The following is a 56500-nucleotide window of genomic DNA, read 5'->3' as shown; positions in this document are numbered from 1 at the left end:
CGAAGGGCGTCCGGATCGTACCGGCGTTGTGCCCAGCCGACCAAGTCAGTCACCTTCAAGTCAGAGGCTTCTGCTGATCCGGCCAGAAACAGGCTCCGGAGCCACGCAGCCGTGTTCAGGCCATCGCTCGACAATACGAGGTAACCGCGGGTCGCCTCGACGATGGAAGCGATAGCTGCCCGGGGGCAGAGACCCTTACCCGTCTTGGCGCCGTCGCAGCACAAGGGAGCAGCAGACAGGTGCTGTTCCACCTGCCAAATGCAGCGACATCCACTCTCTGCCCACGAGCTTTCGTTGGCAATCAGCCAAGCCAGCGGGGCGCCGCCATCCGGGTACGTAATCGCGACCTCATGGGGATGATGCGTATTCCAGTACCGCTGGCCTCCTGCCCGGAGACCGTCGAGTTCAAGGATTGCGATGGGGCGCCGCGACGACCAATCCAGGTTCCGTGGTGCGGGCTGCTTGCTCACAGGAGCGGCCTCCCGCCCACCCAAGTCGGAACTAATGCTGGGAGGTTGATTGCGAGAACGACAAGGTCCCACGGATCCCTGCTAGCCCCTGCTGGCTTGTAACTCTCGGACATGCGGGCCCTCGATTGTTGTCGAACCGGTGGTCATACGACCGACCGCGAATCGGACTTGGAGCGCAGAGTTGCCACACCTGCATTCTACCTTCAACAAGGAAAAGCGCTTTAAAAGCTCTCTTAGGCGTTTTCAAAGAGTTATCAGAAGGATTTTCTGGACAGCTTGGTAATTACGGGGTGTCACAGGTCCTTCGATTAGATCAGTCACCGGACGAGACGCGAGCATGCTGCCGTCGCCGCGGCTTCTTGCTGCCGCACGAATCCTAGCCAACGTGACGCAAACAGAGCTGGCTCTTCGGGCTGGCGTCAGCGTTAGCGCTCTGCGGCGGCTCGAGGTTGGAGATACGGACGCCCGCCTAAATACGGTTCTGGCGCTTACAGAAGCGCTGAGGGCATGCGGGATTGAGTTTCTGCTCGAACCATCCGCAAAGACTGAGGGCATTCGGCACACGAAGCCGCCCAGGACTACAGACAGTCCAGTCGAACCTGAGGATAGCCGAGTTCAAAGGAAGCGAGTGGGCGCGGCGCGCTCTCGGCGAAACACCACGCCCCCGTAATCGGCTAACCAAAGTTTGCTCCTGCTATCCAACTTCCATCAGCCAATTGAGATGAGCGGTAAGCGCTGTCAGGAAGCCCTACGCAACGGCGTTTGACGGCCGTTCGCCCGCTTCAGCCCAGCACCATGGCATGATTTCGTCGCAACGGCTGTCCGGTCAGCCGTTTACGGGTCGGGTCAGCAGGTCAGTTAAATGTCACTGCGGACTGACGCCGTTCAGCTTGCGGGTCTCCAGCAGCGAGGCGATGGCGGCCAAGCGGGCGCCACCATCGCCACCAGTGGCAAACAATGCGTCCTTGCGGCTGTGGCAGGAAGGGGGCGGGTCGCCAGCCGTCGGTAGCAGGCTAGCAACTATAGGCACCAGGGTAGTCAAGGATTTGATACCCCAAACCGGTTCGACCGGGCGCACTCCGGGCTGATGTATTAAGACGCTCAATCAGGACTAAATGAGCCCTCAGCCGCAAATATCGTAGCGGATCGCTTCGACGCCTTCCCCATCGACAGCCCGACGACGGGGGCCATCCATGCTTTCCATAGGAGGTGCTGGGTATCCACAGGATCGGGGGGCGCGAGCATTCCTATCCAAAAAGCGCAGCGACCCCCGATCCTGTGGATACGCGGAGGTCCCTGTGGAAAGCGTGGGTGGCGGGCGCCCGGGTTTTAAGCCTGCCTGATGGTCGGTAGCCATTGGCCCACCGAACTAAGATACCCAGATGTGCAGGTTGACGACGAGAACTTTTATAGCGCTGGAAGGCTGAAATGGTTGACTAATTTACAGAAAACAATATCGTAGCAGGCCTAGAGCAGTTCAGATAAGGGTTCGAATCCCACCCCATCCGCCACTCCGGGTTCATCGGCTGATCACAGGTGGCAGGGTATCGCGGAGCCATGCCAGCCCCACCCGGTTGGCCTGTGGCCCTGGCAGGACCCCCGGCCCGCAGAGGGAGGGCAGTTCCGGCCCCAGAATGCGGCACACTCCGGCGGCCCGCAGGCCGGCTTGCGGGTCGAAGCGCTCCTTGGTCGCGCCCCAGGCCCAGGACAGCATCAGCGCCACAACCAGCGGCTCGAAGGCCGAGCCGGTGCGGCAGAGCGGCAGGGACCATGTCCCTTTCAAGGGCCAAGCAAGCCGCAGCCCGCCGGGGGTCAGCAGATCCGCGACCAGATGCGAGAGGTAGCCGACAACCAGGGGCGCCGTGATCGGCAATGGCATCCGCCCGTCCAGCAGCAGGGCCGCACAGCCCGCCACGGCGATGAGCGAATGAGTCATGCCGCGATGGCCGAAGAGCTTGGCGCAGACCAGGGACAAGGGCCAGACCCGCTTGCCGACCCAGGACTTGGGATGGTCGATATCCGGCAGCAGAGAGCCCAGCACCGCGAGGCCGAGAGACAGGGGGTCCAACGCCGGCATGCCCAACCGCGGTGCGGCGGCGAACCATGCCGCCGCCCCTAGCGCGATATGCGAGCCCGCCATCATGACGCGTTGACAATACCCTGGTGCAGATCGCTCAAACTAGGAGTCAGGATTCATCCCTACAAGACTGATTCTTAACATTTCGCCTCGGCGACGACGCTTTCTGGCAAGAAGACCTGCAACAAGGCCCGGCTGGCGGTATGATGGCGGGCGTGAACCTGCTCTCTCCCCCCGCCGGGCAGCTTGAGATCGAGGTCGTCTTCGACCTCGTCTGCCCCTGGTGCTTCCTCGGCATCCGCCGCCTGCGCCGCGCCCTGCGCCGCCGGCCCGACATCCATGCCGAGCTGCGCTGGCGCCCCTTTCTGCTGAACCCCGATGCCGGGCCGGCCGGCATGCAGCGGCAGGACTATATGCTGCGGAAATTCGGGGGCGAGGAACGGGCCCGCCGCCTGCACAACACCATGACAGAACTGGGCAAGGCCGAAGGCATCGTCTTCCGCTTCGACCTGATGCGCCGGGTGCCGCCTTCCGTGGATGCGCACCGGCTTGTCCGCTACGCCGCCCAGCATGGCGCAGCCGATACGGTGGTGGACCTGCTGTTCGAGGCGCATTTCACCCAGGGGCACGATATCGGCGACCCCTCGGTCCTGGTTCGGCTGGCGGTGCTGGCGGGCCTGGAACGCGAGCCCGCTTGGCGCTTCCTGACCAGCGGCCTGGAAGCGGATGCGGTGCATGCGGAGAACCTGCGGGCGCACCGCCTGGGCATCAATGGCGTGCCCTGCTTCGTCATGTCCGGCCGCCATGGTGACAGCGGCGGCCACGCCATCGCCGGCGCCCAGGAGCCCGAGGTGCTGGAACGGCTGATGGATGTGGCCCTGGCCGAAGCGGCGGAGTTCTGAAGGCGGCTCAGGCCGCCTTCTTCACTTGCAGCGCCACCTTGGCCAGCGAGGCCAGCATGTCCTTCGCCGCCCGCACCCGCGTCGGCAGGTCCATTTCCCGCACCATGGCCAGCTTGTGGTCCGGCCGCAGCTTCACCAGCCCCTTCTGCGCCGTCACCCAGTTCACCAGCCCGGCGGGGTTGGAGAAATTGTTGCGGCGGAAGGTGACCACGATGCCCTTGGGCCCGGCATCCAGCTTCTCCACCCCGGCCTGGCGGCAATGGTGCTTGATCAGCACCACCTGCAGCAGGTTCTCGACCTCCGGCGGCAAGGGGCCGAAGCGGTCGGTCAGTTCGGCCGCCATGGCTTCCACCTCCGCCTCACCCGCCAGGGCGCCGATGCGGCGGTACAGGCCGAGCCGCACCGGCAGGTCGGCCACGTAGCTTTCGGGGATCAGCACCGGCAGGCCGAGATTGATCTGCGGCGTCCAGTCACGATCCTCGGCCTCGCCACGCCGGCCCTGCCCGGCCTTCAGGTTGGCGACGGCGTCCTCCAGCATCTGCTGGTACAGCTCGATGCCCACCTCGCGCACATGGCCGGACTGCTCGTCGCCCAGCAGGTTGCCGGCACCGCGGATGTCCAGGTCATGGCTGGCCAGGGTGAAGCCGGCGCCCAGGTTGTCTAGCGTCTGCATCACCGCCAGCCGCTTCTCGGCCGCGATGGACAGGCGCTGGGTGGCTGGCCAGGTGAGATAGGCATAGCCACGCTGCTTGCCGCGCCCGACGCGCCCGCGAAGCTGGTAGAGCTGCGCGAGGCCAAACATATCGGCGCGATAGATGATCAGCGTATTCACCGCCGGCATGTCCAGCCCGCTCTCGACGATATTGGTCGCCAGCAGGATGTCGTATTTGCCGTCGCCGAACTCGGTCATCACCCGCTCCAGCTCGGTGGGTGAGAGGCGGCCATGGGCCTGCACCGTCCGCGCCTCCGGCACGATCTCGGCCAGGCGGGAGGCCATCTTCGGCAGGTCCTCCAGCCGCGGCACCACGCAGAAGATCTGGCCGCCACGGAAGCGCTCGCGCTGGATCGCCTCGCGCGCCACCACGGCATCGAAGGGCATGATGAAGGTGCGCACCGCCAGCCGGTCCACCGGCGGGGTGGCGATCACGCTCATCTCGCGCACGCCGGTCAGGGCCAGTTGCAGGGTGCGCGGAATGGGGGTCGCCGTCAGCGTCAGCACATGGACATCGGCCTTCAGCGACTTCAGGCGCTCCTTGTGGGAGACGCCGAAATGCTGCTCCTCGTCCACGATCACCATGCCGAGGTCGGCGAATTCGATGCCCTTGGCCAGCAGCGCATGGGTGCCGACAACGATGTTGATGGAGCCATCCGCCAGCCCCGCCTTCACCTGCTGCGCTTCCTTGGCCGTCACCATGCGCGAAAGCTGCGCCACCTTGATCGGCAGCCCCGCGAAGCGGGCGGAGAAGGTGCGGAAGTGCTGGCGGGACAGCAGCGTGGTCGGCACCACCACCGCCACCTGCGCGCCCGTCATGGCGACCACGAAGGCGGCGCGCAGCGCCACCTCGGTCTTGCCGAAGCCGACATCGCCGCAGATCAAGCGGTCCATCGGACGGCCGGAGGCGAGGTCTTCCAGCACGTCGCCGATGGCGCGCAACTGGTCGTCCGTCTCGGCGAAGGGGAAGCGGGCGCAGAATTCGTCCCAGGCACCTTCCGGCGGCGTGGCCAGCGGCGCTTCCTTCATCTGCCGCTCGGCCGCCACGCGGATCAACTGGCCGGCCATGTCGGCGATACGCTGCTTGGCCTTGGCCTTGCGGTTCTGCCAGGAGGCCCCGCCCAGCTTGTCCAGTGCCACGCCGGCACTGTCGCTGCCGAAGCGGGAGAGCAGCTCGATATTCTCGACCGGCAGGAACAGCTTGTCCCCGCCATCGTAGATCAGCCGCAGGCAGTCATGTGGCGCGCCGGAAACCTCGATGGCGGAAAGCCCGTCGTAGCGCCCGATGCCATGGTCCTGGTGCACCACCAGATCGCCTTCCGCGATCTCGGTGGCATCGGCGATGAACTGGTCAGCGCGCTTGCGGCGGCGCGGCGGGCGGGCGATGCGCTCGCCCAGCAGATCCTGCTCGCCGGTCAGGGCAATCGCCAGCGCGGGTTCGCCCGCCGGGCCGATGAAGCCGCGCTCCACGCCATAGACCGCCAGCGCCACCACGCCGGCCGGCAGCTTGCGGGCGGCGGCCCAGTCGTCCACCGCCTGGGCGGGTACCTTGTTCTCGCGCAGCAGATTGGCCAGCCGCTCCCGCGAGCCTTTGGTCCAGGCCGCCAGCACCGGGCGCAGGCCCGACTTGGTCTGGGATTCCGCTTGTTCCCGATAAGCCGCGAAGACATTCTCGCCGGAGGTGCGGATCTCGGCATAAAGCCGTCCGGGGTGGCCGCCCGCCTCGACACCCTCGGCACCATCCGCCTTGGGGAAAGGGTCGAAGCGCAGCAGCGGCCCGCCGGAGAGCATGGCATCCCAGCCACGCCGGTCGAGGTAGAGCCGGCCCGGCGGCACCGGGCGGTAAGGCACCTCTCCGTCCCGCCCGGGGCCTTTGCGGGCCTGGTAGTGGTCCTCGATCATCTCCAGCCGGGCTTCCAGCGCATCCTCGGCCTGATGGTCGAGGCTGACGGAAGCGCCGGGGATGTAGTCGAGCAGCGTCGCCATCTGCTCGTGGAATAGCCCGGCCCAATTCTCCATGCCCGGGTGGCGCCGGCCGGCGGAGATGGAAACGTAGAGCGGGTCATCCCCCGCCGCCGGGCCGAAGAGGTCGCGATAGCCGCTGCGGAAGCGCGCGATGGAGGCGTCGTCGAGGACGACCTCGCCCACCGGGCGCAGCCAGAGTTCCTTGATCTCCTGCCCGCTGCGCTGGGTTTCGGGCGAGAAGCGGCGCAGGCTCTCGATCTCGTCGCCGAAGAGATCGAGCCGCACCGGCTCCGGCTCCCCGGCCGGGTAGAGGTCCACGATGCCGCCGCGCACGGAATACTCGCCCGGCTCCATCACCGTGGCGGCGCGACCATAGCCATTGGCTTCCAGGAAGCCTGCCAGCTTCTCGGGCCCGATCCGCCCGCCCTTCTTCAGGTGCAGCGTGGCGTTTTCGAAGGTCTCGGCCGGCGGCACCCGCTGCACCAGGGCATTCACCGTGGTCAGCACGATGCGCGGGCGGCTGCCCGGTTCCAGCAGGCGCGTCAGGGTGGCGACACGCTCGGCCACCAGCTCGCCGTTCGGGGAAACGCGGTCGTAAGGCAGGCTGTCCCAGGCGGGGAAGCGCAGCACCTCGACGCCGGGGGCGAAGAATTCCAGCCCCTCCTGCATCCGGGCCATGCGGGCATCGTCGCGGCAGACGTGCAGCACATGGCCCTTCACCTCCGCCCGGCGGCGGGCCAGCAACAGGGCGTCGAAGCCTTCCGGCGCGCCGTGGACGATCAGCGCCGTCATGCGCGGCGCGCGGCCTCAGGCACGCCAGCCCCGGGGCGGGAGCATTCTTCCTTCATTCGCGCCAGCATAGGCGTCATGACCTCCGCAGGAATGGGGCTGCGGCCGGTGAGCCATTCGGTCAGGTCCACATCCAACAGGTCCAGAACGCCTTCCAGTTCATCCAGTTCCGCCTCGGTGAAGGCGGCGATGTTGTTGGCCACGAAGGTGCCGATCATCAGGTCGGCCTCCTTGGTGCCGCGGTGATGCGCGCGGAAGAACAGCCGCCTGCGGCGTGGGGAAAGTTCGGTGGAGGAATTATCTGGTTCGGACATGTCGGCGCCTCTTGAGGCTGGCATATAGAGGGCGATGGGAATCGTGTCAGCCCAAGCGGCGGAACAAGATCAGAACATGGCGCTTTTCGCGCCGCTGTCCAGCCTGCCGCTGCCCGAGGAAAAGGTGAAGCGCCTCGCCCAGGCGGTGGAAGGCGGGCGCGTGATCGACCTGCTGTTCCATTTACCGGAACGCTATCAGGACAGGCGCAATTCTAACCCGCGCGAGGGCGAGGTCGCCACCCTCCCCGTGCGCGCGCATCGCGTCTGCCCCCCGCGTGGGCCGTCCCAGCCCTGGGTGGTGCAATGCGAATCCCCTGCGGGCGCGCTGGACCTGATCTATTTCGGCCGGCAGCGCTGGCTGGGTGCCTGGCTGGAGCGGCACTTCCCGGAGGGCGCCGAGCGGCGCGTCTCGGGCAAGATGAAGCTGTTCCGGGACCGCTGGCAGATGGACGCGCCGGACTACATCAGCCCGCCCGATGTCATCCCCGGGGTGCAGCCGGTCTGGCCGCTGGTGAAAGGGCTGGGCCAGAAGGATGTCGCCAAGGGCATGACGGCGGCACTGGGCAGCCTGCCCGTGCTGCCGGAATGGCATGGCGGCGCCTTGATGGACCGCCGCCGCTGGCCCAGCTTCGACGAGGCCCTGTGCCTGCTCCAGGCCCCCAGCGAACCTCCCGAGGACACCCCGCGCGACCGCCTGGCCTATGACGAACTGCTGGCGGGGCAGATCGCCATCGGCTTGGTGCGGCGGACAGTGATGCGCCGCCCGGGCCGCCGCCTGGTGGGGGATGGCCATCTGCGGCAGGCAGCCCTGGCCGCCTTCGGCTTCCCGCCCACCCCGGCGCAGGTCAGCGCCCTGGCGGAGATCGACGCGGACCTCGCCGCTCCCACCCGCATGCTGCGGTTGCTGCAGGGCGATGTCGGCGCCGGCAAGACCCTGGTGGCGTTGCTGGCCATGCTGCGTGCCGTGGAGGCCGGCACCCAGGCGGCCCTGATGGCGCCCACCGAGTTGCTGGCCCGCCAGCACCTGCGCACCTTCCAGAAGCTGGCGGGCGCGGCGGGCGTGGAATGCGTGCTGCTGGCGGGATCGGTGAAGGGCAAGGAGCGCAAGCGGGTGCTGGCCGGGCTGGCGGATGGCTCGATCCCGCTTGTGGTCGGCACCCATGCGCTGATCGAGGAAGGCGTGGTCTTCCAGGACCTCGGCCTCGTGGTGGTGGACGAGCAGCACCGCTTCGGCGTCTCCCAGCGGCTGGCGCTGACGGAGAAAGGCACCACCGACGTGCTGGTGATGACGGCCACGCCCATCCCGCGCACCCTGCTGCTGACCCAGTGGGGCGAGATGGCCACCAGCCGCCTCGCCAGCCGCCCGGCCGGGCGGCAGCCCATCGTTACCCGCATCATCAGCCGCGACCGGCGGGAAGAACTCACGGCCCGGCTGCGCGCCGCCTTCGCCCAGGGCCACCGGGCCTACTGGGTCGTGCGTGCCGTGGAGGAAGGCGAGCGCCACGACAATGTCGCGGCCGAGACCACCTTCACCGAACTCGCCGCCATCTTCGGCGACAAGGTGCGGCTGGCCCATGGCGCCCAGAAGCTCGATGTGCGGGAAGCCGCGTTGCAGGACTTCGCCGCCGGCCGCGCCCAGCTTCTGGTGGCCACCACGGTGGTGGAGGTCGGCGTCGATGTGCCCGAGGCCACCATCATGATCATCGAGCAGGCCGAGCGCTTCGGCCTGGCCGCCCTGCACCAGTTGCGCGGGCGCGTCGGGCGCGGCTCGGCACAATCCTTCTGCCTGCTGCTGCCTTCCGCCGAACTCAACGAATCCGAGCAGCGCCGCCTGGCGGTGTTGCGGGACACCGAGGACGGCTTCGTCATCGCCGATGCGGACCTGGAATATCGCGGCGGCGGCGATGCGCTGGGGGTGCGGCAGGCCGGGCATATCGGCCGGCGGCTGGTGGACCCGCAGCGCCATGGCGGGCTGATCAAGATGGCGCACAAGGATGCCGAGCTGCTGCTGCAGAAGGACCCGGGCCTGTCCTCGCCGCGCGGGCAGGCGGCGAGATTGCTGCTGCAGATCTTCGGCCATGACCTGACCCTGGCGCCGCTCGCCGCCGGCTGAGACGCTTCGATACCAGCCTGGGGGTTGCAAAGGCCCTGCCCCGGTATAAACCCGCCGGGCGCCTTTTTTCTGTGCAGGGGTTTCGCGGCTTGCCTGACTTGATCGAGATCGACCGCCTCAGCAAACGCTTCGGCGCCTTCACGGCCGTGGACGACGTATCCTTCCGGGTCGCCAAGGGCGAGGTATTGGGCTTCCTCGGCCCCAATGGCGCCGGCAAATCCACCACGATGAAGATGCTGGCCGGCTTCGTGACCCCCAGCAGCGGCACCGCCCGCATCTGCGGCGAGGATGTGGTGGACAACCCGGTCGCCGCCAAGCGCCACCTGGGATACCTGCCGGAAGGCGCGCCCACCTATCCCGAGATGACGGTGGAAGCTTTCCTGGCCTTCACCGCGCGCCTGCGCGGCTATCGCGGCAGCGAGATGCGCGACCGCGTGGCCCATGCCATGGGGCTGACGACGCTGGAAGGTGTCCGCCTCCAGCCCATCGAGACACTGTCCAAGGGCTTCAAACGCCGCGTCGGCCTGGCGCAGTCGCTGCTGCACGATCCGCCAGTGCTGGTGCTGGATGAACCCACGGATGGCCTCGACCCCAACCAGAAGCACGAGGTCCGCAGGCTGATCAAGCAGATGGCGCCGGAGAAGGCCATCATCATCTCGACGCATCTGCTGGAGGAAGTCTCAGCCATCTGCACCCGCGCCATCATCATTGCGCGCGGCACCGTGCTGGCCGATGCGACGCCGGCGGAACTGGCGCATCGCGGCCCCTCGCTCGATGCCGTCTTCCGCGACCTGACCATGCCGAAGGAGAAGGCGTGATGGGCGCTACCCTCACCGTCGCCCGGCGCGAGCTGGCGGGCTATTTCGCCACGCCCGTCGCCTATGTCTTCATCGTCATCTTCCTGGTGATGTCCGGCGCGCTGACCTTCACGCTCGGCAATTTCTTCGCGCGCGGTACGGCGGATCTCTCGCCCTTCTTCGGCTTCGTGCCCTGGCTCTTCCTGTTCCTGGTGCCGGCCATCACCATGCGCCTCTGGGCGGAGGAACGGCGCCTCGGCACCATCGAATTGCTGCTGACCCTGCCGCTGGCGCAGTGGCAGGCCGTGCTGGGCAAGTTCCTGGCGGCCTGGGCCTTCTGCGCCATCGCGCTGCTGCTGACCTTTCCGCTGGTGATCACGGTCAACTACCTCGGCAAGCCGGACAACGGCGTCATCGCCGCCGGCTATGTGGGCTGCCTGCTGGTGGCCGGCGCCTTCCTGGCAGTGGGTGCGGCGATCTCGGCCCTGACGAAGAACCAGGTCATCGCCTTCGTTCTCACCGTCGCCATCTGCTTCCTCTTCACCGCCGCCGGCAGCCCGGTGGTGACGGAGTTCCTGTCCGTCCGCATGCCGGTGCTGGCGGAGATCGCGCGCGGCCTTTCCATCAACGACCGGCTGGGCGGCTTCTCGCGCGGCATCGTCTCGGTGCCGGATCTGGTGTTCTTCGCCAGCTTCATCGGCTTCTGGCTCTTCGCCAATGCCGTGATCGTCGACCATCGCAAGGCGGATTGAGGCCATGAGTGCGACCACCCATACCGCCGCCCGCCCCGGCTCCCGCCGCCTGCTGACCTCGGCCGGAGGGCTGGCGGCCGCCGCCGTCCTGGCCGTCAGCGTCAATGTGCTGGCGGAACGGCTGCTGCCGAATGCCCGGCTCGATCTGACGGAACAGCGCCTCTACACCCTCTCGGAAGGCACGAAGCAGGTTCTGGCGGGGTTGAAGGACCCCATCACCCTGCGGCTTTTCTACACGCGCAGCCTGGGCAGCCAGGTGCCGGTCTATGGCGCCTATGCCGACCGCGTGCGGGAGATGCTGGAGGAATACGCCGCCCTGTCCGACGGCAAGGTGAAGCTGGAATACCTGGACCCGGAACCCTTCAGCGAAACCGAGGACCGCGCCCTCGCCTATGGCATCCAGGGCGTGCCGATCGACCAGTCCGGGGAGCAGGTCTATTTCGGCCTGGCCGGCACCAACCTGCTGGATGACGAGCGGGTGCTGCCCTTCATCCAGCCGGACCGTGAGCGCTTCCTGGAATACGACCTGACGCGACTGGTCTATGACCTTTCCAGCCCGAAGCGGCCGGTCATGGGCATGCTCTCCGCCCTGCCGCTGAACGGCGACCCGCGCGCCATGATGATGCGCCTGCCCGGCGGCGGGCAGCCCTATGCGGTGGCCAACCAGTTGCGCCAGTTCTTCACGGTGAAGGACGTGGCCAGCGACGCCCAGGTGATCGACCCGGACATCCAGGTGCTGATGGTGGCGCAGCCGCAGGGGCTTTCCGACGCCACCCTCTACGCCATCGACCAGTTCGTGATGCGCGGCGGCAAGCTCTTCGTGCTGACCGACCCGCATAGCGAGGGCCAGGGCAGCCGCCCCGGCCCCAATGGCCAGCCGCCCTCCAATACCTCCTCCAACCTCGACCGCCTGCTGAATGCCTGGGGCATCGAGACGCCGACGGACAAGGTCGTGCTGGACCTGCGCGGCGCCTGGCGGGTGCGCGCGGCGCCGACCGACCGGGTGCAGGCGGTGGATTACCTCGCCTGGTTCAATGTCACCGGGGATTCGCTCAACCATTCCGACGTGGCGACGGCGGACCTGCAGCAGGTCACCTTCGCCTCGGCCGGCGAGGTGCTGAAGAAGCAGGGCGCTGGCATCGAGATGACGCCGCTGCTGACCAGCGGCCCCGATGCGATGCTGATCGACGCCAAGGCCGTCAAGGAGAACCCGAACCCGTCGCAGATCCTGGCCGGCTTCAAGGCCGGCGGGCAGCGGCATGTGCTGATGGCCCGCGCGCGCGGCATCCTGGACACCGCCTTCCCCGACGGCCCGCCCGCGCCGCCTGAGGGCGCCGCCCGTCCCGCCGACTTCCCCGCCCACCGGGCGCGCAGCGATGGCCCGGCCAATCTTGTCGTCGCCAATGACAGCGACCTGTTGGAAGACCGTTTCTGGGTGCGTACCCAGGATTTCTTCGGCCAGCAGGTCGCCACGCCGTTTAGCGACAATGGCGCGCTGATCTCCAACCTTGCCGATACCCTGGCGGGTGGCGATGCGCTGATCGGGCTGCGTTCGCGCGGCGAATCCCTGCGGCCCTTCGGCGTGGTGGACGATATCCGCCGCAACGCGGAGGCCCGCTACCGCCAGACCGAGCAGACCCTGACGCAGCGCCTGGAAGCCACGGAGCGCCGGCTGCGCGAGCTGCGCCAGGGCACGCCCGGCACTGGCGACCGTAATCAGGCGCAGAACGCCGTCATCACGCCGGAGCAGCGGGCCGAGATTGACCGTGCGCGGGCCGAGATCGTTTCCACGCGCAGCCAGCTTCGCAATGTGCAGTTGGAACTGCGCCGCGATATCGAGCGGCTGGAGACGACGCTGCGCATCCTGAACATCGCGCTGGTGCCGGCCTTGTTGACGCTCTTCGCCATCGGTCTCGCGCTGGTCCGGCTGCGCCGCCGCAGCGCGGCGCGGGCGTGAGGGAGGACCACCCATGAAACGTCGTCCCCTGCTCCTGCTCGGCGGCACCGCCGTGGTGGCCGCCGCCGCTGCCATCGTGCTCGGCCCCCGGGGCCCCGGCACGCCGCCCGAGAGCAGCAGCGCTCCGCTTATGTTCCAGAACCTCGCCGGCCGGCTGACGGGCGCCGCGCGCATCGAAGTGCGCCAGGGCGGCAAGTCCGTTGCTGTCGCAAAGCGCGATGCGGAATCCTGGGTGCTGCCGGACATGCAGGACTACCCGGTGCGGCCTGAGAAGGTGCGCGAATTGCTGGTGGGCCTGACGGAGCTGCGCCTGACCGAGCGCCGCACCAATGATGCCGCCATGCTGGACCGGCTGGGCCTGGAAGACCCCGCCGCCGCCAATGGCAGCGCCGCCCTGCTGCGGGTGCTGGACGGCAAGGGAGACCCAATCGCGGAACTGGTGGTGGGCCGCCGCCGCATGCGCACGCAGGGCGGCGTGCCGGAAAGCGTCTATGTCCGCCGCCCGGCCGAAACCCAGGCCTGGCTGGCGGAAGGCCGCCTGCCACTCGATGCCGACCCACAGCTCTGGATCGATCGCGACCTCGCCAATATCGCGCGGGAACGCGTGCTGAAGGTGGAGGCTACCCGCCTGGGCGAGCCGCCGCTGGTGCTGACGCGCGGCGAAGGGCCCGACGGCGTCCTGACCGTGACCACCCCGGCGCAGACACCGCCGCTGGAGGAGGGCAATGTCGATGAGGTCGGCCGGGCCTTCGAGTTCCTGACACTGACGGAAGTGCGCAAGGAGGCCGCCGCACCGGGCCAGCCGCTTGGCGAGACGCGCTTCACGCTGACGGACAACCTGACGATCACCGCCTCCGGCCACCAGGATGGCGAGACCATCTGGATTCGCCTCGCCGCCGCCGGGGACGACGAGGCGGCGCGGCTGAATGCCCGCTGGCGCGGCTGGGCCTACAGGGTGGCGGAATGGAAGGCCAAGGCACTGCTGCCACGGCTGCAGGACATGCAGAAAGCCGAGGCGCCCGCGCCCGCCGCCACGCCGGCGGCGCCGGCGAGATGAGCAGCCGCGAATATCCCGACCGCCCCTGGATCGGCATCGGCCTCGTCGCCTTCCGGGGCGAGGATGTCCTGCTGGTGCGCCGGGGCAAGCCCCCGCGCATGGGTGAATGGTCCGTGCCCGGCGGCGCCCAGGCGCTGGGCGAGCCAGCGGAGGACACCGCCCGGCGCGAGCTGCGGGAGGAAGCCGGCATCGAGGTCGGCCCGCTGGTCCTGGCCGGGGTGGTGGATGCGCTGGACAGCGACGCGGCGGGGCGCACCCGCTTCCACTACACCATCATCGACTTCGCGGGTGAGTGGATCTCGGGCGAACCCGTGGCGGGCGACGACGTGACGGAAGCGCGCTGGTTCTCCCCTGCCGAGTTACCAGGGCTGGGGCTCTGGTCTGAGGCGCTGCGGGTGATCGCGGAAGGCCGGCGCCGCCTGGATGAGCAGCGCCGGGGCTGAAAGCGAAAGACCCACCTGCTTTCAGAGGTAGAGGTTCTCGCCTTTGATATCGGTGTAGAGGGAGGAGACGAACTCGCCATAGCCGTTGAACAGCTTGGTGGGCACCTGCTCCCCGCTGCCGAGCAACCGCTCCCGCGCCTGGCTCCAGCGCGGGTGCGGCACCTCGGGGTTCACGTTGGCCCAGAAGCCGTATTCGGTGTTCTGCAACTTCTCCCAGAAGCTGACCGGCCGTTTGTCGGTGAAGGTGATGCGCGTGATCGCCTTGGCCGACTTGAAGCCGTATTTCCAGGGAAAGAGCACCCGCATCGGGCCGCCGTTCTGCGGCGGCACCGGCTTGCCGTAGAGGCCCACGGCCATGAAGCACAGTTCGTTGCCTGCCTCGGCGATGGTGCAGCCTTCCTTGTAAGGCCAGGGATACCAGCTCTGCCGCAGGCCCGGCATGACGGAGCGGTCCGCCGCCGTTTCGAAGACGACGTATTTGGCGCTGGAAAGCGGCGCGGCCATCTTGAGCAACTGGGACACCGGAAAGCCGGTCCAGGGCACCGTCATGGCCCAGGCCTCGACGCAGCGGTGCCGCAGCACCCGCTCCTCCAAGCTGATGCGCTTCAGCAGATCGTCCAGGCCGATCTCCTGCTCCTTCTCCACCATGCCGTCGAGCTTGATGCTCCAGGGGCTTTGCGGCATGCGCTGGGCGGCGGAGGCGATGTTCTTGCTGACACCGAATTCGTAATAGTTGTTGTAGTTGGTGGCGTCCTTTTCCGGCGTCAGGGCGCGGGCGGGCTCGAAGCGCGGGTTGCGCATCGCCGCCATGCCGGCGGCATCCTGCGCCAGGGCAGAGCGCCCCAGCGCCCCCGCGGCCAGGATGGTGCCAAGGCCTAACGCGGCCTTGCGGCGGCCCAGCACGAGGTGCTCGGGCGTGGCAGCGGATTCGGGAAGTTCCCATCCGCGACGAATATGAACAGGCATTGCCATGCTCCCTGGCCTACCTTCCAGCATGTAGGACAGCACGGTGGTAGCGCCAGGGTGCGTTACGTTCAGCGACGCGACGGCAGGACCGCGAGAGGCGGCTCGCTTCCCTCCACCCGCACGGCATGCAGCCGGTAGCGCTCGGCCTCGATGCCATCCCTCGCCCGCACCACCTCGCCCGCAGGCTGGGCATCGGGCCAGAGCGGCGGGCCGCTTCGGCGCCCGCTACGGATCAGCAAGCCAGTCTGGCCAGCGCGCGGCGCCGGCAGGTCGAACAGGTCCCAGCGGTCCCCCAGGGCCACCACGGGCGTGCCGGGCGGCAGGTGCAGCGCCAGTTCACTGGCCAAGCCGTATTCCTCGGCGGCGACGAACTGGGCGCCCTGGGCGCGCCGGGCCTGCTCGACACTGGCGGCCAGGGCTGGCCAGCCGCCAAGGCGGGCCAGGGTCGGGTCGTTCCGCCGGGGCAGCGGGATGGGCGAGAATGCCGCCTGAACCAGTACGGCCACGGTCACCACGGCGCCGAAGGCGATGCCGGCCTGCTTCCAGCGCCGCCAGCCGGGGCCCAGAAAGGCCGCCGCGGCGATGCAGGCGGAAGGATAGAGAATGGCGGGCCAGTTGCCCTGCACGCGGCTGCCGGTGGCCTGCCACAAGAAGAGCAGCGCCGAAGGCACCGTGACGCAGACCAGCAGCCCGGCGGCGGCATCGCGCTGCCGCAGCCACGCGCGGCAGGCCAGGGCTGTGCCAACAATACAGAACAGGAAGATCAAGGGCGTTGCCAGGGCTGCCTGACCGCCGATCAGCTCGCCAAGGTAGCGCAGGCTGGAGCCGGTGCTCGTGCTGCCGGCGCGCCCGCCCTGCTTGGCGAAGCTGACCCAGGCATGCTGGGAATTCCACCAGATGACCGGCGCAAAGCAGAGCAGCGCGATGGCGCCACCAGCCCAGAGTTGCCAGCGCAGCAGCCAGCGCCGCATCGTCGGTTCCGCCGCCAGCCACAGGATAACCCCGAAGCCGAGCAGCAGCGCGGTGTATTTCGACAGCAGCGCCAGCCCGGCCAGCAGGCCGAAGACCAGCCACCAACGCCCGTCTCCACTGCGGTAAAGCTCCGCGACGGCCCAGAGCGCGGCGCACCAGAAGACCAGCAGCGGCGTATCCGGCGTCACCAGAACGGCACCGGCGGAGAAGAGCAGCGTCGCGTTCAGCAGTGCCGCGGCCCAGGGGCCGGCGGAGCGGCCAGGAAACAGCGCCTCCGTCGCCCGTGCCAGCAGGATGGAGGCTGCCGCCACGCCCAGCGGCCCCAGCAGGCGGATGCCCAGGCCGGTATCGCCCGCCAGCGCCGTGCCGGCAGCGGTCCAGAGCGCCACCATGGGCGGATGGTCGTAGTAGCTGGGCGCCAGAGCCCGGCCCCAGACCCAGTAATAGGCCTCATCCGGCGAAACCGGCAGCAGCACCGCCGCCGCCAGCCGCAAGGCGGTCAGCGCCAGCAGCGCCACCACCCAGGGGTTCCTCATCGTGCGCGCCACACCAGCGTCGCCGAAACCGCGTAGTTCCAGACGCCGGTCAGCAGGGCACCGGCCGCGCCGGCCCACCGCCATGCCGCCAGTTCATCCCGCAGCAGCAGGTCGGCGACGCCCACATTGGCCGCCGCACCAAGCCCGCAGACGACGTAGAAGAGAATCAGCCCGCGCCAGAGCTTAGGGCCGCGCAGCCTCACGTCACGGTAGGTGATGCGGTTATTCAGCCAGAAATTGGCGGTCATGGCCACGAAGGTCGCCACCCACTGGGCATTGACGAAGGGCATGAAGCGGATGGCCACGCCCAGCACCGCCAGATGCACCAGGATGCCGAAGCCCCCCACCAGCGCGAAGGACATGAAGCGCAGCGGCAGCAGGCCGCCCAGCGCCTTGTCCAGCAGCAGGGCCAGGAATTCCAGCAGCACAGCGGTATCCAGCTTGGAATCGCCGGCCACGCGGGGGCGGAAGGTATAGGGCACCTCCTCCACCCGCAGCTTGCGGCCGGCGGAGAGCAGGATATCCACCAGGATCTTGAAGCCGCGCCCGGTTAGGCGGGGCGCCAGTTCCTCAAAGATCGGGCGCGGCAGCATGAAGTAGCCGCTCATGGGGTCTTCCACCCGCACCGGCAGCATGGCGCGGGCCAAGGCGGTGCCGCCCTCGCTGATCCGCCGCCGCAGGGGGGAGAAGCCTTCCGCCGCCTCCCCGCCCGGCACATGGCGGCTGCCGATGGCGACATCGGCGCGGCCGGAGCGCAGCGCCTCCAGCATTCTCGGCAGGATGGTCTCATCGTGCTGAAGGTCGCCGTCGATCACCGCGACATAGGGCGCGGAGGAGGCCATCATGCCTTCGATGCAAGCGGAAGCGAGCCCCCGGCGGCCGATGCGGCGGATGCAGCGCACGCGTTCATCCTGCTCCGCCAGCCGGCGTGCGATGGCGGCGGTGCCGTCCGGGCTGTCGTCATCGACGAAGATGACTTCCCATGCGATGCCCTGCAGCGCGGCTTCAAGCCGCTGGGCCATAGGGATGACGTTCTCGGCCTCGTTGAAACAGGGCACGACGATGGTGAGCAGAGGCGGCATGTTGCCGCCGTGCTTACCCTTCCTGCGGCTGCGCCGCCAGCCACCTAAGGCATGCGCATGACCAGGCGGATCAGGCTGGCCACCAGGCCGACAGTCGCCACGCCCGCCAGCCAGAGCACGAAGAACCAGCCCAGGCGGCGCAGCATCAGTGGTAGCCCTCGCCGATCCGCACCTTCCCGCGGAAGAGCCAGTAGGTATAGCCGGTGTAGCACAGGATGATCGGGATCAGGATCGAAGCACCGACCAGCAGGAAGAGCAGGGAGCTGGGAGAAGCTGCCGCGTCCCAGATGCTGATGTCCGGCGGCACGATATTGGGCCAGAGGCTGATGCCCAGCCCGGTATAGGACAGAAAGAACCAGCCGAGCACGCAGAGGAAGGGCACGCCGTCCCGCCAGCGGAAGCTGCGGCCGGTCGGGTCATGGGGGGCCGAAGCCTCCCGCGCGGCCGTCGCCGGTAGGGCTCGGAAGAACAGCCAGGCCAGCAGCAGCACCAGCAGCGGCACCGGGGCGGCGCGCAGCATCCACGGCATGGAGAACCAGCGCTCATAGAAGGCCGGCTGCAGGAGGGGCATGATCATGCTGACCAGCGCGATGCAGCCCAGGGTCGCGAAGCCCAGCACACGCGCCACGCGCCGTGCCTTGGCGGCGATATCGCCCTCGCTGCGCCAGATCAGCCAGCAGGCGCCCAGCAGGCCATAGCCGATGACCAGCGCCAGCCCGGTCAGCAGCGAGAAGGGCGTCAGCCAGTCCCACCAACCCCCGGCGTAGCTGCGGTTCTCCACCCTGATGCCCTGCACCAGGGCACCCAGGGCGATGCCCTGGCAGAAGGTGGCGAGGTAGCTGCCCCAGCTGAAGGCACGGTCCCACCAGGTCTGCCCCCACGCCGTTTCCGCCTTGAAGCGCATCTCGAACGAGACGCCACGGAAGATCAGCGCCAGCAGCATCAGGATCAGCGGCATGTAGAGCGCGGGGAGAATGGTGGCATAGGCCAGCGGGAAGACGGCGAAGAGCCCGCCTCCCCCCATCACCAGCCAGGTCTCGTTGCCATCCCATACCGGCGCCACGGAATTCACCATGACATCCCGCTCCTCCTTCTCCTGGAACCAGGGAAAGAGGATGCCAAGGCCGAGGTCGAAGCCATCCATGCAGACGTAGAGGAACACCGCCGTGGCGATGATCACGGCCCAGATGAGCGGCAGGGATTCTTCCATCGTCCTGGCCTTCCTCAAGAGCGCTGCTGTTGCGGGCGCGGATCGGCGTCGTGGTGTTGCAGCTGCGGCGGGCCCGGGGTGATGCCGGCGGTGCGGATAGGCTCGGCATCCTTCGGCCCACGCTCCGCGTCATGCGGCGAATGGGAGAACAGCTTGAAGAGGTAGAGCACGCCGGCGCCGAAGACGATGAAATAGACCAGGATGAAACCCAGCAGAGAGGCCCCCACCGCCGGCGCCTGGAGTGGAGAGACGCTGTCGGCCGTGCGCAGCAGGTTATAGACGGTGAAGGGCTGGCGCCCGGCTTCGGTCGTGATCCAGCCGGCGATGACGGCGATCAGCCCCGCCGGCCCCATGGCCACGGCCGCGCGATGAAAGAGCGGCGCGGTGTAGAGGCGCCCGCGCCAGCGCAGCCAGAGCGAGACCACGCCCAGCAGCGCCATCAGCGTGCCTATGGCCACCATGATGCGGAAGGACCAGAAGACCAGCGGCACGTTGGTTGGGCGCTGGTCGGCCGGCACGTCCTTCAGCCCCGGTGTCTCGCCATTCCATTCGTGGGTCAGGATCAGGGCGGAGAGGTGTGGGATCTCGAAAAGGACCCGCGTCTCCTCCGTCGCCATGTCGGGCTGGCCCAGCACGATCAGCGGCGCGCCGCGCTGCCGTTCCCAATGCCCTTCCATGGCCGCGACCTTCTGCGGCTGGTACTTCAGCGTGTTCAGGCCATGGAAGTCGCCGATCACGATCTGGATCGGCGCGACGATGGCCGCCATCCACATGGCCATGGAGAACATGATGCGGGTGCGCGGGTTCCGCTCATCCCGCAGCAGGTGGAAGGCCGCCACGCCGCCGACGATAAAGGCCGTGGTGAGGTAGGCGGCGGTCACGGTATGGGCCAGGCGGTAGGGGAAAGACGGGTTAAAGATGATGGCCCACCAGTCGGCTGGCATGAAGCGCCCATCGGCGGCGATGCTGTAGCCGGCCGGCGTCTGCATCCAGGAATTGGCGGACAGTATCCAGAAGGAGGAGAAGAGCGTGCCCACGGCCACAAGCAGGGTCGCCAGGAAATGCAGCTTCTTCCCGACCCTCTCCAGCCCGAACAGCATGATGCCGAGGAAGCCGGCTTCCAGGAAGAAGGCGGTCAGGACCTCATAGGCCATCACAGGGCCCAGGATATTGCCCACCTGGTCAGAGAAGCGCGCCCAGTTGGTGCCAAACTGGTAGGACATCACGACGCCGGACACCACGCCCATCGCGAAGGCGATGGCGAAGACCTTCAGCCAGTAGCGGAAGAGGTCGAGGTAATGCGACCGCCCGGTATAGAGCCAGAGCCCTTCCAGCACCGCCAGGAAGCTGGCCAGTCCAATGGTGAAGGCGGGAAACAGGAAGTGGAACGAAACGGTGAAGGCGAACTGAAACCGCGCCAGGTCAAGCGCCGAGGGTAGCCAGTCCCAACCCATCGCAAACCTCCACCGAGCACGCCATCACTGGCGGGTTGCGATGATAATGGAAGCGAGATGGGAGCGTTGCGGCGGCATGCCGCCAGCGCAAGGAAATGTGCCCGGTGGGACTCGAACCCACGACCCCATGATTAAAAGTCACGTGCTCTACCGGCTGAGCTACGGGCACAGAATGAAGAAGGCCGATGCGCGGGAGAAACCCTCGCACCGGCCTTCTGTCAAGCCGGAGGCTTCAGAAAAGCCTCAGCCGGCGTCGGCGGCGATCTGCGCCTTGATCAGCTTATCGGCGGGGGCCGGCACCATGCCGCTGCTGCCCTGGCCGCGCTTGATCTTGTCCACCACGTCCATGCCGGAGGTCACGCGGCCCCAGATGGTGTACTGGCCGTCCAGGCTCGGCGCCGGGGCGAACATGATGAAGAACTGGCTGTTGGCCGAGTTCGGGTTCATGGTGCGGGCCATGCCGCAGGTGCCGCGCAGGTAGCGGGCCTTGGCCGGCGGGCTGAACTCGGCGGGAAGGTCGGGCAGCTGGCTGCCGCCGGTGCCGGTGCCGGTCGGGTCGCCGCCCTGGGCCATGAAGCCCTCGATCACCCGGTGGAAGGGCGTGCCGTCATAGAAGCCCTGGCGCACCAGAGTCTTGATCCGCTCCACATGCTTCGGCGCCAGCTCGGGCAGCAGCTGGATGGTGACGCGGCCATCCTTCAGGTCGAGATAGAGCGTGTTTTCCTTGTCGACCGCGCCCTGGGCGGCGGCGTCGTTGGTATCGGTCATCATGATCCCCGTGGCGGCGATGGTGCTGGCGAGAAGAGTGCGTCGCTGCATGCGCGTTTCATTCTCCTGGGTGTTGCTGCACACGCTCCAGCGTGCGTTGCAACGTGAGGCGCGGCACGAAGGTGGAAATATCACCTCCCAACCGCGCGATCTCCTTCACGAAACGGGAGGAGATGAAATGGTTGCCTTCACTGGCCATCAGGAAGAGCAATTCAACTTCCGGGTCCAGCCGGCGGTTCATGCCCGCCATCTGGAACTCGTAGTCGAAATCGGTCACGGCGCGCAGCCCGCGGACGATCACCTGCGCGTCAACCTCATGGGCGAAGGAGACCAGCAGGCTCTCGAAAGGCACGACCTCGATGATGGTGCCGGTCTGCGCCGCGATGATCTCGGCCTCGGCGCGCACCAGCTCCACCCGCTCCTCCAAAGGAAAGAGCGGGCCTTTGCCGATGTTCTTGGCCACGCCGATCACCAGCCGGTCCAGGATACGCGCGGCCCGGTGGATGATGTCGAGATGCCCATTCGTCACCGGGTCGAAGGTGCCGGGGTAGACCCCGGCTCTCAGGCGCGGGCGCGGCTCAGGCATCGGTGCTGTCTGCCTCGTCCACGCCCTGCTCCTCCACCACGGTGAAGCAGGAGGTCACCCGCTCACCATCGTTCAACCGCAGCAGCGTGACGCCCATGGAGGAACGGCCGGTGATGCGGACCTGGTCCACCGGCATGCGGATCAGGCGGCCGTTGTCGGTCACCAGCATCACGTCATCGCCGCTGCGCACCGGGAAGGTGGTCACCACCTCGCGGCCGGTACGCTGCGTCAGGGTGATATTGGCGATGCCCTGCCCGCCGCGGCCAGAGACCCGGTACTCATAGGCCGAGCTGCGCTTGCCGAAGCCGCCATCCGTGACCGTCAGCAAGATTTCCTCGGCATCCTCCATCTCCGCCGCCCTTTCGGCCGGCAGGGCGATGTCGCTGGAAGCCTCGGTCTCTTCCTCGATCTCGGCGCCAGCCTCCGCTTCCTCGGAGCCGTTGCGGCGCTTCTGAGCCGCCAGCTTCAGGTAAGCGGCACGTTCATCCGGCGTTGCCTCGACATGGCGCAGAACGGAGAGGGCGATCACCTCATCCCCCTGCCCCAGCTTGATGCCGCGCACGCCAGTGGAGTCACGTCCGGCGAAGACACGCAGCGTTTCCACATCGGCCATGAAGCGGATGGCGCGGCCCTGGCGGGTCGCCAGCAGCACGTCGTCACCCTCGCGGCAGGTCGAGACGCCGATCAGGCTGTCGCCCTCATCCAGCTTCATGGCGATGAGGCCCGAGGAGCGGACATTCTTGAAGTCGGAGAGCCGGTTGCGGCGCACATTGCCCTGCGCCGTGGCGAAGACGAGGTGCAGGTTCTCCCACAGGCTTTCATCCTGCGGCAGCGGCAGCACGGCGGTGACGCCTTCCTTCTCCTGCAACTGCAGCAACTGGCGCAGAGAGCGGCCACGCGCGGTGGGGCCGGCCTCCGGCAGCTTCCACACCTTCTCCCGAAACGCGATGCCGCGGCTGGTGAAGAACAGCACCCACTGGTGGGTATGCGCGTTGAAGGAGCGCACCACCACGTCGTCCTGCCGCGTCCCCGCCGCGCTGCGGCCGCGCCCGCCCCGGTTCTGGGCGCGAAACACGTCCAGCGGCGTGCGCTTCACGTAGCCATCGCGCGTCAGGGTCACGACCATCAGGCCGGGCTCCACCAGGCTCTCGTCATCCTGGTCGGCAATGCCGTCCACGATCTCGGAAAGGCGGGAGGAAGCGATCTGGCCGCGCACCGCGATCAGCTCCTCGCTCATCAGCTCCATGCGGCGCGGATGCGAGGACAGAATCTCCAGCAGCTCCCGGATACGGCCGGCGACCTCATCCAGCTCGGCGGTGATCTTCTCCTGCTCCAGCCCGGTCAGGCGGTGCAGGCGCAGTTCCAGGATACCGCGTGCCTGGGCTTCCGTCAGGCGCACCGTCTCATTGACCACCTGATTGCCGGCGTCATCCACCAGCGCGAGCAGCGGCGCGATGTCGCCCGCCGGCCAGTCCCGCGCCATCAGCGCGGCCCGTGCGGCGGCAGCATCGCTGCTTTCGCGGATCAGCTTGATCACCTCGTCAATATTGGCGACGGCGATGGAAAGGCCGATCAGCAGGTGCCCACGGTCCCGCGCCTTGCCCAGCCGGAAGCGGGAGCGGCGCAGGATCACTTCCTCGCGGAACTTGATGAAGGCCTTCAGCGCATGGATCAGCCCCATCTGCACCGGGCGGCCCTCGTCCAGCGCCAGCATGTTGACGGCGACGGAGGTCTGAAGCTGCGTGTAACGGTAGAGGTGGTTCAGCACCACCTCCGGCGTCGCGTCCTTCTTCAGCTCGATCACGATGCGCAGGCCGGAGCGGTCGCTCTCGTCCCGCAGGTCGCTGATGCCTTCAAGCTGCTTGGTGCGCACGAGGTCGGCGATGCGCTCGATCAGCGAGGACTTGTTGACCTGATACGGGATCTCGGAGATCGCGATGCAGCTGCGGCCGCCGCGCATCTCCTCCACCTCGGCGCGGGCGCGCAGCACGATGGAGCCACGCCCCGTCTCAAAGGCGGAGCGGATGCCGCTGCGGCCGATGATCAGCGCGCCGGTCGGGAAGTCCGGGCCGGGGATGATCTTCATCAGATCATCCAGCGAGGTATCCGGCTCCGCGATCAGCTTCAGCGTCGCGTCGATGACTTCGTTCGGGTTGTGCGGCGGAATATTCGTCGCCATGCCGACGGCGATGCCGTTGGCGCCATTCACCAGCAGGTTGGGGAAGGCAGCCGGCAGCACGCGCGGCTCTTCCGCGCTTTCGTCGTAGTTCGGCTGGAAGTCGATCGTATCCTCGTCGATCCCCTCCAGCAGGGCCGTCGCGGACTTGGCGAGGCGCGCCTCGGTGTAGCGCATGGCCGCCGGCGGGTCGCCGTCCATGGAGCCGAAATTGCCCTGGCCGTCGATCAGCGGCACGCGCAGCGAGAAGGTCTGCGCCATGCGGACCATGGCGTCATAGATCGCGCTGTCGCCGTGCGGGTGATACTTACCCATCACGTCGCCGACGACGCGGGCCGATTTCTTGTAGGGCTTGTCGTTGGTGAAGCCGTTCTCGTTCATCGAGAACAGGATGCGCCGGTGCACCGGCTTCAGCCCGTCCCGCGCATCCGGCAACGCGCGGGAGACGATCACGCTCATCGCGTAAGCGAGGTAGGAGCTGCGCATCTCCTCCTCGATCGCGATCGGCATCTGGCCTTCGGGCGACGGGATGCTGTCTTCCGGCGGGACGGAGCCGTTGTCGCTGTCGCTCACTTAGTCTTCCTATTGGCAGCGGGTACGGAGGCCGGAAGGGACGGAACCCCTCCCGGCCTCCCCCCGGAATCGGCCTGCTTTATACTATGGCCGCTGCCCGGAGCCAAATCCGGGCTCAGGCCTGCGCCTCCGCCACCGGGGAGCCGCGCTTGAGCACCGCCAGCACCACGCCCGTGAGCACCGCGCCGGCCACGATGGCCACCAGATAGCCCAGCGGATTGCCCACCGCCCCCGGGATGCCGACCACGAAAATGCCCCCATGCGGCGCCCGCAGCGTGCAGCCCAGCCACATCGACAGCCCCCCGGCCAGGGCGGACCCCGCCACCAGCGCGGGGATCACCCGCACCGGGTCCTTGGCCGCGAAAGGAATCGCCCCCTCTGTGATGAAGGCGGCGCCCAGGATGGCGGCGGCCTTGCCGGCATCCCGCTCCTCCTGGCTGAAGCGGTTGCGGGCAATGACGGTGGCCAGGGCGATTCCCAGCGGCGGCGTCATGCCGGCCGCCATGATGGCCGCCATGGGTGCGAAGGTATCCGAGCCCAGCAGGCCCACCCCGAAGGCATAGGCCGCCTTGTTGATCGGCCCGCCCATATCGGCCGCCATCATGGCCCCCAGCAGCAGGCCCAGGAGCACGGCATTGGAGGTGCCCATGCCCTGCAGGAACTGCGTCAACCAGGCCAGGACCGCCGCGATGGGCGTGCCGAGCACGTAGATCATCAGCAGGCCGGTGACCAGCGAGGCCAGCAGCGGGATGACCAGCACCGGCTTCAGCCCTTCCAGGCTTTCCGGGAAAGGCAGCCTGTCGCGCAGGAACCGCGCCACGTATCCGGCCAGGAAGCCCGCCGCGATGCCGCCGAGGAAGCCGGCGCCCACAGCATTGGCCAGCGCACCGCCGACAAAGCCCGGCGCCAGCCCCGGACGGTCGGCAATGGAGAAGGCGATAAAGGCCGCCAGCACCGGCACCATCAGCGCCAGGGCCGATTGCGCCCCGATCTGGAACAGCGCCGCCGGCAGGCTGCCCTGCACCTTGAAGGCGTCGATGCCGAAGGCGAAGGACAAGGCGATGCAAAGCCCGCCGGCGGTCACCAGCGGGATCATGTAGGACACGCCGGTCATCAGGTGCTTGTAGACACCGGGCGCCTGGGTGGCCTTGGCCGGTGCCGGAGCACCGGAAGCCTGCGTCGCGCCCGCCATGGGCGCCGCGGCCAGGGCGCGGTTGATCAGCCCGGGCGCGTCCTTCAAGGCATCGCCCGTGCCGGCGGTGATGAGGCGCTTGCCGGCGAAGCGTGAGGTATCCACCCCCGTATCGGCCGCGATCACTACGGCATCGGCGGTGGCGATCTCCTCGGGCGTCAGGGCATTCTTGGCACCTACCGAGCCCTGGGTTTCCACCCGCATGGTGTGCCCCAGCTTGGCGGCGCCTTTCTCAAGCGCGGCCGCGGCCATGAAGGTATGGGCGATGCCGGTTGGGCAGGCCGTGATGGCCACCAGCTTCTTGCCCTCCGGGGCAGCGGAGGGTACCGGCGGCACAGGCGCTTGTTCAGGTGCCGCCGCCGGAGGTACCGGCACAGGCGTCTGCGGGGCAGCCGGCTCCGGCAGCGAAAGGGCGCGGCGAAGCACCTGCTCCGGGTGACGGATCGCCTCGATCACCGTGGCGGTCGTGACTGGCTGGTCCCGCTCCTCTCCTCCGGCGGCCTCGCCCACAAGCAGCACGGCGTCCACATCGCCGGCGGGTGCGGGACCATCGCCGGTATTCAGGGTTAGCGCGAAACCGGCACGCTGGGCTGCATCGCGCAGCGCCTCGGCCGCCATGGCGGCAAGAGCCGCGCTGCCAGGATAGCGGATGACGCCAAGCAGCCGGGGCGTGCCGGACGACAGTTCAATGGACATCGGCGTGATCCATGGCGGGGGGCGTGGAACGGGCACGAAGGCTCATAGCGGCGTAACCTCGGCGGCGGCGGCAAGCCGCTCGATCTCGGACAGGAGCGGCACCCCGCCCCCGGCCGCGCCGACATCGCGGGACACGGCGGCGGCGGCGCAGCCGGTGGCCAGTCGGGCGGTTGCCTCGGCATCCAGCCCCCTGGCCAGGGCGGCTGTCAGCCCCGCCACCATGGCATCGCCCGCCCCCACCGTGGTGGTCAGCGCCACCTTCGACGGGCGCGCCCAGAGTGTCGCATCCGGCAGAACAAACAGCGCGCCGGCGCCGCCATCGGACACCACCACCCGCTCGACGCCCTGCCGCCGCAGCGCCCGCGCGCCCTCGATCAGCGCGGCACGGTCCGGCAGCGGGCGGCCCAACAGGGCAGAGAGTTCAGCCCGGTTCGGCTTCAGCAAGGCTGGCCCGGCCGGCAGCGCGGCTTCCAGCGCCGGGCCGCTGGTATCCAGCAGCAGCTTGCGGCCATCGGCGGACAGAACCCGCATCAACGCGGCCCAGGCATCCACCGGCAGCCCTGGCGGCAGGCTGCCCGCCAGCACCACGATGTCCGGCGCCCGCGCCGCCAGCCGCGCCCCAAGCTGCCGCAATGCCTCCTCGGAAGCCTGCGGCCCGCCGGGGTTGATGTCCGTCACCTGGCCGGCTTCGGTTTCCACCAGCTTGACGTTGATGCGGCACCGGCCCGGCAGCGGCACGAATTCACTCGCGATGCCAAGGGGGCGCAGAAAGGCCTCAAAGGCCGGAATGTCGCCCTCACCCAGCAAGGCGGCAGCGAGGGAAGGCTCCCCGAGCACCGCCAGCATCACCGCCACGTTTATGCCCTTCCCCGCCGGCCGCAGCTCGGCGGGGCCGGTGCGGTTCACCTCGCCCGGCTGCAGCCGTGGCAGCCGGATGGTCAGGTCCAGCGCCGGGCTCAGCGTCACCGTGGCGATGTGGGGCATGGCGGCATCAGGCGGCATCGGCGAGTTCCCGCAGGCCGGGCAGCATGCGGACTTCAGCGGCCGTGCCGCAACTCAGCGCCTGCCGCGCCACCGTGGCGGCCCTGGCCATGCTCAGCCCGCGAATCTGAGCCTTGAGCGCCGCCACGTTGGGGATGGAGACAGAGAGTTCATCCACCCCCAGCCCCAGCAGGATCGGCGCCGCCATAGCATCGGCCGCCATGTTGCCGCAGACGCCGACCCAGCGGCCACGCGCATGGGCGGCACGCACCGTCATGTCGATCAACCGCAGCACGGCCGGGTCCAGCGCGTCGGAACGCGCGCCCATGGTGGGGTGCTGCCGGTCCACGGCCAGCGTGTACTGCGTCAGGTCGTTGGTGCCGATGGAGAAGAAATCCGCTTCCTCCGCCAACTGGTCGGCCATCACGGCGGCCGAAGGCACTTCCACCATGATACCCACCTCGATGCTGGGCGCATCCAGGGCGGCCCGTTCCTGTTCGATCAGCACGCGGGCGGCGCGCAGGTCGTCCAGTCCGTCCACCATGGGCAGCATCAGCTTGATGTCGCCATGCCGTCCCGCCCGCAGCGCCGCGCGCACCTGGGTGCGGAACAGTTCCGGCTCCGCCAGGGACAGCCGTAGCCCGCGCAGGCCGAGAAAAGGATTGGCCTCGGCCGGATGGCTCACGAAGCGCAGCGGCTTGTCGCCGCCGGCATCCAGGGTGCGCAGCACCACAGGCAGCCCGCCGAAGCCCTCCGCCAGGCGGCGGTAGAGATCGAATTGCTCTTCCTCCGAAGGCGGATCGGCACGGTCATGGAACAGGAATTCGCTGCGCACCAGCCCGCTGCCCTCCGCCCCGGCGGCAACGGCATCCAGCGCCTCTTCCGGCCGGCGCACATTGGCGGCGACCTCGATACGGTGGCCATCCCGCGTCACGGCCGGGCGGAAGGCGGCCTGCCGCGCAGCGGCGGCCCGGTCCTTGCCGCGCGCCATGGCGGCCTCGGCGGCGGAAAGCGCCATGTTGTCGGGGTTGGGGTGCAACTGGCCGTGGTCGCCGTCGAGCACCACCGGGGTGCCGTCCGGCAGCGCCAGCACCGCCGGACCCGCCGCCACCACGGCCGGAATGCCCATGGCACGGGCAAGGATGGCGGTATGCGCCGTGGGCCCACCCGCGGCCGTCACCATCCCCACCACTTTCGCCGGGTCGAGGTTGGCGGTTTCGGAGGGGGTCAGATCCTCCGCCATCACCACCGCGCGGTCAGGCAGCGCCGCAGCCTCCTGCCCCGGACCGACAAGCTGGCGCAGCACACGCCGGGCCACGTCCTTCAGGTCAATGGCGCGCGCCGCGAGCAGTTCATCGCCCAGGCCCGCCAGGGCGGCGGCGCGAGCCTCGGCCGCGTCCCGCCACGCAGCCGGGGCGGAAGCGCCCCTGGCAATGGCGGCATGGGCCTCCGCCACCAGTTCCGGGTCATCCAGGAACTCGGCGTGGGCGGCGAAGATTTCGGCATGCTTGGCACCGATGCGGGAGGTCATCTCCCGCGCCACGTCCTGCAGCTCAGACCGCGTGGCCGCCAGCGCGGCATCCAGCGCGGCGGTTTCGGCTGGGGCATCGGTGGCCGTCTCGGCAAAGCCAGCGGCCTCGGAGCGGAAGCGATGCAGGACACCGACAGCCACGCCCGGGCTCGCAGGCAGGCCGGAGATTGTGCCGGGTCCGGCAGGCAGATGCCGGGACGGCATGGGCGGCGGCGCATCCATGGGGCCGGCCGGCGTGGCATCGTTGTCGCCCAGCCCTTCGGCGAAGGCGGCGCGAAGTGCCACCATCGCCGCCGCCGCATCCGGCCCGCTGGCGGCCAGGGTCAGCCTGGCGCCAGGGCCGGCGCCCAGTTGCAGCAAGGCGATCATGCTGCGCGCATCAGCCTGCCGCCCCTCGAAGGACAGCGAGATGGCGGAGCGGAAGCTTTTCGCGATTTGGGTGACGGCCCGCGCCGGGCGGGCATGCAGCCCGGCCGCGGCAGGGGCCTGCACCTCGGCCGTCAGCCCGCCCTCGGCCACGGCGGCCGTGGCTGTCCCGGCCTGTGGCAGCGGCGCCTCCGGGTCCAGCGCGCGCAGGATCTCGGCCACATCGGTAGTGGTCGCCAGATGCCGTGCGAGTTGTTCCTCGCCCAGCACTTCCGTCAGCCGGCGCAGCACGGCGATGTGCTCGTCCCCTTGCGCCGCGATGGCGACCACAAGGTGCGCCACGTCGTCGCCATTCCAGCGCACGCCGCTTGGCACCTGCAGCACGGCGATGCCGGTCTGTGCGATCATGCCGCGATCGCCCCGCTGCCCATGCGGAATGGCAATGCCGTTGCCGAGGAAGGTATCCGCCTCCCCTTCCCGCCGCAGCATGCTCTCGGCATAGCCGGGCTCGATGGCCCCGGTATCGACAAGCAGTTGCGCGGCCTGCCGGATGGCAGCGTCCTTATCCGCCGGGCTCGCGCCCAGGCGGATACGTTCACGGGAAAGGATCACGGCGGAAACGGTTCCTGTGCCTTGGGCAGGCGGGCGCGGCCCCTGCCATTTTTGACAGAGGCTCAACGCTGGTCCGGCATGATCGGATGCGAATCAGGCTTTAGAAGGGGATGTCGTCGTCCAGGTCGCTGCCGCCGCCCTTCGGCGCATCCCAGCCGCTGCTGCGCTGCGGCTGGCGGGCTGGCGCGCGCTCACCACCGCCGGAGGAGCTGCGGCTGCCGCCGCCATAACCACCACCGCCGCCGCTGAAGCCGCCTTCCTCGCCGCCCGTGCCGCCACCACGGCTATCGAGCAGAGTCAGCTCGCCGCCGAAGTTCCGCAGCGTCACCTCGGTGGAATAGCGCTCCTGGCCCGCCTGGTCCTGCCACTTGCGGGTTTCCAGCTTGCCCTCGATGTAGACCTTGCTGCCCTTGCGCAGGTACTTCTCGGCTACCTCGCCCAGGCGCTCATTGAAGATCGCGACGGAGTGCCACTCGGTCTTTTCCTGCCGGTTGCCCTCGCGGTCCTTGTAGTTCTCGGTGGTGGCGATGCGCAGGTTCACCACCTTGCCGCCGTTCTGGAAATTCCGTGTCTCGGGATCCCGGCCCAGATTGCCGATCAGGATCACCTTGTTGACGCTGCCGGCCATGCCGCACTCTTCCCCTGGAAATCGTAGCCCGGTACCGCCACCTTTACGCCTTCCCAACAGGAACGGCGTGACCGGGGCAGCCTGAGCTGTGTCACGTTACGGTGCGTGGAGCCACGCACAAACCGCAAACTAGCGTTGTCGCCCCCGGGGGGCCAGTCCCCTCCGGCAGGCCTTGTCGCGGCCTCTGCGCTTACCACCTTCACGCCCTTCGGCAGTGATGACATAATAGAACACAGCGCGAACACAAGCGCTCAGGAGCCCGTTTTGACGAAGCTGAAGCCGATCCCCGCCTCCTCTGCCCTTCGTGGCGCCCAGAACGGGGAGATCCGCGTCCGCGGCGCACGGCAGCACAACCTGAAGAATGTCGACATCGATATTCCCAAAGGGACGCTGACGGTCATTACGGGCCTTTCCGGCTCCGGCAAATCCTCCCTGGCCTTCGATACCATCTATGCGGAAGGGCAGCGGCGCTATGTCGAGAGCCTTTCCGCCTATGCCCGCCAGTTCCTGCAGCTGATGCAGAAGCCGGATGTGGATTCGATCGAGGGCCTCTCCCCGGCCATTTCGATCGAGCAGAAGACCACCAGCCACAATCCCCGCTCCACGGTCGGCACCGTCACCGAGATTCATGACTACATGCGCCTTCTCTGGGCGCGTGCCGGCATCCCCTATTCCCCGGCCACCGGCCTGCCGATCGAGGCTCAGACCGTCAGCCAGATGGTGGACCGCGTGCTGGCCATGCCGGAAGGCACTCGCCTGCTGCTGCTGGCCCCCGCCGTGCGCGGCAAGAAGGGCGAGTTCAAGAAGGAGCTGGCCGAGTACCAGCGCCGGGGCTTCGAGCGCGTCAAGATCAACGGCACGCTGATGCGGATCGAGGAAGCCCCTGCCCTCGACAAGCGCAAGAAGCACGACATCGAGGTCGTGGTGGACCGCGTCGTGGTCAGTGGCGAAGGGCTGGCCCAGCGGCTCGCGGATTCCTTCGAGACCGCGCTGGGCCTGGCCGATGGCGTGGCCTATGCCGATCATGCGGATAGCGGCGAGCGCACCGTCTTCTCCAGCCGCTATGCCTGCCCGGTCTCCGGCTTCACGCTGGAGGAGATCGAGCCCCGGCTGTTCTCCTTCAACTCGCCCCAGGGCGCCTGCCCGGCCTGTGACGGGCTGGGCACGGAAAGCTTCTTCGACCCGCATCTGGCCGTGCCGGATGACAACCGCAGCCTGGCGGATGGCGCGATCGCGCCCTGGGCCGGCAATGGCGCCGCTTACTACGACCAAACGCTGGAAAGCCTTGCCAAGTACTTCAAGGTCAAGATGACGACCCCTTGGGGGGAGCTTCCCTCCAAGGTGCAGGACGCCATCCTGAACGGCACGGGCAGCGAGGTCGTCACGCTCTCCTACAAGGACGGGCTGCGGAAATACGACGTCAAGAAGCCCTTCGAGGGCGTGCTGCCCAACCTCACCCGTCGGCTGCGGGAGAGCGACAATCCTTGGGTGCGTGAGGATCTTTCCCGCTATCAGGCTGAACAGCCCTGCCATGCCTGCCGGGGCGCCCGGCTGAAGCCGGAAGCCCTGTCCGTCCGCTGCGCTGATCTCAACATCGCCCAGGCCAGCGAGCTGTCCATCCGTCACGCCTTGCCCTGGTTCGAGGGCGTGGAGAAGCAGCTCTCTCCGCAGCGGGCGGAGATTGCGCGGCGCATCCTGAAGGAGATCATCGAGCGCCTGCGCTTCCTGCTGGATGTGGGGCTGGATTACCTGACCCTCGCGCGCGGGTCCGCCACGCTCTCCGGTGGTGAAAGCCAGCGCATTCGGCTGGCATCGCAGATCGGCTCCGGCCTGACAGGCGTGCTCTATGTGCTGGACGAACCCTCCATCGGCCTGCACCAGCGCGACAATGAGCGCCTGCTGGGCACGCTGCGGCGGCTGCGGGACCTCGGCAATACCGTGCTGGTGGTGGAGCATGACGAGGATGCGATCCGCACCGCTGACCACCTGATCGATATCGGCCCGGCGGCGGGTGCCGGCGGCGGCCGTATCATTGCCCAGGGGACGCCGGCCGAGGTGCAGGCCAATCCGGACAGTGTCACCGGCGCCTACCTATCCGGCCGGCGCAGCATCGCCGTGCCGCAGAAGCGCCGCCAGCCCAACAAGGACCGCATGCTGCGGGTGGTGGGTGCCACCGGCAACAACCTGCATGACCTGACAGCCTCCATCCCGCTCGGCACCTTCACCTGCGTCACCGGCGTTTCTGGCGGCGGCAAGTCCACCTTCACGGTGGAGACGCTCTACAAGGCCGCCGCGCGCCGCCTGATGGGCGCGGGCACGGTCCCCGCGCCGCATGAGCGGCTGGAGGGGCTGGAGCACCTCGACAAGATCATCGACATCGACCAGTCGCCGATCGGCCGCACGCCGCGCTCCAACCCGGCCACCTATACCGGCCTCTTCGCCCCCATCCGCGACTGGTTCGCGGAACTGCCGGATAGCCGCGCGCGCGGCTACAAGGCCGGACGCTTCTCCTTCAACGTGAAGGGCGGCCGCTGCGAAGCCTGCCAGGGCGACGGCGTGCTGAAGATCGAGATGCACTTCCTGCCCGACGTCTACGTCACCTGCGATACCTGCAAGGGCAAGCGCTACAACCGCGAAACACTGGAGGTAAAGTTCCGCGGCAAGTCCATCTCCGATGTGCTGGAGATGACAGTGGAGGAAGGGCTGGAGTTCTTCTCCGCCGTGCCGGCCATCCGGGAAAAGCTGCGGGTGCTCAGGGAGGTGGGCCTTGGCTACATCCACCTCGGGCAGCAGGCGACCACCCTGTCCGGCGGCGAGGCGCAGCGCATCAAGCTATCCAAGGAACTCTCCCGCCGCGCCACGGGCCGCACCCTCTACATCCTCGACGAGCCGACCACCGGCCTGCACTTCGAGGACGTGAAGAAGCTGCTGGAAGTGCTGCACCAGCTTGTGGACCAGGGCAATACGGTGCTGGTGATCGAGCACAACCTGGAGGTCATCAAAACCGCTGACTGGATCCTGGACCTGGGGCCGGAAGGCGGTGACGGCGGCGGGCGGATCGTGGCCGAAGGCACGCCGGAAGAGGTGGCGCAGGTTCCTGGCAGTCATACCGGACGCTTCCTGGCACCGCTGCTGCCGGAGCAGGTAGCGAAGCCGGCAGCCAAGCGGGCACGGAAAGCCGGGTAAGAAAAAGGGCGCTTCCATCTGGAAGCGCCCTTCTTGTTTCAGCGGAGCGTGAAGCTGATCGGCATCTGCAGGCGCACCGGGTCGCCGGGAATGCTTGCCGGCGGTGCCGGGAGTGGCGAAGCGCGCTCGATCGCCTCGCCTGCGGCTTGGTCCAGGTCGTCGTTGCCGGTGCTTCTGACGATGTTCCAGCTTGTGACCGTGCCGTCACGACGCATCGTGATATTCACGGTCGCCACGCCCTCGATCCGGCGCAGCCGCGCGCGCTGCGGGTAGCGCGTCGCCCGCTTCAGGGCCGCAAAGACCGAGCTGACATAATTGACCGGCGGCCCGGCGGCGGCGCGGCTTTCCGCGGCCGCGGAAGGCGGGGACGGTGGCGGCGCGGCGGTGGTGGCACCCTGCGGCGCCTGGCGCGCCATCGGCTGCGCTTCCACCGGAGCGGTGGTGGGAGCCTCGCGCACGGGCTCACGCCGTGGCGGCGCGGGGCGCGGCGGCGTTGGCGCCGGCGGACGGGCCTGGGCCGGCGGGGGCGGCGGCGCAGGCGGGGGCGGCGGAATATCGATGGTTTCCAGCGGCACCACATCCGGCTCGGGCGGTCGCTGCGGCTCCGGCTCGACGGCCTGAAGGGTTTCCATCGGCGGGGTCGGGGCTGCCTCGACAGGCGGCGGCGTGACAGCCTCGGGCGGCGTGGCTGTCACGGCCTCGGGCGGTGGCTCGGACACGGTTGCCGCTTCCGGCGCCGTCATGGCCAGGGGCGGCGGAGGCACCTGGGCGGCCGTGGTTGGCTGCGGCGCCACAGCCTGCGCCTCCTCCATTGCGGGCGAGGATTCGGAGGCTTCCATCTCCGGCGCCGCAGGGGCCGCCGCCATCTCCAGCGGGATGATCTCCGGTGCCGGCGGCGGCATGGTCGCCTGCGGCAGGCCGTAGAGGAAGAAAGCCAGCGCACCACCATGCAGCAGGGCGGAAGCGCCCCAGCCAAGGATGCGGTAGCGAGAGCCCTGGCCCTCGCCTGGCAAGGCGATGGTGGTCATGGCGGCTCTCCGCTCAGCGGGCCTGCACGACCGGGGCGTTCGGCTCCACCTCGGCGATCAGCGAGACCTTGGTGATGCCCGCCTGGGTCACACGGCCCATCACGCGCAGCACCTCCCCGTAAGGCGCGGTGCGGTCGCCACGGACATAGACCGGCGCCTCCGGGTCATTCTTGTGCAGATCGGCCAGGCGGGACGGAAGGTCGGCGGCCGAGATCTCGTCCTTCGCGAGGAAGACCTTGCCGTCAGCGGTCACGGTCAGCACCACTGGCGGCCGGGGCGCGGCGGCGCGGGGAGCTGCCGTCTTCGGCAGTTCCACCGGCACGCCCACCACCATCATCGGCGCCGCGACCATGAAGATGATCAGCAGCACCAGCATGACGTCCACCAGTGGCGTGACATTCATATCCGCCATCGGCAGGGCGGAGTCGTCATCATCCTGGGCGAGGCCCATGCCGGAGAAAGCCATGGCGGATTACTCCGCCGCCGCGTGGGCGCGGGCCTGGACCGGCGTGGCGCCCTGCGCCACTCCAGGCGGGCGGCGGGACAGGTTGGAGGCGAGCTCGGAAGCCGCGCCATTCGCTTCCTGACGCAGGCGGCCCAGCCGCACCATCAGGCGGTTATAGGCGATCACGGCCGGGATGGCGGCCACCAGCCCGATCGCGGTGGCGAAAAGGGCCTCGGCGATGCCCGGGGCCACCACCGCCAGGCTGGTGTCGTTGCTGCGCGCGATGCCCGCGAAGCTGTTCATGATGCCCCAGACCGTACCGAAGAGGCCGATAAAGGGGCCGACGGCGCCGGTGGTCGCCAGGAAGGGCAGGCCCGGCTCGGCACGGCGAAGCTGCGCGCCGATGGTGCTGCGCATCGCGTGCTCAATCCGGTGGCGGTATTCGCCGCGGCTTTCATGCGGGTCGCGGCCCTCGCGCCATTCCCGGGCACCGGCCCGCAGCACCTGGGCCGCAAGCTCCTCGCCCTGCGGCGTCGCGGCCGCAGCCGCACCGGCACCGGGTGCCGCGGCGGCGACGAGATGCCGGATCTGGCGGGAGATGCGGGAGAAGAGCACCGCCTTCTCGATCACGATGGCCCAGCAGATCACGGAGGCCAGCACCAGCGCGATCATCACGCCTTTCACCACCCAGTCGGCCTGCAGAAACAGGCCGAGCATCGAGAGGTCCGCCCCATGCATCGCGGCAGCGGCGGCATCGACCGCGGTGGTGGGGTCGACGGCGGCGGGATCGGTCGGGTTCATGCGACCTCCTTACTTATCGAAAGACACGCCGCTCACACGCGACGAGAGGGCAATCCGGGGCAGGCAGGCGGCCCGGCCTTCCGGGGTCGGGCCGCAGGCCAGCACATCGTTCAGCAGCACCGAGCCGATGGTGTCGCAGCCCAGGCCGGCCAGATCGAAGATGCGCGCCTGGGTCTTGTTCTCCGGCAGCGGCCCGATATCGAGCGCCAGCCGGCGGGCGATGACGCCATCCTTGCCGAACATCAGCAGGTCCAGCCGCAAGGGATCGATAGCCTCGCCTGCCGGGTTTCGCGCCACCATCCAGACGCGGCAGTTGGCGCCCTGCGGCTCCAGCCGGTTCAACTCGATGGAGATGCGCTGCGCGTCCTGCGCGGCGGCGGGCAGCGCGGCAACGGCAGCCGCGGCCAAGCCAGTGGCAGCCAGAGCGTACAGGAAACGGCGCATCGCTACTCCTGGGACGGTTACGGGCGTCGATGGCTTATGGCCCGATTGAGACGCATGTGCAATGCGAATGACTCGCAATATTGCTCCGCAGCAGGTCTGGTGGCCTCAGGCCCGATCCAGCGGCGCCAGGGATGAAAGGCGCTGCTTGACCTCCGGCCGTGGCATCGCCTCCAGGGTGCCAAGATGGCGCGGGAAGGCTTCCAGCAGGCGCGAGGCATCATAGGACAAGGGCTGCCAGTGCTGCTCGATGAAGCCGCAGGCGTCTTCCCAGTCCGTCGGCAGGTGCCGCTCATTCCGGTAGAGCAGCACGTAGGGCCGGCCGACTCCGGCATAGAAGTCGCGCATGCGGTGGTCGATGTGCACGGCATGGTCCTCGGCATGGAACCAGCCGGAGGGACCGGCATGGATGTCGAAGCCGGCGCAGGGGATGCCGTAAGCCTCGGCCACCACCAGCGCGTGCAGGCTGGTGCTGAGGACACGGCGGCAGGCCAGGATCTCCTCGACGCGCTGGCGCACCGGCTCCACGCCACGCTCGACCACGGTGTTGATCACCTTCACCACACCCCGCAGGCTCTCGGGGATGGCGTAGCGGAGGAAATCGGGGTGTGCGGCGGCGCTGGGGCTGCGCTGCTCGATCTCGCTGAGATGGATCACCACTCCCAGCTCCCAGCGCTTGTCGATGCCCTCCCCCGGCCAGAGGCGTGGGAGCAACATGGCGGGGTCGCCGTAAACATCCGGTACGGCATAGCCGCTGTCGCGAAGAAGGGCGGCGCTGAAAGGGCCGCGCAGCGCATGGGGCATGAAGCGGGTCAAGGGAGGATGCCGGAAGCCTCTCGGCACCGCGAAGCCCGATTCCTGGGTGCCGCCGAACCCGGCGCCCCAGACATCGACCCGGCCAAGCCGCTGCTTCTGGCCGATCGTACCCACCGAGATCAGCCGCTGCCGCAGTGAGGTGCTGGGGGTGAACTGCACTGGCTGCCCAGTATGCGCCGCGACGATGATGGGGCCGAACAGGTCACCCATGTTGCCGAAGCGCCGGCCGCGCATCCAGTTCATCCGCATCAAAGGACTTTCCCTTCCATCGCCCAGGGCCGCCGCCGGCAAGGACATGACAGCGCATCGGCACTGACAGCCACGACAGTGTTTCAGGACGCAGGTGCTTAGGCTCAGAAAGCCCGGCGGGCGATGGCCTCAATCGTCTTTGCCACAGAATTTCCGTGGTAACCCGCAGGATGCGCTGAAAGCCGCCCCCGCCTGTGAATGGCGAGGCAACTGCGCATCATTTCAAGCATGGGGAGGATGGTGCCGACGCCCGGGATTGAACCGGGGACCTACTGATTACGAATCAGTTGCTCTACCGCTGAGCTACGTCGGCTGACGGGGCGCTATCTAGCGGGATGCGCGGCAAAGGGCAACCGTCTGGAATGCGCTTCCTAGAGGGAATTGTAACAGGCGCTGTTTCCCGACCGTAATCCGTTATGGAACAGGCTTAAGCGCGCACCCTGCCCTGCGGACATCTTGCCCGGCGCATCATGCCTCCATCGAAGGTCCTGGAGTTGATGGAGGCTCCGTCCGATGCACATCACACGTCCCGCCACATTGAAGCGCCGAGCCCTTGCCCTGGCTCTGCTGGCCAGCACGGCCCTCGGCGCTGTCGAACTGCTGCCAACACACGCTCAGGCCCTCGCACCCGCCGCCGCTGCCAGCCATGCGCAGGGGTTCGCGGATCTGGTGGAACAGGTCAGCCCCGCCGTGGTGCGCATCAGCATGATGGAGGCCGCGCCCCGCATGCCGCGGGAATTCCGCGGCACCCCGCTGGAAAAACTGGTGCCGGGCGACCGTCTGACACGCGCCCAGCCGCAGCAGGACAGGGTCGTGGGCCAGGGTTCCGGCTTCATCATCGACCCCGCCGGCTACATCGTCACCAACTACCATGTGGCGGGCAAGGCCGATCAGCTGAAGGTCACGCTGCCCGACGGCACCGAACTGCCCGCCAAGCTGGTGGGCGGCGATGAGCGGACCGATCTGGCGCTGCTGAAGGTCGAGGCGCCGAAGCCGCTGCCCGCAGTGGAATTCGCCACCGGCACGCCGCCACGCGTGGGTGATGTGGTGATCGCCGTGGGCAACCCCTTCGGGCTGAGCGCCAGCGTCACCGCCGGCATCATCTCGGCACGCGGGCGTGACCTTGGCGCCGGCCTCTACGACGACTTCCTGCAGACCGACGCCGCCATCAACCCCGGCAATTCCGGCGGGCCGCTCTTCGATGCGGATGGGCAGGTGGTCGGGGTGAATACCGCCATTGTCTCGCCTTCGGGTGGGTCCGTGGGTATCGGCTTCGCCATTCCTGCCCAACTCGCATCGAAGGTCGTAAGCGAACTGCGCAGCCATGGCGTGGTACAGCGGGGCTGGCTGGGTGTGGAGCTGGGACCGAACGAGGATGGGGAGAAGGCTGGCGCCAGGGTGCTCGCGGTTCAGCGCCAGAGCCCCGCGGACAGGGCCGGCCTCAGGCCCGGAGATGTCATTCTGGAAGCCGATGGCGGCTCGGTGGCCGATGGCCGCAGCTTGGCGCGACAGGTAGCTGACCACGCCCCTGGCTCGGCGCTGAAGCTGGCCGTGCGGCGCAACGCCGCGACTCTGGACATGCAGGTGAAGCTAGGCGACCTGCCGCGCGAAAGCTGAGCCTGCCAGAGCCCATCCCGGCCGGGACGCCGGCCGGGGGGGGCGAGGCTCAATGCACCAGCAGCGGAACCATCTCGTGCTGCAGGACGGCCGCGGTGGCCAGCGAGGTATCCGGGGCCGCGCCGATCTGCGTGCCGTCGGCGGAGTAGATCGCGACGATCTGGGCGCCATCCACCACCACCGGCCGGATATAGGCGATCTGCTCCGCCCCGAAGCGCGCCCATTCAGCGGGCGCCAGCTGCCGCAGCGCATCGGCTGCGGCGAAGGGGCGGGTCGTGCTGTCCTTGTTCATCGTTGTGACTCCTGTTGCCGGCCTCGCGGAGGCCCGGCTGACGGCCGGCAAGTGCCGCACCGTAGGTGAAGCTTTGTCAGGCGTCGCTCTGATAAGCCAACGCGTCAAAGCCATCAGGTTTGCATCCTGGTAAAGCCAGGATGCCGAATGCTCTCAGGATACCGGTTCCTCGTCCGCCGCAGAACCATGCACCAGCGGCCGCCCGCCCTGCCCGCCCCGCATGGCGATGCGAATCGACTTCACCCGAACTTCGGGCTGCGGGCGCTTGAGGTCGATATGAAGCAGGCCATTGTCCAGCCAGGCACCCTCGACATCGATTCCCTCCGCCAGCACGAAGGCGCGCTGGAACTGCCGGGCTGCGATGCCGCGATGCAGGAAGATGCGGCCCTCCGCATCGTCCTTCTGCTTGCCGCGCACGACCAGCTGGTTATCCTCCTGCGTCAGCTGCAGGTCGTCCATGCTGAAGCCGGCCACGGCCAGCGTGATGCGCAGGCGGTTATCGCCGGTCTGCTCGATATTATAGGGCGGATATCCATCGGAATTCTTCGCCACGCGGTCGAGCATCTGTTCCAGATGATCGAAGCCGAGAAACAAGGGCGAACCGAACAGCGACGAGCGTGACATGGCAGGCAAGGCCTCCTCATTCGAGAGCGAGACGACGACGAAGCCCGAAGCACCTCGCCGTGATGGGGAATCTTGTCCTCTTTGGCCCGATTTGCAAGGGGATGCGAGAGTTGCGGGGCGGGGCCGCACCCGGCTACAGCAGCCATCCCATGTCCGACGAATCCCTGCTGCCCATTCTTCTGGTCCCCGACAAGCGCCTGCGCACCAAGACGCGCGCCGTGTCCAACGCCGACCTCGACACTGTGCGGGAACTCGCGCCCCGCATGCTGGCCACCATGTACAAGGCGCCGGGCATCGGCCTGGCCGCGCCGCAGGTCGGCGTGATGCTGCGCATGGCGGTGGTAGACATCCAGAAGGATGACAAGCAGGACCCCATGGTCCTGATCAATCCCGAGATCGTCGCGCAGAGCAGCGAGCTGGCGACACGGGAGGAAGGCTGCCTCTCCCTGCCGAACCAGTATGCCGAGGTGACGCGCCCCGCGCGCATCAAGCTGCGCTGGCTGGCGCTGGACGGCAGCCGGAAGGAGATGGAGGCCGACGACCTGCTGGCCACCTGCATCCAGCATGAGCTGGATCATCTGGATGGCGTGCTCTTCGTGGACCACATCTCGGCGCTGAAGCGGAACATGCTGCTGCGCAAGCTGGCCAAGGAGCTGAAGAACAAGGCGCGGGACGAGGCATGACCCGCCTGCGCCTGGCCTTCATGGGCAGCCCGGAGTTTTCCGTGCCGGCGCTGCGGGCGTTGCATGAGGCCGGGCACGAGATCGTCGCGGTCTACTGCCAGCCGCCCCGCCCCGCCGGGCGCGGGCAGAAGGAAACCCCCTGCCCCGTACACCGGGCGGCGCTGGAACTGGGCCTGCCGGTGCGGACGCCGGCCCGTGTCCGCAAGGACACCAGCGAGCATGAAGCTTTCGCCGCGCTGGACCTCGATGTCGCCGTGGTGGCGGCCTATGGGCTGATCCTGCCGCCGGCAATGCTGGCCGCGCCGCGCCGGGGCTGCCTGAACATCCATGCCTCGCTGCTGCCGCGCTGGCGCGGCGCCGGGCCGATCCAGGCCGCCATCCTGGCCGGCGATGCCGAAAGCGGCATCACCATCATGCGCATGGAGGAAGGACTGGATACCGGCCCCATGCTGCTGCGGGACAGCGTGCCGATCGGGCCTCGGACCACAACCCCGGAACTGCACGATGCGCTGGCCGCCATGGGCGGTCCGCTGGTGCTGTGCGCCCTGGCCGAGAACCCCACTCCCGTGCCGCAGCCGGAGGAAGGCGTCACCTATGCCCCCAAGCTGGGCAAGGAAGACGGGCGCCTGGACTGGACGCAGGATGCCGCCGCCCTGGACCGCCGCGTCCGGGCGCTGAACCCCTGGCCCGGCACCTTCTTCCGCCATGGGGATGAGGTCATCCGCCTCCTTGCCGCTGAGCCCGAAGCAGGCGCCGCTGGCACCGCCCCTGGCACGGTGCTGGACGGCGCGCCCCGCATCGCCTGCGGCAGCGGCGTGCTGCGCCTGACGCGGCTGCAAAGGGCCGGGCGCGGCGGCATGCCGGCCGATGCCTTCCTGCGCGGCTATCCCCTGCCGCCCGGCAGCGTGCTGGGCTGAATGCCGCGCTACGCCCTCCTGGTCGAATACGACGGCACGCCCTTCGTGGGCTGGCAGCGGCAGACCAATGGCCTGTCCGTGCAGCAGGTGCTGGAGGAAGCGGCCGCACCCCTCAACGGCGGCGTGCTGCCCGATACGGTCGCCTCCGGCCGCACCGATGCCGGCGTGCATGCCGAGGGCCAGGTGGTGGGCATCGAGCTTCAGGCCGACCTGCCGCCGGAGCGGGTGCGGGAGGCGCTGAATACCCGCAGCCGCCCTCATCCTGTTTCGGTCCTCAGCGTCGCCATCCCGCCGGAGGAATGGTCGGCACGGTTTTCCGCACGTGGCCGCGCCTATCGCTACCGCATCCTCAACCGCCGCCCACGCCCGGCGCTGGAGATCGGCCGGGTCTGGCATGTTCCGCAGCGGCTGGATGCGGCGGCGATGCACGAGGCGGCGCAGATGCTGCTGGGGAAGCATGACTTCTCCGCCTATCGCGCCGCCGCCTGCCAGGCCAAGGACGCGCTGCGGACGCTGGACCGGCTGGATATCAGCCGCTTTGGCGAGGAGGTGGTGATCCACACCGCCGCCCGCTCCTTCCTGCACCATCAGGTCCGCAACATGGTGGGCACGCTGGTGGAAGTCGGGCTGGGGCGCCGCCCGGTCTCCTGGCCGCGCCAGATCCTGGATGGCCGCAACCGCACCCGCGCCGGCCAGACCGCGCCGCCGGACGGCCTCTGCTTCCTGCGCGCCGAGTATCCTGAGCCGCTGGACTGGTGCTGAGCCTCTTGCGGCCTTGCCCTGCCGGTCGCAGGCTGGCTGCATGTCCGACCGCTTCCAGCGCATCCGCCCGCCCGGTGACGAGCACGAACGGCTGACCTGCACCGAGTGCGGCTTCATCGCCTACGAGAACCCCAAGATCATCGCCGGCGCGGTGGTGGAGGTGGAAGGCGGCGTGCTGCTCTGCCGCCGCGCCATCGAGCCGCGTGCCGGCTTCTGGACCCTGCCGGCCGGCTACATGGAACTGGGCGAGACGGTGGAGGAAGCCGCAGCGCGCGAGGCCTGGGAGGAAGCCCAGGCGCGCATCCGGCCGGACGGTATTCTGGCCGTCTATTCCATCGCGCGGATCGGGCAGGTGCAGGTGCTGTTCCGGGCGCAACTGGCGGAGCCGGGCTGGGCCGCCGGGCCGGAGAGCCTGGAGGTGCGCCCCTTCGCCTGGGACGAGATCCCCTGGGACGACATCGCCTTCCCCTCCGCGCGCTGGGCTTTGCACGAGTGGCATCGCACGCGCGGCAAGCCGCTGGGCGTGCCCGCCATGAACCCGCCAGAGGACCCGCGTGGAACGCGACCCTTGCCGGATGCCGGATTGTAGGGATGGTGAATATGGTAGTGGTGGGCGGACTTGAACCGCCGACCCCGGCATTATGAGTGCCGTGCTCTAACCAGCTGAGCTACACCACCGAACCATTCAGCGAGGCGCCGTAGCGTCTCGTGTGGGCGGCGAATTAGGCCGCCTTGTGGCCCCTGTCAACTGCCTCGGCCGTGCCCTTGATGAAGCCGCCACCTAAAACACGGTCGCCGTCATACAGCACGCAGCCCTGGCCGGGCGCGGCAATCGCCGGCGTCTGCAGCATCACGCGCAGGGAGGCGCTGGAAGCATCCCAGAAGGCCGTGGCGGGCTGTGGCATCTCACGGGCGCGCAGCTTGACCTCACAGGCCAGGGGAGCCTCTGGCGGGGCGATAAGCCAGTTCACCTCGCCCACCCGTACCTCAGGCACCGCCAGGGCGCTGCGCGGCCCCACAACCACCCGGCGGCGCGGCGCATCCAGGGCGGCGACGTAGAGAGGCTCCTCGCCGTCGCGGGACGCCATGCCCAGCCCACGCCCCTGCCCCACGGTGAAACGGGCGATTCCCTGGTGGGTGCCGAGCACCCGGCCATCGACATGCTCGATCTGGCCCGGCTGCACGGCTTCCGGCCGGATGCCGGCTACGACCTCATGGTAATTGCCGCGCGGGACAAAGCAGATGTCCTGGCTGTCCGGCTTGGCGGCCACGATCAGCCCCAGCCGCTGCGCCTCCGCCCGCACCTCCGCCTTGGAGGCGAAGCCGCCCAGCGGGAAATGGCTGAGGGCCAGTTGCTCCCGCGTCGTGGCGAAGAGGAAGTAGGACTGGTCCCGCGTCGGGTCCACCGCGCGCCGCAGCTCCGGCCCGTTCGGACCATCGACACGGCGCACGTAATGGCCGGTGGCCAGCGCCTCGGCCCCCAGGTCCTTGGCCAGTTCCACCAGATCGGTGAACTTCACGGTCTGGTTGCAGCGGATGCAGGGCACCGGGGTCTCGCCGCGCGCATAAGCATCGGCGAAATCCTCGATCACGGCGCGGCGGAACCGGCTTTCGCGGTCCAGCACGTAATGCGGGATATCCAGCCGGTCCGCGACATCGCGCGCATCGTGGATGTCCTGACCGGCGCAGCAGGCGCCCTTCTTCTGCACCGCCTCGCCATGGTCGTAGAGCTGCAGCGTGGCGCCGATGACCTCGTGCCCCTGCTCCTTCAGCAACCCGGCGACAACGGAGGAATCCACGCCGCCGGACATGGCCACCAGAATCTTCATCGGCCAGCCTCCAGCCCCATCTGCCAGAAGGCAGCCTCCAGCCGCGCCGCCTCCCCGAAGGTGGCGGACAAGGATGCGAAGCGCGCCTCCCCGCCATGGCTCACGCCCAGGGCGTCCAGGCGGTCGGCAGCCGCGCTGGCGAGCGCCTGGTAATCCGGCGAGCCATAGGTCTCGATCCAGGTCTCGTAGGGATTGCCGTCGCGCTTCCAGCCCGGATGCGCCTTGATGCGCTGCGCGATCTCGCCATAGCCGATCGTGCAGGGCGCCAGCGCCACCTCAAGGTCCAGGATGTCCCCGGCCATGCCGCGGTCCAGCACCCACCGGGTATAGGAAACGGTTTCCGGCGCCTCGGTCTCGGCCAGCACATCGGCCTCGGCCAGGCCCCACTCGGCGCAATAGCCCAGATGCATCTGCATCTCGGCCAGCAGCGAATTCAGGCCGGCGGCCTTGCTGCGCAGCGCCGGCAGGCTTTCCGCCTTGAAGGCGGCCAGCGCCTTGGCGCGGGCGAACTGGATCAGGAACAGCCAGTCCTGCACCAGATAACGCTGGAACGCGGCCAGGGGCAGCGTGCCCTCGGCCAGCCCTTGCACGAAGGGATGCCAGCAATAGGCATCCCAACGCTCCGAGCAGGCCTCCCGCAAACGATGCGTCAGCCCACCCGCCGCACCGTAGGGGGAGGCGAATGTCATGTCAGGCGTGCCGGCTGCCGGCGGGCAGCTTCACCACCAGTCCGTCCAGTTCCTCGGTCATGATGAGCTGGCAGCCCAGGCGCGAGGTCTCCTGCAGGTCGAAGGCGAGGTCGAGCATGTCTTCCTCATCCTCGGTCGGCTCCGCCAGCTTGGGGAACCAGGAGGAATCGACGATCACATGGCAGGTGGAGCAGGCCAGGCTGCCCTCGCAGGCGCCCTCGATATCCACGCCGTGACGGTGCGCGATCTCCAGCACGGAAAGGCCCAGCGGGGCCTCGACCTCGCGACGGGTGCCGTCACGCTCGATGAAGGTCATCTTCGGCATCGCCGTTTCTCTACTCCGCCGCGTCTTGGGTTACGGATCGGGCCTGACGCCAGGCGCGGCCAAGGGCCGCGGCGGCGAGGTCCACATCGGCGGGCGAGGTAAAGCGTCCGATGCCGATCCGCAAGCTTGACCTTGCCGCTGCCTCCGACACGCCGATGGCACGCAGCACGTAAGAGGGCTCCACTTCGGCCGAGGAGCAGGCCGAACCGGTGGAGACGCAGAGCTCCTCCACCGAGGCCTCCATCAATGCCTGCGCCGTCACGCCGCCCGGAAAAGCGATGTTCAGGTTGCCCGGCACACGCGGTCCACTGGCGCCATTCATCGCCACGCCGGGCACCTCCTGTTGCAGGGCGGCCCAGAGGCGGTCCCGCTGGCTGGCGATGCGCGTGGCATCCGGCGCCATCTCGGCCTTCGCCAGCCTCGCGGCCTCCCCCAGCCCGACCAGCAGCGGCGCCGGCAGGGTACCGGAGCGCAGCCCCCGCTCCTGCCCGCCACCCGAGAACAGCGGCTGCAACCGCACGCGGGGGCGGCGGCGCACGAAGAGGGCGCCCACGCCCTTGGGGCCATAGATCTTGTGGCCGGAGATGGAGATCAGGTCCGCCGGCAGCGCCCGCACGTCCAGGGCCACCCTTCCGGCACCCTGGGCGGCATCGGTGTGGAACAGCGCGCCGGCTTCCTTGGCGATGGCGGCCAGGGCCGGCAGGTCCTGCACCACCCCGATCTCATTGTTCACGGCCATGACGGAGACCAGCAGCGTCGGCACCCGCAGGGCCTCCTGAAGCACCTCCGGCGCCAGCAGCCCGTCCGGCCCCACCGGCAGCACCACCGGCTCGAAGCCTTCGCCGGCCAGGTCCCGCACGCTCTCCAGCACACATTTATGCTCGGTGGCTACGGTGATGACGCGGCGCCGCGTGTCGCCCTGCGCCGCGGCGAAGCGCGCCGCGCCCTTGATGGCGAGGTTATTGGACTCGGTGGCGCCGGAGGTGAAGACGATTTCGCGCGCCTCCGCGCCGATCAGTGCCGCGACCTCGGCCCGGGCGGCTTCCACGGCTTCCTCCGCCGCGCGGCCGAGGATGTGCTCCACACTATGCGGATTCGCGAAATTCTCTTCCCACCATGGGCGCATCGCCGCCAGCACGCGTGGGTCCAGCGGCGTGGTGGCATGGTTGTCGAGGTAAACGGGGCGATTGCTGATGGCCATGATCTTGCTATCTGGCGCGCGGGCCCGCGGGTTCAAAGGTCATGCGGCGCGGCGGGCAAGCCGGGCACGCATGGCGGCATGGACCTCCAGGAAACGCTCCGCTGCATCCTCCGGCGCGTTCCAGGGCAGCGAGACACGGATAGCGCAGCCCGCCTGCTCCGGCGCCACGCCCATGGCCAGCAGCACATGGCTGGCCGCCACCTTGCCGGAAGAGCAGGCCGAGCCGGAGGAAACACGCAGGCCGGCCAAGTCCAGCGCGATCACCTGCGTCTCCGCGGGGGCGCCGGGCAGCAGCAGGCAGGAGGTATTCGGCAGGCGTGGCGCCCCGGCGCCAATGACCGGCAGGCCCGCCCCGGCCTCGATGGCATCGCGCAGCGCCGCGAGCCGGCTGGCCGCGGCAGGGTCGGCGGCCTCCGCCGCCGCGCCGAAGCCGGCGATGGCCGGCAGCGCCTCGGTGCCGCCACGGCGCCCCCGCTCCTGGCCCCCGCCTGGCAGCAGGGCCGCCGGGTCAAGTCCCGGGCGCAGCAGCAGGGCACCGGCCCCCTTGGGGCCACCCATCTTGTGCGCGGAGAGCGCCAGCGAATCCGCCCCGCTCTCCACAAGGGAAAGCGGCAGGCGGCCAGCGGCCTGCACCGCGTCGATATGCAGCAACGCGCCATGGCGCTGGCACAGCAGCATGATGTCCAGCAGCGGGTGCAGCACGCCGGTTTCGTTGTTGGCGGCCATGGCGCAGACCAGCGCGGGAGGGCCGCTCGCCAGCGCGGCATCCAGCGCCTCCAGGTCCATCTGGCCATCCGGCTGAACCGGGATCAGCTCCAGGCCGGGGGCGGCGCGCAGCACGGCGGGATGCTCCGTCGCGCCCGCCAGCACCCGCCGGCCGGCACCGAGGCCATGGATCGCCAGCGCATTCGCCTCCGTCGCCCCGGAGGTGAAGACCACATCTCGCGGGCGGCAGCCGAAGCGGGCCGCCACCTGGGCGCGTGCCTGTTCCAGCACGCGCCGGGCCGCGCGGCCATCGCCATGGATGGAGGAAGGGTTCCCCGGCAGGTCGAGCGCCGCAATCATCGCCGCCCTGGCTTCAGGCTGCAGCGGCTCCGAGGCGTTCGCATCGAGATAAAGAGCGGTCATGGCTGCTTCTCACGCGCCTCGGCCGGCGGCATGGCGCGGCCGAGAACATGCCCGGTCACCACATCGGCCAGGGACAGATGGTTCAGGAAGAGGCGGATCTGCTCGCCCAATTCGTGCCAGAGGTCATGCGTGCGGCATGGTGCCCCGCCCAGGCAACCGGGCACCTCGCCGTCGCAGCGGGTGGCGGTGATCGGTTCGTCCACGGCCTCAATGATGGTGCCGATGGGGATCTCGCAGGCCGGACGCCCCAGGCGGTAACCGCCTCCTGCCCCTCGTGCCGAGGCCACTAGGCCAGCCCGCCGGAGTCGCGCGAAAATCTGTTCCAGATAGGCGACCGAAAGGTGCTGCGCGGTCGCGATCTCGGTCAGGCTGACCGGGCGGCATTTGCCTAGCTGTTCCGCGCTGCATGCATGGCTCTCGTCGAGGCCCGCATCTTCAGCGGTCCGTGCAGCAAGCTCGACCAGGGCCATGACTGCATATCGTCCGCGTGTGGACAGCCGCATGGCTGAACTCTTCCTTGTGCCATCCGCCAACACTCCCCTGAGCCGAAACAAGGGTTTCGAGCCCGTTCACGTGGGCGGTGCGGTAATTGTGTTATGAAATCGGCCGCGCTTTGCCTATATTGGTTCTGTGTCCGGGCGGAGGAAGCCTGCCTGGGCACTAAGGCCATCTCAAGAGTCCGATTTCAGCGATCTCGGTCGTGTTGTTGGACGCTATTAATCCTGTGCCATGTCGTCAACCGCCCGGCCCAGCGCCGCTGTGCCGTTGAAGGGACAGGATTGTGTTGAGCGCTGGCCGGGCAGGCCAGGCCTCGCATGCCGCGAGGTCGGGCATATGGTTTCCCAACCGGGCGCTGCCGCGCCCACCGTACTGGACGCAAGGGGACGATGCCTGAAGTCATGTTCGCCGGACCGGATGGCCGGCTAGAGGGTCGTTACCACCACTCTAAGCAGCCCAATGCGCCTGTCGCCTTGGTGCTTCACCCCCACCCGCTGCATGGCGGCACCATGAACAACCGGGTGGTCCATGCGCTCTACGGGCGCTTCCAGGACATGGGCTTCTCGGTCCTGCGCTTCAACTTCCGTGGCGTGGGCCGCAGCCAGGGCCGCTATGATGGCGGCATCGGTGAGATTTCGGATGCCGCCGCGGCGCTCGATTTCATCCAGGCTGTCAACCCGAATGCCTCCATGCTCTGGGTCGCGGGTTATTCCTTTGGCGCCTATGTCGGGATGCAGCTGCTGATGCGGCGTCCCGAAATGGGCGGCTTCGTCTCCATCTCCGCCCCGGCCAGCCACTATGACTTCGGCTTCCTGGCGCCCTGCCCCTGCTCCGGCCTCATCCTGCACGGACAGGACGACGAGCTGGTGCCGGAGCCCTCGGTGCGCAAGCTGGTGGACAAGCTGAACACGCAGCGCGGCATCGCCATCGACTACCGCGTCATGGAATCCGCCGGCCATGTCTTCACGCCTGAGCAGACCGAGAAGGTTGCTGACGCGACGGAAGAGCATGTGAAGACCATGCTGAACCGCACGCGGATGGCCATGGCGGCCGACTGAAGCACACGCCTCACGCGTGAAAGGAGCCGGACGGCATCACGCCGCCCGGCTTTTTTTATGCCTCGATGGGAACGAGCGGCTGATTGACGCCCGTGAGCTGCCCGCCGGCCAGCGGCCCCGGCGCCCCGGTGGTGCCGGGGAAGGTCAAGGGCAGGCCGTGCCAGACGCGGGCGGCCAGCACCCCGAAGGCCTGGGCCTCCAGCGCATCGCCGTCCCAGCCGACCACCTCCACCGGCCGCACCGGTTCCGGCAGCGCGCCGGCCAGGGCACGCATCATGGCCGGGTTGCGCCGGCCGCCGCCGGCCACCAGCCACTGCTTCGGCGGGATGGGAAAGTGTCGCGCCGCCGCGGCAACGGCGCAGGCGCAGAAGGTGACGAGGGTCGCGGCGCCGTCGGTGGGCGGCAGGTCGCAGGCGCCGGCCTCTCGCAGCGCGCGGTCGAAATCCAGGCGATCCAGTGACTTCGGCGGCGGCGCGGAGAGATAGGGGTGGGCCAGCATCCGGCCCAGCACGGCGCCATCCGGCAGGCCAGCCAGTGCCAGCCGTCCATCCCTGTCGTAATCCTCGCCCGTGGCGCGGCGGGCCCAGTCGTCCAGCGGGCCATTGGCGGGGCCAGTGTCGAAGGCAATCAACTGGCCATCCTCACCGATCCAGGTGACATTGCCGACGCCGCCCAGGTTCAGGATGGCCAAGGGGCGCGGCAGGTCCTGGGCCAATGCCGCGTGGAACACCGGCACCAGCGGCGCCCCCTGCCCACCCGCCGCGACGTCGGCGCTGCGGAAATCATGCGCCACCGGCACGCCCAGGCGGCGCGCCAGGGCGGCGGCATCGCCGATCTGCCAGGTGCGACCCTCCCCCGGCTTGCCGGCCACCGGGCGGTGCAGGATGGTCTGGCCATGGAAGCCGATCAGGTCGGCTTCCAGCGCCAGCTTCTCCACCGCCTCGGCATGGCGCTCCGTCAGGCGCTGCTCGCAGTCCAGCAGGAAGGGGTCATCGGCCGGCAGGTCCCCGGCCATGTCCAGCAGCCGCCGCAGGTCGCGTCTCAAATCAGGGTCATAGGGTAGCGTCAGGCTCGGGCCGAAGCGGCCGATCCTTTCACCATCCGTTTCTACCCATGCGGCATCCACGCCATCCAGCGAGGTGCCACTCATCAGCCCGATAGTTCGCAGCATGGCCACACTGTGCTAGGGCGGCGGCTCCGGTGGAAGTCCCCCGGGTATAAAGAATAGGTCAGGCCGTGATGAACGACTTCCTGCAAACCGTGCGCGAGCGCGGCTTCATCCACCAGGTGACGGACGAGGCGGCCTTGTACGCCCGCATGCAGCAAGGTCCTCTTCCCGGCTATATCGGCTTCGACGCGACAGCCGACAGCCTGCATGTCGGCAGCCTGATGCAGATCATGCTGCTGCGCTGGATGCAGAAATGCGGCCACAAGCCCGTCGTGCTGATGGGCGGCGGCACCACCCGCATCGGCGATCCTTCCTTCCGCGACGACGCCCGCCCGCTGCTGACGGACGAGAAGATCGAGGAAAATAAGGCCGGCATCCGCAAGGTCTTCACGCCCTTCCTGACGTTCGGCGATGGCCCCACCGATGCGGTGATGCTGGACAACGCCGCCTGGCTGGACGAGCTGAAATACATCCCCTTCCTGCGCGACTTCGGCCGCCACTTCAGCGTCAATCGCATGCTGACGCTGGACAGCGTGCGCATCCGGCTGGAGCGCGAGCAGTCGCTCAGCTTCCTTGAGTTCAACTACATGCTGCTGCAGTCCTACGACTTCGTGGAACTGCGCCGCCGCCACGGCGTCGGGCTGCAGATGGGCGGCTCCGACCAGTGGGGCAACATCATCATGGGCGTGGAGCTGAACCGCCGCGCCGATGGCGCCGAGGTCTTCGGCATCACCACGCCGCTGCTGACCACCGCCTCCGGCGCCAAGATGGGCAAGACGGCCTCCGGCGCCGTCTGGCTGAATGCCGAGCGGCTTTCGCCCTACGACTACTGGCAGTTCTGGCGCAACACCGAGGACGCGGATGTCGGCCGCTTCCTGGCGCTCTTCACCGAGCTGCCGATGGACGAGGTGAAGCGCCTGGCCGCCTTGGGCGGCGCCGAGATCAACGAGGCGAAGAAGGTGCTGGCCACCGAGGCCACCGCCCTGCTGCACGGCGCCGAGGCGGCCGCGCAATCGGCCGAGACCGCCCGCCGCGCCTTCGAGGAAGGCCAGGCGGCGGAAAGCCTGCCCTCCATCGAGGCGCCGCTGCCGGCGGCGGTGATCGACCTGGCGGTGCAGGCCGGCTTCGCCGCCAGCAAGGGCGAGGCCCGGCGGCTGATCCGGCAGAACGGGCTGCGGCTGAACGACGAGCCGGTTGCCGATGAGGCGCTGGCCGTGACGCCGGCGGATCTGCGGGACGGCGCCGCGAAGCTCTCCGCCGGCCGCAAGCGGCATGTGCTGGTGCGGCAGGCCTGAGCCCTACAGGCCAGCGGTGCCCTAGGGCGCCGCTGGCTGCCCACTCCCGAAGAGGCCGCGCAAGAACCCCGGCGTCAGCATGGACAGGGGGTTCACGGAGACATTCGGGTTGTCTACCGGGCCAGTGACCTTGAAGGCGGCGGCGAATAGCCCGCCGCCCTTCTCCGGGCTAAAGAGCCGCCCCACCAGCGGCAGGCGGCCCAGCACAGTGTTGAGTGCGTAGGCGGGCACAATGGTGCCGTCGAAGGCCAGGCTGCGCGCCACCCGGTTCATCTCGCCCTTCACCGTCACGCCCAGCGAGGGCGAGAAGGCATGCGCATCCCGCACCGTCAGGCGCTGCGGGGAAAGCGAGAACGGTGCGTTGAGGTGGGAGAAGGCCAGCCCCGGCCCCTGCACCGCATCGAAGACGCCATAAACCGTCAGGGCCTGCAGCAGCTTGCCCACCGCCGGCGCATCCAGCACCGAGAAATCCTGCAATTCGGCGGTGCCGGAGAGGACCGCATCCGGCCGGTTATTAGCCCAATGCGCGTTCACCGAGAGCCTGCCGCCCCGCACCTGATGCAACACGTCGAAGGCCGCCAGCAGCGCCCCGGCATCCTCTGAGGTCAGGTGCAGGTCTCGCCCGGCGCCGCGCGGCGTCACCGCCACATCAAAGGGCGCGTTGTTCTGCACCCGCCCTGATACCCGGCCCTGCCGCAGCGTGCCGGAGCCATCGGCGCGGATTTGCCCCTGAACGCCGGTCAGGAAGCGGTTCTGGTCCAGAAGCACACGGTCGAAGCGCCCTTCCACCACGATGTCGGCTGGCGGATCAGGGTCCGGCCTGGCCTGCGGCGCGGCCGCCAGCTGGGCCGGCTTCTCCGTGGTCAGGGCCGGCATCAGGTCCAGCACCGGCCCGCGCAGGCTGATCATCCAGGCACCGCCCTTACTTGCCGGGGCCCGGAGACTGCCGCCGAAGCGGCTGCGGCCCAGGGCCACATCCTCCAGGTCCAGCTGTTGCAGCCGGTTATCCTGGGTGAAGCTGCCACCTCCCCGCAGGCTGAGCTGCGGTGCCTCCACCCGCAGGTTCCGCAGGGAGCGCAGGTTCTCCCCCATCGCGCGGAGCTCGGCGCGTGCGGTGGCCGGCTGCCCCGGCGGCTTCCGCCAGGCCAGGGGCGTCAGGGTCATGGTGGCATCCTGCAAGTCGCCGCGCAGGTCCACGCGCGTCTCGCCGCTGCGCGGCTTCTCCATCACCGCTTCCACCGAAACCGGGCCCGCGGCGAGCCCTTCCAGGTCCAGCCCGAAGCGCTCCAGCGAGGCGATGTCGGTCCGCCCGCTGGCCTGCACCCGCTCGACCACCTGGTTCGCGGGGCCGGGGCGGAAGTCCATCTCCACGCTCAGTTTGGCCGGGATGCCGCCGACCTGCGCATCACCCGTGGCCCGCAGCCGGCCGTTGTCCACCGTCAGGTCGGCGGTGCCGCGTTGCAGGTCCTGCCCCGCCACCACATCCGCCAGCCGCAGCGCCGTCAGATGCGCCTGCACACTGACGCGAATGGCATCGGCCGGCAGATCCACCAGCAACGGCGTGGCCAGGCGCAGGGTGGCATCCAGCTGGCCACCCGGCTGCTTCAGGTCCAGCGGCCGCTTCTCGAAGAGCTTCAGGCGCGGGTGGCGGATCAGGTTCACGGCATCCGCCACCGGGCCGCGCAGCCGACCCGTGATCTCCATCTGCTCGGCATCCGTGTCCAGCGCGAAGAGCCGCACGGTGACGCCGGAAGCGTTCAGGGCCGTGCCTGCCTGCCGGCCGCTATTGGCCTGAACCAGCACTTCCTTCAGGCCCAGCCGCACGGTGCCCGTGACATTCTCCACCGGCGGCACGGGGCGCAGCCAGTGCACTGTCGCCTGCTCCACCTGCAGGGTGCCGGCGGCCTCGGTCAGCCGGAAGCCGGAAAGATCCTCCGCCGATTCCGCGGCCAGTTTGAAGTTGCCGCCGTTGGCCACGCCGGCGGTGACATTCTCCACCACCCAGTGGCGCGCATTGGCGGCGAGATCGGCGGGCCAGTAGGCGCCCAGGGCGCTCACCTCCATCCGGTTCAGCGCCAATGCCAGGTCGCCGCGCCAGCGCCCCTGGCGCAGCGCGGCCTGGCCGGTGGCGTTGATCACCGGCGGCACGCTCTGGGGCTGGCCCAGGACCGGCGGCAAGGTCAGGGCCAGCCGCTCCAGCCGCAGATCCTCGGGCGAGCCGCTGGCATGGAGTTCCATGCCCTTGAAGGGCACCCGCACCCCCGGACGCAGCGCCAGGTTGCCCTCACCCACCCGCAGGCCGAGGGTGAGCTGCGGTGAGCCGCGCTCGCCGCCGTCCAGCAGGCCATGGACATCCATCGAGACGGAGGCATTCACCAGCCCGAGCGGCGCCAGCGCCGGCATCAGCCCGGCCAGCCGCGCCGGCTCCAGCGCCGGGACCTCCAGCCTGCCTTCCACGCGCGGGCCCTTGTTGCTGGCCTTGCCTGTCAGGCGCACCGGCACGGTGCCGCCGCCACCCGGAAGCACCAGTTGCGCGACGCCCTCGCCCTCGGCGCCGTCGCGGCCCACCCGGCGCAGCGTCAGGCCGACGCCCTGCATCTGCCAGGTCAGGTGAAGCTGCCGGTCCAGGATGGTCAGCCTGCCATTGGTAATGACGATGCTGCGCAGGGCGCTGAACAGGCCGGAGCCATCCAGCAGTTCCTCCAGCAGCTTGCCGCTGGCGGGGTCGGCATCGGCCCCATCGTCCAGATGCCCCATGGCGAGGGAAACGTCGCCGTCCTGATCCCGCTCGAGGACAATGGCGGGGTCGCGCAGCGTCACCTCGGTCAGGGAGATATTGCCGACCAGCAGCCGCGCCAGGGAAAAGGAGACGGAGAGATCGGGCAGCTCCTGCCGCAGCGCCCCGGTCTCATCCCGCACCCGCAGGCCGGAGACACGCACGGCCAGGGGCGAGGCCACGCCGCCGCGGAAGCCGTCCCAGGCCAGCACGATGTCGGAGACCTCGACATTCCGTTGCAGGCCGCCGCGGGCGATCATCTGCTCCACCGCCCGCGTCAGGAACGGGACATGCATCGGCCCCTCGGCCAGCCGCCAGGACAGCGCAGCCAGGCCGAGCCCCACCACCAGCAGCAGGGCCATGGCGGCACGCAACAGCGCGCTGCAGACCCGCCCGCCCACACGAAAGGCTTGACCGGTCAGCCCCGGCATGGATTGGCTCCACCATCATGCCGGACGACGCATCGGAATTCTCCTGCCTGCCACCACCCTTCGATCGCGAGGCCGCTGCCCGCTGCATCGAAGGCTTCGCCGCGCGGGGCCCGGCGGAACGGCGTTTCGCGGAAACGGCCCGAGGGGTGGCACTGCTGGGCGCCCTGGCGGGTCACAGCCCGTATCTCGCCGGGCTCGCGGAACGCGAAAGTGCCACGCTGCTGCGCTTCGCCGAACGCGGCGCCGATGCGGCGCTGGAACTGGCGCTGGACCCGCTCAGCCGCGCCGACCCGGATGCCGCGCGCCCGGCCGTGGCCGCGCTGCTGCGGCAGGCCAAGCGGCAGGCCGCGCTGATCATCGCACTGGCCGACCTGAGCGGCCAATGGCCGCTGGACCGCGTCACCGGCGCGCTCTCCACTCTGGCAGAAGCCACGATCGACTATGCCTGTGCCCATTTGCTGCGCGAAGCCGCCAACCGGGGCGAGTTGCGCCTGCCCCGCGCCGCGACACGCGACCCGCGCCTGGTCAGCAAGGGCTCCGGGTTGATCGTCCTCGGCATGGGGAAGTTGGGGGCACGCGAACTCAACTATTCCTCCGACATCGACCTGATGGTCCTCTACGACCCAGAGGCCGCAGCCTACCACACTGAACGCGCGGGCGCCGTCTACGTTCGCATCGCCCGCGACCTGGTGCGCTTGATGGAGGAACGCACGGCGGATGGCTATGTCTTCCGCACCGATTTGCGCCTGCGGCCGGACCCGGCGGCGACGCCACTGGCTGTCTCCATCCACACCGCCATCCTCTATTACGAATCAATGGGGCAGAACTGGGAACGGGCGGCGATGATCAAGGCGCGCCCGGTCGGCGGAGACCGCGCCGCCGGCGACAGCTTCCTGGCCGAGATCCGCCCTTTCGTCTGGCGCCGCCACCTGGACTTCGCGATGATGGCCGATATCCACGCCATCAAGCGGCAGATCCACGCTGCCCATAGCGGGCGCGGGGCGCATAAGGAGGTGCGCGTGGCCGGGCATAACGTGAAGCTCGGCCGCGGCGGCATCCGCGAGGTGGAGTTCACTGTCCAGGCCCTTCAACTGATCTGGGCCGGCCGCGACCCGGGCTTGCGCGACCCCACGACCCTCGGCGCCCTGGCCGCCCTGGCCGCCGCCGGACGGATTGAGCGCCGCGCCGCCGCCGACCTCGCCGATGCCTATGTCTTCCTGCGCGATGTCGAGCACCGCCTGCAGATGGTGGACGACCGGCAGACCCAGCAATTGCCGGAGGATGACGAAGCCCTGGCCCGTATCGCCAGCTTCATGGGCTTCAACGATACCGCCAGCTTCGCCACGACGCTGACCCGCCATCTGTCGCGGGTCGAGAAGCATTATTCCGAGTTGTTCGAACACGGGGCGCCGCTGCCGGACATGCCGCCGCAGGAGGCATCCGACCACCGCCTCCATTTCGAAGAGGAGCAGGACGACCCCGAGACCCTGAGCGCGCTGGGCGCCATGGGCTTCACCGACCCCGCCAAGGTTTCCGCCCGCTTCCGGAGCTGGCTGCATGGCCA

49 protein-coding genes and 3 tRNA genes (1 of these 52 only partly in view) are annotated in these 56500 nt (G+C 68.8%); 17 read left to right on the top strand and 35 right to left on the bottom strand.

What is annotated here, in order from left to right:
* The first annotated feature begins 807 nt into the window (after positions 1-807).
* Positions 808-1140, top strand: a complete 333-nt coding sequence (locus tag EBE87_RS30460; RefSeq protein ID WP_120637613.1) for a helix-turn-helix domain-containing protein — start codon at positions 808-810, stop codon at positions 1138-1140.
* A gap of 195 nt (positions 1141-1335) precedes the next feature.
* Here the strand turns inward: EBE87_RS30460 and EBE87_RS07235 are convergent, their stop codons facing one another.
* On the bottom strand, positions 1336-1500 hold the full coding sequence (locus EBE87_RS07235; RefSeq protein WP_199707247.1) for a hypothetical protein: 165 nt from the start codon (positions 1498-1500) through the stop codon (positions 1336-1338).
* 489 nt (positions 1501-1989) lie between these two features.
* Positions 1990-2610 carry a metal-dependent hydrolase gene (locus EBE87_RS07230; protein WP_233553135.1) on the bottom strand — a complete coding sequence of 207 codons (621 nt, stop codon included), beginning with the start codon at positions 2608-2610 and terminating at the stop codon, positions 1990-1992.
* Between the two features lie 152 nt (positions 2611-2762).
* On the opposite strand from EBE87_RS07230, the gene EBE87_RS07225 reads away from it, so the two are divergent.
* Positions 2763-3449, top strand: coding sequence for a DsbA family oxidoreductase (locus EBE87_RS07225; RefSeq protein WP_408887700.1), 687 nt, complete (start codon positions 2763-2765; stop codon positions 3447-3449).
* Between the two features lie 7 nt (positions 3450-3456).
* Here the strand turns inward: EBE87_RS07225 and mfd are convergent, their stop codons facing one another.
* Complete coding sequence (mfd, locus tag EBE87_RS07220) at positions 3457-6918, bottom strand: transcription-repair coupling factor (RefSeq protein ID WP_120637611.1); 3462 nt, start codon at positions 6916-6918, stop codon at positions 3457-3459.
* Entirely contained in the window at positions 6915-7229 is a 315-nt protein-coding gene (locus EBE87_RS07215; RefSeq protein WP_120637610.1) for a succinate dehydrogenase assembly factor 2, read from the bottom strand. Before EBE87_RS07215 ends, mfd begins: the two co-directional genes overlap by 4 nt.
* 76 nt (positions 7230-7305) lie before the next feature.
* Here EBE87_RS07215 and recG point away from each other — a divergent pair, with 76 nt between their 5' ends.
* The 6 genes from recG (at position 7306) to EBE87_RS07185 (ending at position 14348) form a co-directional block, all read left to right on the top strand.
* Positions 7306-9342 (top strand): ATP-dependent DNA helicase RecG, encoded by a 2037-nt coding sequence (gene recG, locus EBE87_RS07210; RefSeq protein ID WP_456316267.1) that lies wholly within the window; start codon positions 7306-7308, stop codon positions 9340-9342.
* A gap of 89 nt (positions 9343-9431) precedes the next feature.
* Positions 9432-10160, top strand: coding sequence for an ABC transporter ATP-binding protein (locus EBE87_RS07205; protein WP_120637608.1), 729 nt, complete (start codon positions 9432-9434; stop codon positions 10158-10160).
* A complete protein-coding gene (locus EBE87_RS07200; RefSeq protein ID WP_120637607.1) occupies positions 10160-10891 on the top strand; it encodes an ABC transporter permease in 732 nt (243 codons plus the stop codon). Before EBE87_RS07205 ends, EBE87_RS07200 begins: the two co-directional genes overlap by 1 nt.
* Before the next feature lie 4 nt (positions 10892-10895).
* Complete coding sequence (locus tag EBE87_RS07195) at positions 10896-12848, top strand: GldG family protein (RefSeq protein WP_120637606.1); 1953 nt, start codon at positions 10896-10898, stop codon at positions 12846-12848.
* Between the two features lie 13 nt (positions 12849-12861).
* The gene (locus EBE87_RS07190) at positions 12862-13905 is read left to right on the top strand and encodes a DUF4340 domain-containing protein (RefSeq protein ID WP_120637605.1); all 1044 of its coding nucleotides are present in this window, start codon (positions 12862-12864) and stop codon (positions 13903-13905) included.
* Complete coding sequence (locus EBE87_RS07185) at positions 13902-14348, top strand: NUDIX hydrolase (RefSeq protein WP_120637604.1); 447 nt, start codon at positions 13902-13904, stop codon at positions 14346-14348. The genes EBE87_RS07190 and EBE87_RS07185 overlap by 4 nt, the downstream gene beginning before the upstream one ends.
* A 21-nt stretch (positions 14349-14369) precedes the next feature.
* On the opposite strand, the gene msrP is transcribed toward EBE87_RS07185, so the two are convergent.
* The 14 genes from msrP to ssb form a co-directional block, all read right to left on the bottom strand.
* On the bottom strand, positions 14370-15314 hold the full coding sequence (gene msrP / locus EBE87_RS07180; RefSeq protein ID WP_120637603.1) for a protein-methionine-sulfoxide reductase catalytic subunit MsrP: 945 nt from the start codon (positions 15312-15314) through the stop codon (positions 14370-14372).
* Positions 15315-15382: 68 nt separating this feature from the next.
* Positions 15383-16822: a glycosyltransferase family 39 protein gene (locus tag EBE87_RS07175; RefSeq protein WP_199707245.1), complete on the bottom strand. Its 1440-nt coding sequence runs from the start codon at positions 16820-16822 to the stop codon at positions 15383-15385.
* A complete protein-coding gene (locus EBE87_RS07170; RefSeq protein WP_120637601.1) occupies positions 16819-17904 on the bottom strand; it encodes a glycosyltransferase in 1086 nt (361 codons plus the stop codon). Before EBE87_RS07170 ends, EBE87_RS07175 begins: the two co-directional genes overlap by 4 nt.
* 44 nt (positions 17905-17948) lie before the next feature.
* On the bottom strand, positions 17949-18050 hold the full coding sequence (locus EBE87_RS07165) for a DUF2474 family protein (RefSeq protein ID WP_120637600.1): 102 nt from the start codon (positions 18048-18050) through the stop codon (positions 17949-17951).
* Positions 18050-19114 (bottom strand): cytochrome d ubiquinol oxidase subunit II, encoded by a 1065-nt coding sequence (gene cydB, locus EBE87_RS07160; RefSeq protein ID WP_120637599.1) that lies wholly within the window; start codon positions 19112-19114, stop codon positions 18050-18052. The genes EBE87_RS07165 and cydB overlap by 1 nt, the downstream gene beginning before the upstream one ends.
* Before the next feature lie 14 nt (positions 19115-19128).
* On the bottom strand, positions 19129-20568 hold the full coding sequence (locus EBE87_RS07155) for a cytochrome ubiquinol oxidase subunit I (protein ID WP_120637598.1): 1440 nt from the start codon (positions 20566-20568) through the stop codon (positions 19129-19131).
* Positions 20569-20664: 96 nt separating this feature from the next.
* Positions 20665-20737 (bottom strand) — tRNA-Lys (locus tag EBE87_RS07150).
* 74 nt (positions 20738-20811) lie between these two features.
* Positions 20812-21336: a peptidylprolyl isomerase gene (locus tag EBE87_RS07145; protein ID WP_456316268.1), complete on the bottom strand. Its 525-nt coding sequence runs from the start codon at positions 21334-21336 to the stop codon at positions 20812-20814.
* 58 nt (positions 21337-21394) lie between these two features.
* Complete coding sequence (gene coaD / locus EBE87_RS07140) at positions 21395-21922, bottom strand: pantetheine-phosphate adenylyltransferase (protein WP_120637596.1); 528 nt, start codon at positions 21920-21922, stop codon at positions 21395-21397.
* On the bottom strand, positions 21915-24608 hold the full coding sequence (gene gyrA / locus EBE87_RS07135; RefSeq protein ID WP_120637618.1) for a DNA gyrase subunit A: 2694 nt from the start codon (positions 24606-24608) through the stop codon (positions 21915-21917). Before gyrA ends, coaD begins: the two co-directional genes overlap by 8 nt.
* 178 nt (positions 24609-24786) lie before the next feature.
* Entirely contained in the window at positions 24787-26559 is a 1773-nt protein-coding gene (locus EBE87_RS07130) for a fructose-specific PTS transporter subunit EIIC (RefSeq protein ID WP_120637595.1), read from the bottom strand.
* Between the two features lie 42 nt (positions 26560-26601).
* Entirely contained in the window at positions 26602-27561 is a 960-nt protein-coding gene (locus tag EBE87_RS07125) for a 1-phosphofructokinase family hexose kinase (RefSeq protein ID WP_120637594.1), read from the bottom strand.
* Positions 27551-30049 (bottom strand): phosphoenolpyruvate--protein phosphotransferase, encoded by a 2499-nt coding sequence (ptsP, locus tag EBE87_RS07120; protein WP_120637593.1) that lies wholly within the window; start codon positions 30047-30049, stop codon positions 27551-27553. Before ptsP ends, EBE87_RS07125 begins: the two co-directional genes overlap by 11 nt.
* A gap of 100 nt (positions 30050-30149) precedes the next feature.
* The gene (gene ssb, locus EBE87_RS07115; protein ID WP_120637592.1) at positions 30150-30677 is read right to left on the bottom strand and encodes a single-stranded DNA-binding protein; all 528 of its coding nucleotides are present in this window, start codon (positions 30675-30677) and stop codon (positions 30150-30152) included.
* Between the two features lie 264 nt (positions 30678-30941).
* Here ssb and uvrA point away from each other — a divergent pair, with 264 nt between their 5' ends.
* Positions 30942-33863, top strand: a complete 2922-nt coding sequence (gene uvrA, locus EBE87_RS07110; RefSeq protein ID WP_233553133.1) for an excinuclease ABC subunit UvrA — start codon at positions 30942-30944, stop codon at positions 33861-33863.
* 38 nt (positions 33864-33901) lie between these two features.
* Here uvrA and EBE87_RS28615 read toward each other — a convergent pair whose 3' ends face one another.
* The 6 genes from EBE87_RS28615 to EBE87_RS07070 all read right to left on the bottom strand — a co-directional run bounded on the left by EBE87_RS28615 (position 33902) and on the right by EBE87_RS07070 (position 37956).
* Positions 33902-34891: an energy transducer TonB gene (locus EBE87_RS28615; RefSeq protein WP_147465023.1), complete on the bottom strand. Its 990-nt coding sequence runs from the start codon at positions 34889-34891 to the stop codon at positions 33902-33904.
* 13 nt (positions 34892-34904) lie between these two features.
* Positions 34905-35357 carry an ExbD/TolR family protein gene (locus EBE87_RS07090; protein WP_120639934.1) on the bottom strand — a complete coding sequence of 151 codons (453 nt, stop codon included), beginning with the start codon at positions 35355-35357 and terminating at the stop codon, positions 34905-34907.
* A 6-nt stretch (positions 35358-35363) separates the two neighbouring features.
* Positions 35364-36137: a MotA/TolQ/ExbB proton channel family protein gene (locus EBE87_RS07085; protein ID WP_120639935.1), complete on the bottom strand. Its 774-nt coding sequence runs from the start codon at positions 36135-36137 to the stop codon at positions 35364-35366.
* Positions 36138-36146: 9 nt separating this feature from the next.
* Positions 36147-36581 (bottom strand): Tat pathway signal protein, encoded by a 435-nt coding sequence (locus EBE87_RS07080; RefSeq protein WP_120639936.1) that lies wholly within the window; start codon positions 36579-36581, stop codon positions 36147-36149.
* A gap of 105 nt (positions 36582-36686) precedes the next feature.
* Entirely contained in the window at positions 36687-37643 is a 957-nt protein-coding gene (locus EBE87_RS07075) for a polysaccharide pyruvyl transferase family protein (protein ID WP_158600985.1), read from the bottom strand.
* 238 nt (positions 37644-37881) lie between these two features.
* Positions 37882-37956: transfer RNA gene (locus EBE87_RS07070), tRNA-Thr, on the bottom strand.
* A 200-nt stretch (positions 37957-38156) separates the two neighbouring features.
* Between EBE87_RS07070 and EBE87_RS07065 the strand changes: the two genes are divergently transcribed.
* A complete protein-coding gene (locus tag EBE87_RS07065; RefSeq protein ID WP_120639938.1) occupies positions 38157-39260 on the top strand; it encodes a S1C family serine protease in 1104 nt (367 codons plus the stop codon).
* Between the two features lie 49 nt (positions 39261-39309).
* Here the strand turns inward: EBE87_RS07065 and EBE87_RS07060 are convergent, their stop codons facing one another.
* Both EBE87_RS07060 and EBE87_RS07055 read right to left on the bottom strand, forming a co-directional pair.
* Positions 39310-39552 (bottom strand): hypothetical protein, encoded by a 243-nt coding sequence (locus EBE87_RS07060; protein WP_120639939.1) that lies wholly within the window; start codon positions 39550-39552, stop codon positions 39310-39312.
* 153 nt (positions 39553-39705) lie between these two features.
* Positions 39706-40176, bottom strand: a complete 471-nt coding sequence (locus EBE87_RS07055; protein ID WP_120639940.1) for an Hsp20 family protein — start codon at positions 40174-40176, stop codon at positions 39706-39708.
* Between the two features lie 149 nt (positions 40177-40325).
* Between EBE87_RS07055 and def the strand changes: the two genes are divergently transcribed.
* The 4 genes from def to EBE87_RS07035 are packed head-to-tail and all read left to right on the top strand — an operon-like array spanning position 40326 to position 43127.
* Positions 40326-40859, top strand: a complete 534-nt coding sequence (gene def / locus EBE87_RS07050) for a peptide deformylase (RefSeq protein WP_120639941.1) — start codon at positions 40326-40328, stop codon at positions 40857-40859.
* A gap of 5 nt (positions 40860-40864) precedes the next feature.
* A complete protein-coding gene (gene fmt / locus EBE87_RS07045) occupies positions 40865-41776 on the top strand; it encodes a methionyl-tRNA formyltransferase (protein WP_120639948.1) in 912 nt (303 codons plus the stop codon).
* Positions 41777-42538, top strand: a complete 762-nt coding sequence (truA, locus tag EBE87_RS07040; protein ID WP_120639942.1) for a tRNA pseudouridine(38-40) synthase TruA — start codon at positions 41777-41779, stop codon at positions 42536-42538. It begins immediately after the preceding gene.
* A gap of 40 nt (positions 42539-42578) precedes the next feature.
* The gene (locus tag EBE87_RS07035) at positions 42579-43127 is read left to right on the top strand and encodes an NUDIX hydrolase (RefSeq protein ID WP_120639943.1); all 549 of its coding nucleotides are present in this window, start codon (positions 42579-42581) and stop codon (positions 43125-43127) included.
* A gap of 12 nt (positions 43128-43139) precedes the next feature.
* Here the strand turns inward: EBE87_RS07035 and EBE87_RS07030 are convergent.
* From EBE87_RS07030 to EBE87_RS07000, 7 genes are all read right to left on the bottom strand, one after another.
* A tRNA-Met gene (locus EBE87_RS07030) sits at positions 43140-43216 on the bottom strand.
* A 44-nt stretch (positions 43217-43260) separates the two neighbouring features.
* Positions 43261-44367 (bottom strand): tRNA 2-thiouridine(34) synthase MnmA, encoded by a 1107-nt coding sequence (gene mnmA, locus EBE87_RS07025; RefSeq protein WP_120639944.1) that lies wholly within the window; start codon positions 44365-44367, stop codon positions 43261-43263.
* Positions 44364-45056 carry a TenA family protein gene (locus EBE87_RS07020; RefSeq protein ID WP_120639945.1) on the bottom strand — a complete coding sequence of 231 codons (693 nt, stop codon included), beginning with the start codon at positions 45054-45056 and terminating at the stop codon, positions 44364-44366. The genes mnmA and EBE87_RS07020 overlap by 4 nt, the downstream gene beginning before the upstream one ends.
* A gap of 1 nt (position 45057) precedes the next feature.
* Positions 45058-45381, bottom strand: a complete 324-nt coding sequence (locus EBE87_RS07015; protein WP_120639946.1) for a ferredoxin family 2Fe-2S iron-sulfur cluster binding protein — start codon at positions 45379-45381, stop codon at positions 45058-45060.
* Positions 45382-45391: 10 nt separating this feature from the next.
* Complete coding sequence (locus EBE87_RS07010; protein ID WP_120639947.1) at positions 45392-46582, bottom strand: cysteine desulfurase family protein; 1191 nt, start codon at positions 46580-46582, stop codon at positions 45392-45394.
* Positions 46583-46621: 39 nt separating this feature from the next.
* A complete protein-coding gene (locus EBE87_RS07005) occupies positions 46622-47710 on the bottom strand; it encodes a cysteine desulfurase family protein (RefSeq protein ID WP_122139942.1) in 1089 nt (362 codons plus the stop codon).
* Complete coding sequence (locus tag EBE87_RS07000; RefSeq protein ID WP_199707558.1) at positions 47707-48213, bottom strand: Rrf2 family transcriptional regulator; 507 nt, start codon at positions 48211-48213, stop codon at positions 47707-47709. The genes EBE87_RS07005 and EBE87_RS07000 overlap by 4 nt, the downstream gene beginning before the upstream one ends.
* 384 nt (positions 48214-48597) lie before the next feature.
* On the opposite strand from EBE87_RS07000, the gene EBE87_RS06995 reads away from it, so the two are divergent.
* A complete protein-coding gene (locus tag EBE87_RS06995) occupies positions 48598-49266 on the top strand; it encodes an alpha/beta hydrolase (RefSeq protein ID WP_120639263.1) in 669 nt (222 codons plus the stop codon).
* 55 nt (positions 49267-49321) lie between these two features.
* Here EBE87_RS06995 and EBE87_RS06990 read toward each other — a convergent pair whose 3' ends face one another.
* On the bottom strand, positions 49322-50434 hold the full coding sequence (locus tag EBE87_RS06990; protein WP_199707560.1) for an anhydro-N-acetylmuramic acid kinase: 1113 nt from the start codon (positions 50432-50434) through the stop codon (positions 49322-49324).
* 71 nt (positions 50435-50505) lie between these two features.
* Between EBE87_RS06990 and tyrS the strand changes: the two genes are divergently transcribed.
* Positions 50506-51729: a tyrosine--tRNA ligase gene (gene tyrS / locus EBE87_RS06985; protein ID WP_120639265.1), complete on the top strand. Its 1224-nt coding sequence runs from the start codon at positions 50506-50508 to the stop codon at positions 51727-51729.
* 21 nt (positions 51730-51750) lie between these two features.
* Here the strand turns inward: tyrS and EBE87_RS06980 are convergent, their stop codons facing one another.
* Positions 51751-54936 carry a YhdP family protein gene (locus tag EBE87_RS06980; RefSeq protein WP_120639266.1) on the bottom strand — a complete coding sequence of 1062 codons (3186 nt, stop codon included), beginning with the start codon at positions 54934-54936 and terminating at the stop codon, positions 51751-51753.
* Between the two features lie 17 nt (positions 54937-54953).
* On the opposite strand from EBE87_RS06980, the gene EBE87_RS06975 reads away from it, so the two are divergent.
* Positions 54954-56500, top strand: the 5' portion of a protein-coding gene (locus EBE87_RS06975) for a bifunctional [glutamine synthetase] adenylyltransferase/[glutamine synthetase]-adenylyl-L-tyrosine phosphorylase (RefSeq protein WP_120639267.1). The gene runs 1423 nt beyond the window's last position; the window shows 1547 of its 2970 coding nt (coding positions 1-1547); its start codon is at positions 54954-54956; its stop codon lies beyond the right edge, outside the window.

It is taken from the genome of Teichococcus wenyumeiae, assembly GCF_003696345.1.
Classification (GTDB): Bacteria; Pseudomonadota; Alphaproteobacteria; order Acetobacterales; family Acetobacteraceae; genus Pseudoroseomonas; species Pseudoroseomonas wenyumeiae.
The sequence above is the reverse complement of the archived record's forward strand: the minus strand, read 5'-3'. Positions and strand labels throughout refer to the sequence as shown.

Excerpts from the sequence above, each read along its gene's own strand:
- truA (WP_120639942.1), top strand. The coding sequence starts at position 41,777 with ATGCCGCGCTACGCCCTCCTGGTCGAATACGACGGCACGCCCTTCGTG.
- mnmA (WP_120639944.1), bottom strand. The coding sequence starts at position 44,367 with ATGAAGATTCTGGTGGCCATGTCCGGCGGCGTGGATTCCTCCGTTGTC.
- mfd (WP_120637611.1), bottom strand. The coding sequence starts at position 6,918 with ATGACGGCGCTGATCGTCCACGGCGCGCCGGAAGGCTTCGACGCCCTG.
- EBE87_RS07175 (WP_199707245.1), bottom strand. The coding sequence starts at position 16,822 with ATGAGGAACCCCTGGGTGGTGGCGCTGCTGGCGCTGACCGCCTTGCGG.
- EBE87_RS07195 (WP_120637606.1), top strand. The coding sequence starts at position 10,896 with ATGAGTGCGACCACCCATACCGCCGCCCGCCCCGGCTCCCGCCGCCTG.
- EBE87_RS07075 (WP_158600985.1), bottom strand. The coding sequence starts at position 37,643 with ATGCGGATGAACTGGATGCGCGGCCGGCGCTTCGGCAACATGGGTGAC.
- msrP (WP_120637603.1), bottom strand. The coding sequence starts at position 15,314 with ATGCCTGTTCATATTCGTCGCGGATGGGAACTTCCCGAATCCGCTGCC.
- EBE87_RS07085 (WP_120639935.1), bottom strand. The coding sequence starts at position 36,137 with ATGAACCCGACCGATCCCGCCGCCGTCGACCCCACCACCGCGGTCGAT.
- EBE87_RS06995 (WP_120639263.1), top strand. The coding sequence starts at position 48,598 with ATGCCTGAAGTCATGTTCGCCGGACCGGATGGCCGGCTAGAGGGTCGT.
- recG (WP_456316267.1), top strand. The coding sequence starts at position 7,306 with ATGGCGCTTTTCGCGCCGCTGTCCAGCCTGCCGCTGCCCGAGGAAAAG.
- EBE87_RS30460 (WP_120637613.1), top strand. The coding sequence starts at position 808 with ATGCTGCCGTCGCCGCGGCTTCTTGCTGCCGCACGAATCCTAGCCAAC.
- EBE87_RS07000 (WP_199707558.1), bottom strand. The coding sequence starts at position 48,213 with ATGCGGCTGTCCACACGCGGACGATATGCAGTCATGGCCCTGGTCGAG.
- coaD (WP_120637596.1), bottom strand. The coding sequence starts at position 21,922 with ATGCCTGAGCCGCGCCCGCGCCTGAGAGCCGGGGTCTACCCCGGCACC.
- EBE87_RS07035 (WP_120639943.1), top strand. The coding sequence starts at position 42,579 with ATGTCCGACCGCTTCCAGCGCATCCGCCCGCCCGGTGACGAGCACGAA.
- EBE87_RS07165 (WP_120637600.1), bottom strand. The coding sequence starts at position 18,050 with ATGCTGCGCCGCCTGGGCTGGTTCTTCGTGCTCTGGCTGGCGGGCGTG.
- EBE87_RS07170 (WP_120637601.1), bottom strand. The coding sequence starts at position 17,904 with ATGCCGCCTCTGCTCACCATCGTCGTGCCCTGTTTCAACGAGGCCGAG.
- EBE87_RS07185 (WP_120637604.1), top strand. The coding sequence starts at position 13,902 with ATGAGCAGCCGCGAATATCCCGACCGCCCCTGGATCGGCATCGGCCTC.
- EBE87_RS07155 (WP_120637598.1), bottom strand. The coding sequence starts at position 20,568 with ATGGGTTGGGACTGGCTACCCTCGGCGCTTGACCTGGCGCGGTTTCAG.
- EBE87_RS07010 (WP_120639947.1), bottom strand. The coding sequence starts at position 46,582 with ATGGCCATCAGCAATCGCCCCGTTTACCTCGACAACCATGCCACCACG.
- EBE87_RS28615 (WP_147465023.1), bottom strand. The coding sequence starts at position 34,891 with ATGACCACCATCGCCTTGCCAGGCGAGGGCCAGGGCTCTCGCTACCGC.
- EBE87_RS06980 (WP_120639266.1), bottom strand. The coding sequence starts at position 54,936 with ATGCCGGGGCTGACCGGTCAAGCCTTTCGTGTGGGCGGGCGGGTCTGC.
- EBE87_RS07145 (WP_456316268.1), bottom strand. The coding sequence starts at position 21,336 with ATGACCGATACCAACGACGCCGCCGCCCAGGGCGCGGTCGACAAGGAA.
- EBE87_RS07190 (WP_120637605.1), top strand. The coding sequence starts at position 12,862 with ATGAAACGTCGTCCCCTGCTCCTGCTCGGCGGCACCGCCGTGGTGGCC.
- EBE87_RS07060 (WP_120639939.1), bottom strand. The coding sequence starts at position 39,552 with ATGAACAAGGACAGCACGACCCGCCCCTTCGCCGCAGCCGATGCGCTG.
- EBE87_RS07080 (WP_120639936.1), bottom strand. The coding sequence starts at position 36,581 with ATGCGCCGTTTCCTGTACGCTCTGGCTGCCACTGGCTTGGCCGCGGCT.
- EBE87_RS07090 (WP_120639934.1), bottom strand. The coding sequence starts at position 35,357 with ATGGCTTTCTCCGGCATGGGCCTCGCCCAGGATGATGACGACTCCGCC.
- EBE87_RS07065 (WP_120639938.1), top strand. The coding sequence starts at position 38,157 with ATGCACATCACACGTCCCGCCACATTGAAGCGCCGAGCCCTTGCCCTG.
- EBE87_RS07200 (WP_120637607.1), top strand. The coding sequence starts at position 10,160 with ATGGGCGCTACCCTCACCGTCGCCCGGCGCGAGCTGGCGGGCTATTTC.
- EBE87_RS07230 (WP_233553135.1), bottom strand. The coding sequence starts at position 2,610 with ATGGCGGGCTCGCATATCGCGCTAGGGGCGGCGGCATGGTTCGCCGCC.
- EBE87_RS07125 (WP_120637594.1), bottom strand. The coding sequence starts at position 27,561 with ATGCCGCCTGATGCCGCCATGCCCCACATCGCCACGGTGACGCTGAGC.
- ssb (WP_120637592.1), bottom strand. The coding sequence starts at position 30,677 with ATGGCCGGCAGCGTCAACAAGGTGATCCTGATCGGCAATCTGGGCCGG.
- EBE87_RS07215 (WP_120637610.1), bottom strand. The coding sequence starts at position 7,229 with ATGTCCGAACCAGATAATTCCTCCACCGAACTTTCCCCACGCCGCAGG.
- EBE87_RS07130 (WP_120637595.1), bottom strand. The coding sequence starts at position 26,559 with ATGTCCATTGAACTGTCGTCCGGCACGCCCCGGCTGCTTGGCGTCATC.
- EBE87_RS07005 (WP_122139942.1), bottom strand. The coding sequence starts at position 47,710 with ATGACCGCTCTTTATCTCGATGCGAACGCCTCGGAGCCGCTGCAGCCT.
- EBE87_RS07055 (WP_120639940.1), bottom strand. The coding sequence starts at position 40,176 with ATGTCACGCTCGTCGCTGTTCGGTTCGCCCTTGTTTCTCGGCTTCGAT.
- cydB (WP_120637599.1), bottom strand. The coding sequence starts at position 19,114 with ATGGAAGAATCCCTGCCGCTCATCTGGGCCGTGATCATCGCCACGGCG.
- EBE87_RS07020 (WP_120639945.1), bottom strand. The coding sequence starts at position 45,056 with ATGACATTCGCCTCCCCCTACGGTGCGGCGGGTGGGCTGACGCATCGT.
- def (WP_120639941.1), top strand. The coding sequence starts at position 40,326 with ATGTCCGACGAATCCCTGCTGCCCATTCTTCTGGTCCCCGACAAGCGC.
- gyrA (WP_120637618.1), bottom strand. The coding sequence starts at position 24,608 with ATGCCGATCGCGATCGAGGAGGAGATGCGCAGCTCCTACCTCGCTTAC.
- EBE87_RS07015 (WP_120639946.1), bottom strand. The coding sequence starts at position 45,381 with ATGCCGAAGATGACCTTCATCGAGCGTGACGGCACCCGTCGCGAGGTC.
- tyrS (WP_120639265.1), top strand. The coding sequence starts at position 50,506 with ATGAACGACTTCCTGCAAACCGTGCGCGAGCGCGGCTTCATCCACCAG.